The 55,172-nt window shown below is 65.8% G+C and carries 56 protein-coding genes and 1 tRNA gene (2 of these 57 only partly in view); 23 read left to right on the forward strand and 34 right to left on the reverse strand.

The annotated features are described in order from the left end of the window. Positions 1–9: the 3' portion of a twin-arginine translocase subunit TatC gene (gene tatC, locus ACFQXB_RS03935; protein WP_377399467.1), read on the forward strand. It extends 861 nt beyond the left edge of the window; the window shows 9 of its 870 coding nt (coding positions 862–870); its start codon lies off the left edge, out of view; it ends in the stop codon at positions 7–9. Continuing rightward, on the forward strand, positions 6–845 hold the full coding sequence (locus ACFQXB_RS03940; RefSeq protein ID WP_377399470.1) for an ATP-binding protein: 840 nt from the start codon (positions 6–8) through the stop codon (positions 843–845). Before tatC ends, ACFQXB_RS03940 begins: the two co-directional genes overlap by 4 nt. Before the next feature lie 3 nt (positions 846–848). Here ACFQXB_RS03940 and ACFQXB_RS03945 read toward each other — a convergent pair whose 3' ends face one another. The 4 genes from ACFQXB_RS03945 to ACFQXB_RS03960 all read right to left on the reverse strand — a co-directional run bounded on the left by ACFQXB_RS03945 (position 849) and on the right by ACFQXB_RS03960 (position 4,262). Beyond that, positions 849–2,039, reverse strand: a complete 1,191-nt coding sequence (locus tag ACFQXB_RS03945) for a peptidoglycan DD-metalloendopeptidase family protein (RefSeq protein WP_377399472.1) — start codon at positions 2,037–2,039, stop codon at positions 849–851. A gap of 57 nt (positions 2,040–2,096) precedes the next feature. After that, on the reverse strand, positions 2,097–2,738 hold the full coding sequence (locus tag ACFQXB_RS03950) for a protein-L-isoaspartate(D-aspartate) O-methyltransferase (RefSeq protein WP_377399475.1): 642 nt from the start codon (positions 2,736–2,738) through the stop codon (positions 2,097–2,099). Further along, entirely contained in the window at positions 2,735–3,532 is a 798-nt protein-coding gene (gene surE / locus ACFQXB_RS03955; RefSeq protein ID WP_377399478.1) for a 5'/3'-nucleotidase SurE, read from the reverse strand. Before surE ends, ACFQXB_RS03950 begins: the two co-directional genes overlap by 4 nt. A 70-nt stretch (positions 3,533–3,602) precedes the next feature. Further along, positions 3,603–4,262, reverse strand: a complete 660-nt coding sequence (locus tag ACFQXB_RS03960) for an SDR family NAD(P)-dependent oxidoreductase (RefSeq protein WP_377399481.1) — start codon at positions 4,260–4,262, stop codon at positions 3,603–3,605. Between the two features lie 120 nt (positions 4,263–4,382). On the opposite strand from ACFQXB_RS03960, the gene ACFQXB_RS03965 reads away from it, so the two are divergent. Continuing rightward, on the forward strand, positions 4,383–4,958 hold the full coding sequence (locus tag ACFQXB_RS03965; protein WP_377399484.1) for a biotin transporter BioY: 576 nt from the start codon (positions 4,383–4,385) through the stop codon (positions 4,956–4,958). A 550-nt stretch (positions 4,959–5,508) separates the two neighbouring features. Here ACFQXB_RS03965 and purF read toward each other — a convergent pair. From purF to ACFQXB_RS04010, 9 genes are all read right to left on the reverse strand, one after another. Next, a complete protein-coding gene (gene purF, locus ACFQXB_RS03970) occupies positions 5,509–6,987 on the reverse strand; it encodes an amidophosphoribosyltransferase (protein ID WP_377399487.1) in 1,479 nt (492 codons plus the stop codon). A gap of 125 nt (positions 6,988–7,112) precedes the next feature. After that, positions 7,113–7,667, reverse strand: coding sequence for a CvpA family protein (locus ACFQXB_RS03975; protein WP_377399490.1), 555 nt, complete (start codon positions 7,665–7,667; stop codon positions 7,113–7,115). A gap of 21 nt (positions 7,668–7,688) precedes the next feature. Further along, a complete protein-coding gene (radA, locus tag ACFQXB_RS03980) occupies positions 7,689–9,047 on the reverse strand; it encodes a DNA repair protein RadA (protein WP_377399493.1) in 1,359 nt (452 codons plus the stop codon). Next, a complete protein-coding gene (locus tag ACFQXB_RS03985) occupies positions 9,047–9,418 on the reverse strand; it encodes a paraquat-inducible protein A (RefSeq protein WP_377399496.1) in 372 nt (123 codons plus the stop codon). Before ACFQXB_RS03985 ends, radA begins: the two co-directional genes overlap by 1 nt. An 86-nt stretch (positions 9,419–9,504) precedes the next feature. Continuing rightward, on the reverse strand, positions 9,505–10,554 hold the full coding sequence (alr, locus tag ACFQXB_RS03990; RefSeq protein WP_377399499.1) for an alanine racemase: 1,050 nt from the start codon (positions 10,552–10,554) through the stop codon (positions 9,505–9,507). 46 nt (positions 10,555–10,600) lie between these two features. After that, positions 10,601–12,097 carry a replicative DNA helicase gene (locus ACFQXB_RS03995; protein WP_377399502.1) on the reverse strand — a complete coding sequence of 499 codons (1,497 nt, stop codon included), beginning with the start codon at positions 12,095–12,097 and terminating at the stop codon, positions 10,601–10,603. A 152-nt stretch (positions 12,098–12,249) separates the two neighbouring features. After that, the gene (locus ACFQXB_RS04000; protein ID WP_377399505.1) at positions 12,250–12,924 is read right to left on the reverse strand and encodes an orotate phosphoribosyltransferase; all 675 of its coding nucleotides are present in this window, start codon (positions 12,922–12,924) and stop codon (positions 12,250–12,252) included. A 10-nt stretch (positions 12,925–12,934) separates the two neighbouring features. Continuing rightward, a complete protein-coding gene (pyrC, locus tag ACFQXB_RS04005) occupies positions 12,935–13,972 on the reverse strand; it encodes a dihydroorotase (RefSeq protein WP_377399508.1) in 1,038 nt (345 codons plus the stop codon). Between the two features lie 92 nt (positions 13,973–14,064). Continuing rightward, positions 14,065–14,703 (reverse strand): hypothetical protein, encoded by a 639-nt coding sequence (locus ACFQXB_RS04010; RefSeq protein WP_377399511.1) that lies wholly within the window; start codon positions 14,701–14,703, stop codon positions 14,065–14,067. A gap of 313 nt (positions 14,704–15,016) precedes the next feature. On the opposite strand from ACFQXB_RS04010, the gene ACFQXB_RS04015 reads away from it, so the two are divergent. From ACFQXB_RS04015 to ureC, 5 genes are all read left to right on the forward strand, one after another. Then, a complete protein-coding gene (locus tag ACFQXB_RS04015) occupies positions 15,017–15,844 on the forward strand; it encodes an urease accessory protein UreD (RefSeq protein ID WP_377399514.1) in 828 nt (275 codons plus the stop codon). A gap of 9 nt (positions 15,845–15,853) precedes the next feature. After that, the gene (locus ACFQXB_RS04020; protein ID WP_377399517.1) at positions 15,854–16,156 is read left to right on the forward strand and encodes an urease subunit gamma; all 303 of its coding nucleotides are present in this window, start codon (positions 15,854–15,856) and stop codon (positions 16,154–16,156) included. A gap of 130 nt (positions 16,157–16,286) precedes the next feature. Further along, the gene (locus ACFQXB_RS04025) at positions 16,287–16,592 is read left to right on the forward strand and encodes an urease subunit beta (protein ID WP_377399520.1); all 306 of its coding nucleotides are present in this window, start codon (positions 16,287–16,289) and stop codon (positions 16,590–16,592) included. Next, positions 16,589–16,906 carry an antifreeze protein gene (locus ACFQXB_RS04030; RefSeq protein ID WP_377399523.1) on the forward strand — a complete coding sequence of 106 codons (318 nt, stop codon included), beginning with the start codon at positions 16,589–16,591 and terminating at the stop codon, positions 16,904–16,906. Before ACFQXB_RS04025 ends, ACFQXB_RS04030 begins: the two co-directional genes overlap by 4 nt. A gap of 27 nt (positions 16,907–16,933) precedes the next feature. Then, entirely contained in the window at positions 16,934–18,643 is a 1,710-nt protein-coding gene (ureC, locus tag ACFQXB_RS04035) for an urease subunit alpha (RefSeq protein ID WP_377399526.1), read from the forward strand. A gap of 222 nt (positions 18,644–18,865) precedes the next feature. On the opposite strand, the gene ACFQXB_RS04040 is transcribed toward ureC, so the two are convergent. Further along, positions 18,866–19,147, reverse strand: a complete 282-nt coding sequence (locus ACFQXB_RS04040; protein ID WP_377399529.1) for a hypothetical protein — start codon at positions 19,145–19,147, stop codon at positions 18,866–18,868. Between the two features lie 155 nt (positions 19,148–19,302). Between ACFQXB_RS04040 and ACFQXB_RS04045 the strand changes: the two genes are divergently transcribed. From ACFQXB_RS04045 to ureG, 4 genes are all read left to right on the forward strand, one after another. After that, positions 19,303–19,518 (forward strand): hypothetical protein, encoded by a 216-nt coding sequence (locus ACFQXB_RS04045; RefSeq protein ID WP_377399532.1) that lies wholly within the window; start codon positions 19,303–19,305, stop codon positions 19,516–19,518. Between the two features lie 96 nt (positions 19,519–19,614). Further along, complete coding sequence (ureE, locus tag ACFQXB_RS04050) at positions 19,615–20,187, forward strand: urease accessory protein UreE (protein ID WP_377399535.1); 573 nt, start codon at positions 19,615–19,617, stop codon at positions 20,185–20,187. Then, entirely contained in the window at positions 20,184–20,831 is a 648-nt protein-coding gene (locus ACFQXB_RS04055) for an urease accessory protein UreF (protein ID WP_377399538.1), read from the forward strand. Before ureE ends, ACFQXB_RS04055 begins: the two co-directional genes overlap by 4 nt. Then, a complete protein-coding gene (gene ureG / locus ACFQXB_RS04060) occupies positions 20,828–21,451 on the forward strand; it encodes an urease accessory protein UreG (RefSeq protein ID WP_377399541.1) in 624 nt (207 codons plus the stop codon). The genes ACFQXB_RS04055 and ureG overlap by 4 nt, the downstream gene beginning before the upstream one ends. A gap of 154 nt (positions 21,452–21,605) precedes the next feature. On the opposite strand, the gene ACFQXB_RS04065 is transcribed toward ureG, so the two are convergent. From ACFQXB_RS04065 to ACFQXB_RS04080, 4 genes are all read right to left on the reverse strand, one after another. After that, a complete protein-coding gene (locus tag ACFQXB_RS04065) occupies positions 21,606–22,658 on the reverse strand; it encodes an ABC transporter ATP-binding protein (RefSeq protein WP_377399544.1) in 1,053 nt (350 codons plus the stop codon). A gap of 3 nt (positions 22,659–22,661) precedes the next feature. Then, the gene (locus ACFQXB_RS04070; RefSeq protein ID WP_377399547.1) at positions 22,662–23,450 is read right to left on the reverse strand and encodes an ABC transporter permease; all 789 of its coding nucleotides are present in this window, start codon (positions 23,448–23,450) and stop codon (positions 22,662–22,664) included. Then, positions 23,447–24,319 (reverse strand): ABC transporter permease, encoded by an 873-nt coding sequence (locus tag ACFQXB_RS04075; protein ID WP_377399550.1) that lies wholly within the window; start codon positions 24,317–24,319, stop codon positions 23,447–23,449. The genes ACFQXB_RS04070 and ACFQXB_RS04075 overlap by 4 nt, the downstream gene beginning before the upstream one ends. Positions 24,320–24,383: 64 nt before the next feature. Continuing rightward, positions 24,384–25,490, reverse strand: coding sequence for an ABC transporter substrate-binding protein (locus tag ACFQXB_RS04080; protein ID WP_377399553.1), 1,107 nt, complete (start codon positions 25,488–25,490; stop codon positions 24,384–24,386). Positions 25,491–25,818: 328 nt separating this feature from the next. Between ACFQXB_RS04080 and ACFQXB_RS04085 the strand changes: the two genes are divergently transcribed. Next, the gene (locus ACFQXB_RS04085; RefSeq protein ID WP_377399555.1) at positions 25,819–26,019 is read left to right on the forward strand and encodes a hypothetical protein; all 201 of its coding nucleotides are present in this window, start codon (positions 25,819–25,821) and stop codon (positions 26,017–26,019) included. A gap of 34 nt (positions 26,020–26,053) precedes the next feature. Here the strand turns inward: ACFQXB_RS04085 and acnA are convergent, their stop codons facing one another. Further along, the gene (gene acnA, locus ACFQXB_RS04090; RefSeq protein WP_377399558.1) at positions 26,054–28,768 is read right to left on the reverse strand and encodes an aconitate hydratase AcnA; all 2,715 of its coding nucleotides are present in this window, start codon (positions 28,766–28,768) and stop codon (positions 26,054–26,056) included. A gap of 214 nt (positions 28,769–28,982) precedes the next feature. Between acnA and ACFQXB_RS04095 the strand changes: the two genes are divergently transcribed. Continuing rightward, a complete protein-coding gene (locus tag ACFQXB_RS04095; protein ID WP_377399561.1) occupies positions 28,983–29,693 on the forward strand; it encodes a DUF1223 domain-containing protein in 711 nt (236 codons plus the stop codon). 4 nt (positions 29,694–29,697) lie between these two features. Here the strand turns inward: ACFQXB_RS04095 and ACFQXB_RS04100 are convergent, their stop codons facing one another. Together ACFQXB_RS04100 and ACFQXB_RS04105 are read right to left on the reverse strand one after the other, a co-directional pair. Continuing rightward, positions 29,698–30,573 carry a lysophospholipid acyltransferase family protein gene (locus ACFQXB_RS04100; RefSeq protein ID WP_377399564.1) on the reverse strand — a complete coding sequence of 292 codons (876 nt, stop codon included), beginning with the start codon at positions 30,571–30,573 and terminating at the stop codon, positions 29,698–29,700. A gap of 9 nt (positions 30,574–30,582) precedes the next feature. Then, a complete protein-coding gene (locus ACFQXB_RS04105) occupies positions 30,583–31,473 on the reverse strand; it encodes a DMT family transporter (RefSeq protein ID WP_377399567.1) in 891 nt (296 codons plus the stop codon). A 660-nt stretch (positions 31,474–32,133) separates the two neighbouring features. Here ACFQXB_RS04105 and ACFQXB_RS04110 point away from each other — a divergent pair. Then, entirely contained in the window at positions 32,134–34,926 is a 2,793-nt protein-coding gene (locus ACFQXB_RS04110) for a cation:proton antiporter domain-containing protein (protein ID WP_377399570.1), read from the forward strand. Positions 34,927–35,230: 304 nt separating this feature from the next. After that, entirely contained in the window at positions 35,231–36,877 is a 1,647-nt protein-coding gene (locus tag ACFQXB_RS04115) for an alpha-amylase family glycosyl hydrolase (protein ID WP_377399573.1), read from the forward strand. 480 nt (positions 36,878–37,357) lie between these two features. Here the strand turns inward: ACFQXB_RS04115 and ACFQXB_RS04120 are convergent. After that, a tRNA-Gln gene (locus ACFQXB_RS04120) sits at positions 37,358–37,432 on the reverse strand. Positions 37,433–37,532: 100 nt separating this feature from the next. Here ACFQXB_RS04120 and ACFQXB_RS04125 point away from each other — a divergent pair. Then, the gene (locus tag ACFQXB_RS04125; protein ID WP_377399576.1) at positions 37,533–38,708 is read left to right on the forward strand and encodes a BaiN/RdsA family NAD(P)/FAD-dependent oxidoreductase; all 1,176 of its coding nucleotides are present in this window, start codon (positions 37,533–37,535) and stop codon (positions 38,706–38,708) included. Positions 38,709–38,724: 16 nt separating this feature from the next. On the opposite strand, the gene ACFQXB_RS04130 is transcribed toward ACFQXB_RS04125, so the two are convergent. From ACFQXB_RS04130 to ACFQXB_RS04155, 6 genes are all read right to left on the reverse strand, one after another. Beyond that, on the reverse strand, positions 38,725–40,218 hold the full coding sequence (locus ACFQXB_RS04130; protein WP_377399578.1) for a phosphomannomutase/phosphoglucomutase: 1,494 nt from the start codon (positions 40,216–40,218) through the stop codon (positions 38,725–38,727). A 72-nt stretch (positions 40,219–40,290) separates the two neighbouring features. Then, positions 40,291–41,124, reverse strand: coding sequence for a 3-deoxy-8-phosphooctulonate synthase (gene kdsA, locus ACFQXB_RS04135; protein ID WP_377399581.1), 834 nt, complete (start codon positions 41,122–41,124; stop codon positions 40,291–40,293). Positions 41,125–41,132: 8 nt separating this feature from the next. Beyond that, positions 41,133–42,773 (reverse strand): capsule biosynthesis protein, encoded by a 1,641-nt coding sequence (locus ACFQXB_RS04140; protein ID WP_377399584.1) that lies wholly within the window; start codon positions 42,771–42,773, stop codon positions 41,133–41,135. After that, a complete protein-coding gene (locus tag ACFQXB_RS04145; protein ID WP_377399587.1) occupies positions 42,751–43,410 on the reverse strand; it encodes an ABC transporter ATP-binding protein in 660 nt (219 codons plus the stop codon). The genes ACFQXB_RS04140 and ACFQXB_RS04145 overlap by 23 nt, the downstream gene beginning before the upstream one ends. Before the next feature lie 129 nt (positions 43,411–43,539). After that, positions 43,540–44,592, reverse strand: a complete 1,053-nt coding sequence (locus tag ACFQXB_RS04150; RefSeq protein WP_377399590.1) for a permease — start codon at positions 44,590–44,592, stop codon at positions 43,540–43,542. Next, entirely contained in the window at positions 44,585–44,938 is a 354-nt protein-coding gene (locus ACFQXB_RS04155; protein WP_377399593.1) for an ArsR/SmtB family transcription factor, read from the reverse strand. Before ACFQXB_RS04155 ends, ACFQXB_RS04150 begins: the two co-directional genes overlap by 8 nt. A gap of 78 nt (positions 44,939–45,016) precedes the next feature. Here ACFQXB_RS04155 and ACFQXB_RS04160 point away from each other — a divergent pair, with 78 nt between their 5' ends. The 6 genes from ACFQXB_RS04160 (at position 45,017) to ACFQXB_RS04185 (ending at position 50,044) form a co-directional block, all read left to right on the forward strand. Beyond that, a complete protein-coding gene (locus ACFQXB_RS04160) occupies positions 45,017–45,610 on the forward strand; it encodes a uracil-DNA glycosylase family protein (protein ID WP_377399596.1) in 594 nt (197 codons plus the stop codon). Next, positions 45,597–46,379, forward strand: coding sequence for an SseB family protein (locus tag ACFQXB_RS04165; RefSeq protein ID WP_377399599.1), 783 nt, complete (start codon positions 45,597–45,599; stop codon positions 46,377–46,379). Before ACFQXB_RS04160 ends, ACFQXB_RS04165 begins: the two co-directional genes overlap by 14 nt. 159 nt (positions 46,380–46,538) lie before the next feature. Then, entirely contained in the window at positions 46,539–47,003 is a 465-nt protein-coding gene (rplM, locus tag ACFQXB_RS04170; protein ID WP_377399602.1) for a 50S ribosomal protein L13, read from the forward strand. Positions 47,004–47,005: 2 nt separating this feature from the next. Beyond that, positions 47,006–47,491 (forward strand): 30S ribosomal protein S9, encoded by a 486-nt coding sequence (rpsI, locus tag ACFQXB_RS04175; RefSeq protein WP_377399605.1) that lies wholly within the window; start codon positions 47,006–47,008, stop codon positions 47,489–47,491. A gap of 789 nt (positions 47,492–48,280) precedes the next feature. Next, entirely contained in the window at positions 48,281–48,541 is a 261-nt protein-coding gene (locus ACFQXB_RS04180) for a hypothetical protein (RefSeq protein WP_377399608.1), read from the forward strand. Positions 48,542–49,555: 1,014 nt separating this feature from the next. Next, positions 49,556–50,044, forward strand: a complete 489-nt coding sequence (locus ACFQXB_RS04185; protein ID WP_377399610.1) for a hypothetical protein — start codon at positions 49,556–49,558, stop codon at positions 50,042–50,044. 9 nt (positions 50,045–50,053) lie between these two features. Here the strand turns inward: ACFQXB_RS04185 and ACFQXB_RS04190 are convergent, their stop codons facing one another. The 6 genes from ACFQXB_RS04190 to ACFQXB_RS04215 form a co-directional block, all read right to left on the reverse strand. Continuing rightward, complete coding sequence (locus tag ACFQXB_RS04190) at positions 50,054–50,671, reverse strand: TetR/AcrR family transcriptional regulator (protein WP_377399613.1); 618 nt, start codon at positions 50,669–50,671, stop codon at positions 50,054–50,056. Beyond that, positions 50,664–51,545 (reverse strand): polyphosphate kinase 2, encoded by an 882-nt coding sequence (gene ppk2 / locus ACFQXB_RS04195; RefSeq protein ID WP_377399616.1) that lies wholly within the window; start codon positions 51,543–51,545, stop codon positions 50,664–50,666. The genes ACFQXB_RS04190 and ppk2 overlap by 8 nt, the downstream gene beginning before the upstream one ends. A gap of 12 nt (positions 51,546–51,557) precedes the next feature. Then, on the reverse strand, positions 51,558–52,559 hold the full coding sequence (locus tag ACFQXB_RS04200) for an alpha/beta fold hydrolase (protein ID WP_377399618.1): 1,002 nt from the start codon (positions 52,557–52,559) through the stop codon (positions 51,558–51,560). After that, complete coding sequence (gene metA / locus ACFQXB_RS04205; RefSeq protein ID WP_377399621.1) at positions 52,549–53,466, reverse strand: homoserine O-acetyltransferase MetA; 918 nt, start codon at positions 53,464–53,466, stop codon at positions 52,549–52,551. Before metA ends, ACFQXB_RS04200 begins: the two co-directional genes overlap by 11 nt. 50 nt (positions 53,467–53,516) lie before the next feature. After that, positions 53,517–54,380 carry an ATPase gene (locus ACFQXB_RS04210; protein ID WP_377400708.1) on the reverse strand — a complete coding sequence of 288 codons (864 nt, stop codon included), beginning with the start codon at positions 54,378–54,380 and terminating at the stop codon, positions 53,517–53,519. 90 nt (positions 54,381–54,470) lie between these two features. Further along, positions 54,471–55,172, reverse strand: the 3' portion of a protein-coding gene (locus ACFQXB_RS04215; protein ID WP_377399624.1) for an OmpP1/FadL family transporter. It continues 396 nt past the right edge of the window; the window shows 702 of its 1,098 coding nt (coding positions 397–1,098); its start codon lies beyond the right edge, outside the window; the stop codon is at positions 54,471–54,473.

Here is a 55,172-nt window from a genome sequence, read left to right on the forward strand (position 1 = left end):
GACGCATGAATGACGAGGCCCTGCGCCGCATCGCCGAGGCGCTGGAGCGCCTGAGCCCCGCGCCGCTGGGGGCCCCCGATTTCGACGCGGCCGAGGCCTTCGTCTGGCATGTCGCGCCAGACCGGCTGGTGCCGGTGCCAAAGGTCAGCCGCGTGGATCTGGGGCTTCTGGTCGGCATCGACCGGTCGCGCGATACCCTGCTGGAGAACACGCTGCAGTTCGCACGTGGACTGCCGGCAAACAATGCGCTGTTGTGGGGTGCCCGCGGCATGGGCAAGTCGAGCCTTGTGAAGGCCGTCCATGCCGAGGCGCTGCGGCAGGGCCACCACTTGCGCATGGTCGAGATCCAGCGCGAGGATCTGCCCAGTGTCAGTCGGCTTCTGGCGCTGCTGCGCGCCAGTTCGGAGCGGTTCGTGCTGTTCTGCGACGACCTGTCCTTCAGCCATGACGATCAGCATTACAAGTCGCTCAAGGCCGTTCTCGACGGCGGGATCGAGGGGCGCCCCGACAACGTGGTATTTTATGCCACATCGAACCGGCGTCATCTGATGCCGCGCGACATGATCGAGAACGAGCGTTCCTCGGCCATCGCCCCCTCCGAGGCGGTCGAGGAGAAGGTCTCGCTTTCCGACCGCTTCGGCCTGTGGCTGGGCTTCCATCCCTGCAGTCAGGATGAATTTCTGGCGATGATCGACGGCTATTGCGCCGCCTATGGCTTGAAGATCGCGGCAGATCGGCTTCGGGCCGAGGCGATCGAATGGCAGGCGACGCGGGGCAGCCGCTCGGGCCGGGTCGCCTGGCAGTTCTTCACCGACCTGGCGGGCCGCGAGGGGCTGCGCCTTTAACGCCTATTGCAGATAGGGCATCGGATCGACGCTGTCGAAACCGTCCCGAACCTCGAAATGCAGGAACGACGGCGTGCCGGCGCGGACCGAGGCGATGGCCTGACCGCGCCGCACGGTCTCGTTCCGCTCGACCGCGATATTGTCCACATTCGCGTAGACGGTCATCAGATTGCCTGAGTGCCGGATCACGAGGATCGGCACCTGATCGGTGTCGCGGGTAATCGCGGCGACGGTGCCATCATCGGCGGCATGAACGGTGGTGCCCGCCGGCGCCCCGAAATCGACCCCGTCATTGCGACGCTTTTCATAGCCACGGATGATCTGGCCCTGCACCGGCATGGCAAAGCGCGCGCTGCCTGATGCGGCAGTCCGTTGCGCGCCCATGTTGGGCGAGGCGGGACCGGGCGGCGGGGTGGTCGCCTCCGGCTCGGGCAGTGGCGTGGCGGCGCTGGGGGGGACGGGCGTTGCCGATCCCGAACCCGGCGCGGGCACTGGTGCCGGGGCAGCCGCAGCCGCCTGCCGGGTGGCCTGATCGGCGACCGGGATCAGCAGGAACTGACCTTCGCGCACCATCATGTCGGGGCCAAGGCCGTTCCATTCGGCCAGCGCGCGCGGCGTCACGTTATAGCTGCGCGCGATCGTGTAGGCGGTTTCGCCACGACGCACCTGATGGCGCACGGGCTCGGGGCCGCTGGGCTGAACCGGGGGCGGGGCCGCTGCGGATGGCGTGCTGCTGCCTGCCGCCCGGTCAATCGCGCTTCCGGCAAGGGTGGTGATGTCGATCTGTTCGGGCGCCGCCGAGCCGGGCAGGGGCGCCGTGGTCGCAGCTGGGCCGGCAACCTGGCGCGGAAGGACAAGCACCTCGTCCTGGCGCAGGACCATGTCGGTGGGCAGACCATTGTGGCGCGCAAGGTCTTCGGCGGGAAGGCCGATGCGGGCGGCCACGCTTGCCACGGTGTCTCCGGGCCGTGCCACGGCGACCTGATAGGTTGGATAGCTGATGACCCCGCGCGCATCGGGCTGTGGCCGGGCAAGCGTGGCCTGCAGTGCCGCCTGCGAGGTGTTGAGCCCGCCCCCCGCCCGCAGATCCCAGTCGCGCGGGCCTGTCCATTGCCCGTTGTTGTTGCAGGCCGTCAGCACCATCAGGGCCGAGCCCGCAAGCAGAAGCGAAAAACGCGGGGATTGAAACACCATGGCTCTCATCCTCAATCATACCGGCCCCTGACGGGCGCTTGGCCGCAAGGCGGCGGGTCAGTCCTGTCCGAGGCCCTCGAGCAGGGGCACGAAACGGACCGGGCGAAGTTCTTCATAGTCAAGGCCGGTTTCGGTGCGGGTGACCTTGATCAGGCTTTGCACCGTATCCGACTGGCCGACGGGAAGCACCATGATACCGCCGATCCGCAGCTGCGCCAAGAGCGGGCCGGGTGGATCCTCGGCGGCGGCGGTCACGATGATGCGGTCGAACGGAGCCTGATCTGGCAGGCCAAAGCTGCCATCGGCTGTCACCGCGGTGATATTGGTCAGGCCGAGCCTGACGAATACGTCGTTGGCTTCGCGCACGAGGCGGCGATGGCGTTCCACCGAATAGACCCGGCGTGCCAGCTGCGACAGGATCGCTGCCTGATAGCCCGAGCCTGTCCCGACCTCGAGGACCTTGTCGCGCGGGCTGACGTTCAGCGCCTGTGTCATCAGCCCCACGACCGAGGGCTGGCTGATCGTCTGGCCGCAGGCGATGGGCAGGGGCATGTCCTCGTAGGCGCGTTCGGCGAACAGGCCGCGCACGAAGGCGCCACGGTCGATCCGCTCCATCGCCATCAGCACCCGTGCATCCGTCACCCCTTGCGAACGGAGCGCGTAGAGAAAACGCATGGTCCGTTCGGCCGGATCGGTCATGCGGGGGCGCTTTCCAGCCGGCTGCGCAGATCGTCCAGGACGTCATGTGCGGTGAGGTCCGCGCGCAGGGGCGTGACCGAGATGAAACCCTCGAGATTGGCCGCCGCATCGGTGCCCGGGGCGGTGGGCATGTGCTGCGGCCCGCCGGTGATCCACAGGAACTTGCGCCCCGAGGGCGAAATATGCGGTTCGACCCCGAAGAATGTGTCCTTGCGGTAGCCCTGCGGTGCAACCCGCAAGCCTTTCACATCGGCTGCGGCGACGGGCGGGAAGTTGACGTTGTAGAACAGCCGGTAATCGCCCTTGTCCCACAGGCCATGGTGCAGCAGGTCGCGCACGACCTTGATCCCATGCACGCGGGCACATTCGAACGGATCGGCCAGATCGGCCGTTGCGGGCCCCATGTATTGCGACAGGGCGATGGCCGGAAGGCCCTGCAGGGCCGCCTCCATCGCGCCGCCCACGGTGCCGGAATACATGACGTTCTCGGCCGCGTTGTTGCCCCGGTTCACGCCCGACAAAACCAGATCGGGGCGCGCGCCCTCAAGCACATCATAAAGCCCGGCAAGAACGCAGTCGGCAGGGCTTCCCTCGGCGGCAAAGCGGCGCGGCGCAAGGCGCGCGATCATCATCGGATGGGTATAGCTGATGCAATGCGCGACACCCGACTGTTCAAAGGCGGGGGCAACGGTCCAGACCTCGCCGTCCGGCCCGGCGATCTCCTGCGCGATCGCAGTCAGAACCTCGAGGCCCGGCGCATTGATGCCATCGTCATTGGTGATCAGAATACGCATGTTTGCCCCATGTTTGCCCCGTCCCTGATTAGTGGACCAGGGCAGGGGCGTAAAGGGCCGGCGTGGCGGGTCAGAGCGTGCCGATGATCCGTTCCGCCTCGTCGCGCGGATTGGCGAGGGGGGCGCGATCCTCGCCGGGGAAAAAGCGCGCCCGGGTGGCGGTGGGCATCGGCGCGGGCGTTGCGATGACAACGCGCGGGCCGGTCCTTGCGGTTTCGGCCTGCCAGCTTCGCACCAGCGCCATCTGCGCTGCCTTGGTCGCACCATAGGCGCCAAAGAACTTCTCTCCGCCGCGCGGATCGTCCAGAAACAGCGCCGTCCCCTGCTGCGAGGCGCGCAGCAACGGCTCGACCATCGGGATCAGGCTGCCGGTGGCGCGCACATTCGTGGCGATCGACTTGTCCCAGTCCTTGGCATCCAGATGTGCGGCTGGCGCCAGTGGCGCGGCGTGGACGGCGGCATGTGCCCAAAGATCGACCTTGCCCCAGCGATCATGGATCGACCGGCACAGATGCCGCATGGCATCATCATTGGTCACATCCATCGGCGCCAGCGTGGCCGCGCCGCCAACCGCCTTGATGCGGTCATCAAGCTCTTCCAGCGCGCCCACGGTGCGCGCAACGGCGACGATATGGTAACCGCGCGCGGCAAGCGCTTCGGCCAGAGCGGACCCAAGCCCGCGCGATGCGCCGGTGACCAGCGCGAGAAGGGGGATGTCAGGCGATGTCATGCGCCTCCTATGTCATTGCCGCGCGCGCGGGGCAAGAGGGCGGCACGGCCTGCGACATTGACAGCATCCCATGCGCAAGGAATAAGCGAAGTTCTGGATTCAAATCGGAGGAGCTTTCCCGTGAATCGCGACACCACCCTTTCCGCCGCGCTTGGCGCGCAGTCTTCGCTTCTGACCAAGGCGCTTCTGGTGCTGGGCGGATCGCTTGTGGTCGGACTTTCGGCGCAAGTCAGCGTGCCGATGCTGCCGGTGCCGATGACACTTCAGACGCTTGCCATTTCGATCATCGGCCTGACCTATGGGTCGCGGCTCGCCGCCGCGACGATGGTGGCCTATCTGGCCCAGGGCGCGATGGGCATGCCGGTCTTTGCGGGCGGCGGAGCCGGCGCGCATCACCTGCTGGGTCCGACCGGGGGCTTTCTCATGGGCTTCATCGCCATGGCCTGGGCGACCGGCCTGATGGTTGAACGTGGCTTTGACCGCGGCCTTGGCCGGCTGTTTGTCGCGGCCCTGCTGCCGGCGCTGGCGCTGTTCCTGCCCGGTATGCTGTGGCTTTGGGCGGTAACGCCACTGGCGCTGGATGCGGCCTTCAACGCGGCCGTGCTGCCGTTCCTGAGCGGCGCGCTTGTCAAGGCGGGCCTTGCCGCGCTGACGGTGGCCGGAGGCTGGAAAGCGCTGCGCCGCCTGCGCGGCTAAGCGCCCAGAGATCGCAGTCGCAGGCTGCGGACCTACCCGCATGACGTCCGGCCGCCTCGCAAGGGCGGCCGTTTTCATTGGCAAACGGCAGCCGCTCTGCACTCCGGCAGGAAGCGCGCCTTGGGCGTGGTGCGCGCCGGGTTGTCGCAGATCACCGACGCGCGGTCTGGGGAAAGCCGGGCGACCCGCGTGGTTGCGGACCCGGACGGGCGTATGATCGATCCGGATCGATGCCAGGTTGCGCATGCGCAGGATGGTATTGCCGATCCAGCCGGCCCCCCTCCTTTTCAGGGCGATGATCGCGGCGCCCCGGTGCCGGCCGCGCAGCGGCAGGCGTCGCGGGCAAGACAGGCGCATTCCCCATGGCCGAGGCGCCGTTGCCCGGGACTTGCGGCCTGTGACCGTGGCATCCGCCGTGCCGGCGGCGGCACCCTGTTCTTCCGACGTCGTGGCGCTGCCGATCCCGTCGCGGATCGGCGCGCCTCATGCGCCCGCATGCGTCGCGGCATCGCCCGCAGCGTCAGGGCTTGCTGGTGCTGCGGCTGGTGGGCTATTCGGCGGCTGCCTTCACCTGAAACCCCTTGGCGATCATGTCGGCAGGGGCAACGGGATACTCGCCGGAAAAACAGGCATCGCAATATTGCGGGCTTGCGTTGTTGCGGCCCTCGGCCTCGCCTGCCGCACGATAAAGCCCGTCCAGCGAGATGAACTTGAGGCTGTCGACGCCGATGAAGGCGCGCATCTCTTCCTCGGTCATGGTCGAGGCAAGCAGTTTTTCGCGCTCGGGCGTATCGACGCCATAGAAGCAGGGCCAGGCCGTGGGCGGCGAGGCGATGCGGAAATGCACCTCGGCCGCGCCGGCGTCAAGGATCATCTCGCGGATCTTGATGGAGGTGGTGCCGCGCACCACGCTGTCATCCACCAGGATGATCCGCTTGCCCTTGATCAGGCCCCGATTCACGTTCAGCTTGAGCCGCACGCCCATGTTGCGGATCTGCTCGGTCGGCTCGATGAAGGTCCGGCCCATGTACTGGTTGCGGATGATCCCCATCGCATAGGGGATGCCGGACTGCTGGCTGAAGCCGATGGCCGCCGGCGTGCCGCTGTCGGGCACCGGGCAGACGAGATCAGCCTCCACCGGCGCCTCCTTGGCCAGTTCCACCCCGATCTGGCGGCGGGTCTCATAGACCGAACGGCCGCCAAGGATCGAGTCGGGGCGCGAGAAATAGACATGCTCGAAGATGCAGAAACGTGATTTGCGCTGCTCGAAGGGCCGGAAGCTTTCGACGCCCTTCGCGTCGATCACCACCATCTCGCCAGGCTCGATCTCGCGGATGAATTCGGCGCCGATGATGTCAAGGCCACAGGTTTCGGAACTCAGCGCCCAGCCATCGCCCACCCGGCCCAGGACGAGCGGGCGCACGCCCAGCGGATCGCGCACGCCGATCAGCTTGGTGCGGGTCATGGCGACGACGGAAAACGCCCCTTCGACGCGACGCAGCGCGTCCTTCATCCGCTCGGGGATGTTCTTCTGGATCGAGCGCGCCATCAGGTGAATGATGCATTCGCTGTCCGAGGACGACTGGAAGATCGAGCCGCGCTCGATCAGCTCGCGCCGCAGGGCGGCAGCGTTGGTCAGGTTGCCGTTATGGGCAATGGCGCAGCCGCCCATGGCGAATTCGCCGAAGAAGGGCTGCACATCGCGGATCGCGGTATTGCCCTTCGACCCGGCGGTGGAATAGCGGACATGGCCGATGGCAATGGGGCCGGGCAGCGTTTCCATCAGGCTGGCCTTGGTGAAGTTGTCGCGGACATAGCCGAAGCGCCGGGCCGAGTTGAAACCGGTTTCGGGATCATGGGCGACGATGCCGCCGGCTTCCTGCCCCCGGTGCTGAAGCGCGTGCATCCCGAGCGCCACGAAGTTCGCGGCATCCGTCACGCCGATCACGCCGAAGACTCCGCATTCCTCTTTCAGCTTGTCGTCATCGAACGGATGGCTGCGAAACGGTTGGGGTGGCTGTTGACGCATCGCGTCCGTCCTCCGAATCCGGTAAGGGGGCTGGCTGGCCCCTCACATAGTGCCTTCGTGGCCCGCTGTCACGGGGTGCCGGGGCAAAGCTGCCCTGCACATGGCCGTTACCGGCCGCGCGCGCCTCAGCGGACGCAGTTGCCCATCAGTTGCTCATAGCGCGTAACGATCCAGCCGGGCGCATCCTCGGGGATGCTGTCGTTCAGATTGTTCTGGAAGTTCCCGAAGACCTGGGCGCTGCGGCTGTTCTCGACCGCCGCGATATTGGCCTGGGACATGGCGCGGTCATAGACCAGCAGCGCCACCGCCACCAGGAGCACACCGCGCGCAACCCCGAACAGAAGGCCAAGCCCCTGATCGATTCCCCCCAGGGCCGACCGCTGGATGGCCGAGGAGAACAGCGGCGTGAACAATGACGCGACCACAAGCGCAAGCGCAAAGACGGCAGCAAAGGCCGCGATCATGCTCAGTTCACAGCTTTCGCCCAGAAAACCGCCCAGGCCCGGGATCTCGCGGATCAGGGGTTCGGCCGCGGGGGCGAACATGAAGGCAAGCACTGCCGCCGCCACCCAGCCCGCGATCGCCATGACCTCGCGCACCAGCCCACGGGAATAGGCGAGGACCGCCGAAACCACGATGACGACTGCCACGATGCCGTCGATGATGGTGAAACCTTCCATGCGATCTTCTCCTCGCCGGGCTCAGCCTGCCCCGAACATGTCGCCCACAAATGTTGTCAGATCCGCCATTTCGCGCATCATCAACCCCTCGCCGCCGCCCGTCTTGCTGCGCCGAGGCACAATGGCTTGCGTGAAACCAAGTTTTTGCGCTTCTTTCAACCTGTTTTCCGTCTGGCCGACCGGACGCAGCGCACCAGACAGCGAAATCTCACCAAAAACGACCGTATCGGCGGGAAGTGCCACATCCTCGCGCGCCGAAAGCAACGCGGCGGCCACGGCAAGGTCGGCGGCGGGTTCGTTGATGCGCAAGCCGCCCGCCACGTTGAGATAGACGTCGAGCCCCGCGAAGGGGATGCCGCAGCGCGATTCCAGAACCGCAAGGATCATCGCGAGCCGCCCGCCATCCCAGCCGACGACAGTGCGGCGCGGCGTGCCAAGCGGCGAGGGGGCGACAAGGGCCTGAAACTCCACGAGGACGGGGCGCGTTCCCTCGATGCCGGCAAAGACGACCGAGCCGGCATTGGGCTGGTCGCGTTCCGACAGGAACAGCGCCGAAGGGTTGCTTACCTGTGCCAGCCCGCCGCCCGTCATCTCGAAGACGCCGATCTCGTCCGCGGGGCCAAAGCGGTTCTTGACCGCGCGCAGGATCCGGAACTGGTGGCCACGCTCACCCTCGAAGTAAAGCACGGTATCGACCATGTGTTCGACCACCCGCGGCCCGGCGATCTGGCCTTCCTTGGTGACGTGGCCGACAAGGATCACCGAGACACCGCGCCGCTTGGCGAAGGTCACAAGCTCGTGCGCGGCCTGACGCACCTGCGCGACCGAGCCGGGCGCGCTTTCGACATGATCGGCCCACATGGTCTGGATGGAATCGATGATGGCCAGCTGCGGGCGTTCGGCATCCAGGGTCGTGAGGATGTCGCGCAGGTTGGTTTCGGCGGCAAGCTGCACCGGCGCATCGGTCAGCCCCAGACGTTGCGCCCGCATCCGTACCTGGGCGCTGGCTTCCTCGCCCGAGATATAGAGGCATTTGAGCCCGGCGCGGGCAAAACTTGCCGCAGCCTGCAGAAGAAGTGTCGATTTGCCGATCCCCGGGTCGCCGCCGACCAGGATCGCCGAGGCCGGAACCAGCCCGCCCCCCAGCACGCGGTCAAGCTCTTCCATGGTCGACGTCGTGCGGGGTGGGGGCATTTCCTCGGTCGAAAGATCGGTCAGCGGCACCTGTCGTCCACGCGTCGGGCCAAGGCTTCTTGCCCCCGCCGACAGCGGCGCCTCCTCGATGATCGTGTTCCAGGCACCGCAGGCATCGCAGCGCCCCGCCCATTTCTTGTGCACGGCACCGCAGGCGGTGCAGGTGAAGCTGGAGTTCTTTGCCATCAGGCCCCCCGTTTGTCGGTCAGCACCGATAGCAGAAGCGACAGCAGGATGCAGCCCGTGAAAAGGTAAAGCCCGGGCTGCACCTCGATCCGGCCCACCCCAAGCCCTCGCAGCGCCATGATCCAGACGGCGATCAGGAACACATCCGCCATCGCCAGACGTCCCAGCCAGAAAAGCGCGGGCGCAAGCCTGGGCGAGGCAAGGCGGAACTGCACGAGTGCCAGTCCCAGCGTTTTCAGATAGGGCGCAACCACGGCCAGGAAGGTTACCAGAAGCGCGAGGACCACATCCTCGCGCCAGAGCGCCTGAAGCCCGGTGATGACCGAAACGGTGCTTTCCGACGACCAGCGGAACAGGCGCAGCGTCAGCATCGGCTGGAACCAGACCAGCGGCCAGATGGCCAGCAGCGACAGATTCAGGCCGGCCAGCAGCCAGCCGGCGCGGGGCCTGCGCAGGGTCAGCCCGCGGCCCCTTCATAGCGGCGGGTGTAACGTGCCCCAAGCGCCGTCAGCACCTCATAGCCGATCGTGTCCGCGCCGGCGCCAAGGTCGTCAACGAACTGCTGCGGGCCAAGGATGTCGAGGCTGGTCGGCACTTCGGGCAGATCGGTGACATCGACGGTGATGAGATCCATCGACACCCGCCCGGCGATGGGGCAGGGCACATCGCCGGCCCAGAGATGAATCCGGTTGCTCAACGCGCGATGCAGCCCGTCGGCATAGCCGCCCACGACCGTCGCAATGACCGAGGGGCGCTTGGCGACCCAGGTGCAGCCATAGCCCGCGCTTTCGCCGGGTTCCAGCGCCCGGGCCTGCACCACCGGCAGCGCCAGCCGCACGACAGGCTGCGCCTGTTCGAAGGGAAGCCCGCCATAAAGCCCGACGCCCGGGCGCGTGAGATCGAAGTGATAGTCCGGTCCCAGCAGGATCCCGCCCGTTGCGGACAGCGAACGCGGCACCCCGGTCCCGTCGGTCAGGGCACGGAACTCGGCCAGCTGATGGGCATTCATCGGATGGTCCGGCTCATCGGCGCAGGCAAGATGGCTCATCAGCAGCACCGGCCGGCGCGACAGCGCGATCTCGGCCACGGCGGCCCATTCGGCGCGCTCCATCCCCAGCCGGTTCATGCCGGTGTCAAGCTGGATGCCGAAGGGCTGATCGGGCAGCGCCTCCAGATGCCGGGTCAGCTGATCGACCGAGTTCAGCATCGGCGTCAGATCATGGTCGGAAATCAGCGGCGCATCGCCCTGCATATGCCCTGAAAAGACGCAGATCTGCGGCCCGGGGCCAAGCGCCTTGCGCACCGCCGCGCCTTCCTCGGCCATTGCGACGAAGAAGCGGCGCGCGCCGGCCTCGGCCAGGGCACGGGCCACGCGGCCCGCCCCCAGGCCATAGGCATTGGCCTTGACGACGGCGCCGGTCTGGGTGGCCGGTTCGGACGCGGCGTCAAGCGCGCGCCAGTTAGCCGCAATCGCGGCGAGATCGATATGAAGGATTCCGCTTGCCATGGCCGCAGGTGTTGACCGGCGGGCGCCGCCGGTCAAGCGGAAACGCTCAGTAGTCGCCGGGGCCGGCGCCTTGCTGCCACGGCTTGACCAGGTTTCCGAAGCGCGTGAACCGCCCCTCAAAGCTCAGCTCTACCGTGCCGATGGGGCCGTGGCGCTGCTTGCCGATGATGACCTCGGCCTTGCCATGCACGCGCTCCATCACCTCTTGCCATTTCGCCATGGCCTCGAGGTTGTCCTCGCCCGGTTTCTCGCGTTCCTTGTAATATTCGTCGCGGTAGACGAACATCACCACATCGGCGTCCTGCTCGATCGAGCCGGATTCGCGCAGGTCGGAAAGCTGAGGCCGCTTGTCCTCGCGGTTTTCCACCTGCCGCGACAGCTGCGACAGCGCGATCACGGGAATATCAAGCTCTTTGGCGATGGCCTTCAGGCCCTGCGTGATCTCGGACACCTCGTTCACGCGGCTGTCCTTGGCCGTCGCGGGGCGGACAAGCTGAAGGTAGTCGATCATCAGCACATCCAGCCCATGCGTCCGCTTCAGCCGCCGCGCGCGGGCGGCAAGCTGGCTGATCGGCAGGGCGGGCGTGTCGTCGATGTAAAGCGGACAGGCCTCCAGCGCCTTCGCGGCTTCGACGAAGCGGCGGAACTCGGCCTCGGTCATGTCGCCGCGGCGGATCTGTTCGCTGGGCACCTCGGCGGCCTCGGACAGGATCCGGGCGGCAAGCTGTTCGGCCGACATCTCGAGGCTGTAGAAGCCCACGATGCCGCCATCGACGGTGCCTTCGGTTCCGTCAGGCAGGCGGCCCTTCTTGTAGGCCTTGGCGATGTTGAAGGCGATGTTCGTGGCAAGCGAGGTCTTGCCCATCGAGGGCCGCCCGGCAAGGATCAGAAGGTCGGACCGGTGCAGCCCGCCCAGCTTCTTGTCCAGATCGATCAGCCCGGTCGAAACGCCGGCCAGCCCGCCATCGCGCTGATAGGCGGCATTGGCCACGTTCACGGCATCGGTCACCGCCTTGAGGAAGGACTGGAACCCCTTCTCGACGTGTCCCTGCTCACCCAGCTTGTAGAGGCGCTGTTCGGCCTCGACGATCTGTTCGCGCGGTTCGGACGAAACCTCCACCCGGGCGGCCTTGGCGGAAATGTCGCGGCCAAGGCTGATCAGTTCGCGCCGCACCGCCAGGTCATAGATCATCTGCGCGTAATCACGCGCCGCATAGGCCGAAATCGCCGCCCCCGCGAGCCGGGCCAGATAGGCCGGGCCGCCCAGTTCCTTCAGCCCCGCGTCATCTTCAAGAAACGCTTTCAGTGTAACGGGCGAGGCCAGCGCATTCTTCTGGATCCGGGCCGCCGCGATTTCAAAGATGCGCTGGTGGACCGGTTCGAAGAAATGGTCCGAGCGGATGATCGCGGCAATCCGGTCATAGACGTCGTTGTTGGTGAGAATCGCGCCCAGAAGCTGCTGCTCGGCCTCGATGTTGTGGGGCAGGCTTTCGCCCGCCTCGGCATCTGCCGGTCTGGCCCGCAAAGCTGCAAGGTCGTTCATGTCCTGTCCCTTCGTGATCCGCCGGGTATCGCCGATCGGCGTGGGCCGATCAACCGGCTTCTCCCGTTTGCGCATTCTGCCGGCAAGGGTAGGGCCGGTCAATCACCGGCTTCGGGGGACGGCGGGGGATGGCCCGCCGTCCGGGTGCAGCCTCAGGCGCGGGCGTCGCGCCAGGCCTGGGGGGCAGTCAGGAAGGCTTCCACCTCGGTCATGGTGCGATCGTCGAAGGCGCCCGAGCTTTTGGCCTCGACCAGCACGTCCCACCAGGTGCAGAGGTGGTGCAGCTGCACGCCGTGATCGCCCAGCGTCTTGATGGTTTGCGGAAAGATCCCGTAGTAGAAGATCACCGCCGTGTGGCCACAGGTCGCACCCGTTTCGCGGATCGCATCGACGAACGACAGCTTCGATCCGCCATCGGTGGTCAGATCCTCGACCAGAAGCACGCGCTGGCCTTCGGTCATCGCGCCCTCGATCCGGGCGTTGCGGCCATAGCCCTTGGGCTTCTTGCGCACATAGGTCATCGGCAGGCCCATGCGTTCGGCGATCAGCGCCGCGAAGGGAATGCCGGCGGTCTCCCCGCCCGCCACGTTGTCGAAGGCTTCAAAACCCGCATCCCGCATCACGGTGCAGGCCAGGAAATCCATCAGCGTCGCGCGGATACGAGGGTAGGAGATCAGCTTGCGGCAATCGATATAGACCGGCGAGGCCAGGCCCGAGGCGAAGATGAACGGCTCTTCGGCATTGAAGTGAACCGCCTTGATTTCCAGCAGCATCCGCGCGGTCATCCGCGCCATCTCGGCCTTGTCGGGGAAGGAGGTTGGGATCATCGGAGGCCTCTCAGTTGTTCACGTGCCAGTGCAGGGGGAAGCCGGGGTCAAAGACCGTCACCGGCCCCGCGCCCGTCTGGATCTTGTCGGGATAGATCACCGGCGCACCGCGCGTCAGGGTAATCTGCGCCTCGTTCGGGGGCAGGCGGTAGAAGCGTGGGCCGTTGAGCGAGGTGAAGCCTTCCAGCCGATCCAGCGCGCCCTCCTGTTCGAACACCTCGGCCAGGATCGACAGGGTGTTCGTCGCGGTAAAGCAGCCCGCGCAGCCGCAGGCATGTTCCTTCAGCGCGTCGATATGCGGGGCGGAATCGGTGCCAAGGAAGAACCGCGCCTCGCCGCTGGTCGCGGCTTCCCGCAGGGCAAGGCGATGGCTTTCGCGTTTCGCCACCGGCAGGCAATAGTAATGCGGTTTGATCCCGCCCACCAGGATGTGGTTGCGGTTGATGACCAGATGATGCGTGGTGATCGTCGCGCCAAGGTCGTCGCCGGCTGACCGCGCATAGGCCACGGCGTCGGATGTGGTGATATGTTCCATCACCACCCGCAGCCCCGGCGTTGCCCGGCGGATCGGGTCAAGCACACGGTCGATGAACACGGCCTCGCGGTCAAAGATGTCCACGTCGCTGTCCGTCACCTCGCCATGCAGGCAGAGCGGCAGGCCGATCTCGGCCATCCTCTCGAGCACCGGGCGCACCTTGTCGAAATCACGCACGCCGGAATGGGAATTGGTGGTCGCGCCTGCGGGGTAGAGCTTGACGGCCTTCACAAGGCCCGAGGCGGCCGCGGCAGCCACATCGGCAGGGTCAGTTGCCTCCGTCAGATAGAGGGTCATCAACGGCTCGAAGGCCGCGCCCTCGGGCAGGGCGGCGAGGATACGGTCGCGGTAGGCGGCGGCCTGATCGCCCGTCACCACTGGCGGCACGAGGTTCGGCATGATGATCGCGCGGGCGAAATGGCGGCTTGTTTCCGGCAGGATGCCTTTCAGCATTTCGCCGTCCCGAAGATGCAAATGCCAGTCGTCTGGGCGCCGTATCGTCAGTTTGGTCATGATCCCCTCGCGTTTGGCGCTCCGTTACACGGTTTGCGCTGCAAAGGCGAGGGGGCGCGGGGTGTTCTGCGCGACCCTTGTGCCGGTCGCCCCTATTCGTTGGTCAGCGAGGCATCGATCTGGATCACCTGCGCGCCATCCGACTGGGACGGGATGATGATGACCTGCGCGCTGCCGATGCCCGGACCGGAAAACAGGATCTGCTGATCCTCGATCATCTGCGGGGACAGGTCCACCTGCCAGCCGCCTTCGCGCAACTGGTCGCGCCAGGTGGCGATCAGGGCCTCGGCATCCTCATGGGTCGAGAACTGCAGCAGACGGGTGCTCGAGCCGATGGCACTGTTGATGATGATTTCCATGTCCTCGGGCAGGAGAATCGCTTCGGGCAGCCAGTCGTGCGGGCCCTCGCTGCCTGCATCACCTGTGGCGGCGCTGGGTTCCAGGAGGCTGTTGGCCGCGGGCGCGGGTTGGGCGCTGTCATCACTGAGATCCGCGCCTTCGGGGGTGCTGGTGCCTTCGGCTTCCGCCGGTTCGGGTTGCTGCTGGCCGGGATCGGACAGGCCCGGCAGGGGCTGCCGGGCGTCATCACCCTGTGTCTGGCCTGGCGCCGTGGCGGGCGGGGCGGTCTCTTGCTGGGCGGATGCATGCGATGCGACCCCAAGCGCAAGCGGAGCCGCGATGGCAAGAGCGCGCCAAACCGGCGCAACGCGGGGGCAGGGGGCTGTGGTCATCGGTTACCTCGTACTTTTCACGAATCCTTTGGCGGGCGGGCGACGATCGCGCCCCGCCCCGCCGAAGGCTTTGCCCACAGTTAGCGCTGTTGGCGCCGCCTTCCAACTGCAAGCGCGGCTTTATGCAAAGCCGCCAATTGTTTTCCTGTGACCGAATGATAAGCATTCCGCCCATTTCATGAGCACGGCACAGTCCGGGAACATCCGCGGGTCAGCAGCAGCGGGCATCTCGCGCTCACGGTCATTGCCGACACACCGTCATGGGCTAGAAACAAGGCAGTGAATGCACCGGGGACCAGAGGAGCAACAGTCAATGCTTGACGGCGCCCCGCCAGCGATCGCCATCCAGCGCAGCACGGGGTCGGCGCAGGCCATGTTCAGGCGGGATGCCGGGCGCCTGAGGATTGCCCGGTTCGCGCAATCTGGCTCGGCCAAGGTCATGATGCCGCGCAGCCACGGGCCGGTACCCGAAATTGTCTTTCTCAATACCTCGGGCGGGCTGACGGGAGGCGACCGCCTGGACTGGAGCCTTGATCTGGGGGCAGGCGTCGATCTGGTTGCCACCACCCAGACGGCGGAACGTGCCTATGCCAGCTCTGGCGGCAGGGCCGAGGTGCGCGTGACATTGGGCCTTGGCGATGACGCGCGGCTGGACTGGCTGCCGCAGGAAACCATCCTGTTCGATGCCAGCGCACTGGGGCGCCGCACGCTGGCCGATCTTGGCGCCGGTGCCCGGTTTCTGTTCTGCGAAATGGTGGTGCTGGGCCGGGCTGCGATGGGCGAGCATCTGCGGCAGGTCGCGCTGTCGGATTGGCGCGAGATCCGGCGCGAGGGGCGGCCCGTTCTGGTCGAGCCGCTGCGCCTGACCGATGCAAGCCTGTCGGGCAGCGCCGCGATGCTGGGCGCCCATCGCGCGGTGGCGACTATCGCCCTTGTGGCGCCGGGTGCGGAGCTTATGCTTGAGCAGGTGCGCGCGGCCTTGCCCGCGGACGGCCCGGTCGAGGCGGCGGCGTCGGCGTGGAACGGAAAATGCGTCGTGCGGTTGCTGGCAGCGGATGCGTTACCCCTGAAACGGGCAGTGGCCGCGGTGCTGCATCTTCTGCGCGGCGGACGGCCGTTGCCAAGGGTCTGGCAGATATAGGAGCGAGCGATGAACCTGACGCCACGCGAAAAGGACAAGCTGCTGATCAGCCTTGCCGCCATGGTGGCGCGCAACCGGCTGTCGCGCGGGGTCCTGCTCAACCATCCCGAAGCGATCGCCCTGATCACCGACTTCGTGGTCGAAGGCGCGCGCGACGGTCGCAGCGTTGCCGATCTGATGGAGGCGGGCGCCCATGTGGTGCGCGCCGAGGATTGCATGCCCGGCATCGCCGAGATGATCCACGATGTGCAGGTCGAAGCCACTTTCCCGGACGGCACCAAGCTGGTGACCGTACACCACCCAATTCGTTGAAACGCAAGGATACCCCCATGCCCGCCCTTATTCGCCGGATTTTCTCCATCCTGACCAGGGGCCTTCAGCCCGCGCCGGTTCCGGTTCCGGTCCGCGTCACCCCACAAAGGCGCCTGCACGGGCACCGCCGATGATCCCGGGCGAGCTGTTCCCGGCTGCGGGCGAGATCGTGCTGAATCAGGCAGCCCCCTCGATTACCCTCACCGTGGCCAATACCGGCGACAGGCCCGTGCAGGTGGGCAGCCACTATCACTTCGCCGAGGCCAATCCGGGCCTCAGCTTTGACCGCGCGGCGGCACGCGGATTCCGACTTGATATCGCGGCCGGCACCGCTGTCCGGTTCGAGCCCGGACAAACCCGCGAGGTGCAGCTGGTGCCCCTTGCCGGTGCGCGGCGGGTCTTTGGCTTCAATCGCAAGGTGATGGGGGCCCTATGAAAGTTGCGACACCGGTCGATTACTGGCGCGCGGGCATCGCGATCTGGAGCATGATGGCCGAAGCTCAGGCAGTCATCACGTTGCGGTGCCTCGGGATGGTCGGGCTCTGGACGGCGCCGCCCGGCGAGGCCGCGCGCATGGTTCTGGAAAAGCAGCGCGCCTTCGCCCAATCGGGGCGTGCCGCGATGGCCAAGGCCGCCGCGGGCGGTGGCCCCGAGGCCGTGGCCCATGCCGCCGTGCGCCCGCTTGGCCGCGTGACGGCCGCGAATGTCGCCCGGCTCCGCAAGGCCGGGCCCCGCAAACCCAGGACGTAACGACCGCCCAAGCCACAGGACAACCGGATGCCTGCCACGATTTCCCGCGCCGCCTATGCCGACATGTATGGCCCCACCACGGGCGATCGGCTTCGCCTTGCCGATACCGACCTCATCATCGAGGTGGAACGCGATCTCACCATCTATGGCGAAGAGGTCAAGTTCGGCGGTGGCAAGGTGATCCGCGACGGGATGGGGCAAAGCCAGATGACCCGGGCCGAGGGCGCGATGGATACCGTCATCACCAACGCCCTGATCCTGGATCACACCGGGATCTACAAGGCCGATGTGGGGCTGCGGGACGGGCGGATCGCGAAGATCGGCAAGGCAGGCAATCCCGATACCCAACCCGCTGTCACCATCGTCATCGGCCCCGGGACCGAGATCATCGCGGGCGAAGGCCGGATCCTGACCGCGGGCGGTTTTGACGCCCATATCCACTTCATCTGTCCGCAGCAGATCGATGATGCGCTGCATTCCGGCGTCACCACCATGCTGGGTGGCGGCACCGGGCCGGCCCATGGCACGCTTGCGACCACCTGCACCCCGGGTCCCTGGCATATCGGGCGGATGATGCAGGCGCTGGACGCGGTTCCTGTGAATGTCGCCCTGGCCGGGAAGGGTAATGCGAGCCTTCCCGCAGCCCTTGTCGAACAGGTGCGGGCCGGGGTGGGGGCGCTGAAACTGCACGAGGACTGGGGCACCACCCCTGGCGCGATCGACTGCTGCCTGACGGTGGCCGATGAACTGGACGTGCAGGTGATGATCCACACCGATACGCTGAACGAAAGCGGCTTCGTGGAGAACACGCTGGCGGCGATAGGGGGGCGGACCATTCACGCCTTTCATACCGAGGGCGCCGGCGGGGGCCATGCGCCCGATATCATGAAGGTGGTCAGCCATCCGAACGTGATCCCCAGTTCGACCAATCCCACGATGCCCTACACGGTGAACACGATCGAAGAGCATCTGGACATGCTGATGGTCTGCCATCACCTCGACAAGTCGATTCCCGAGGATGTGGCCTTTGCCGAAAGCCGGATCCGCCGTGAAACGATCGCCGCCGAGGATATCCTGCACGACATGGGGGCGTTCTCGATCATCTCGTCCGACAGCCAGGCGATGGGGCGGGTGGGCGAGGTCATCATCCGCACCTGGCAGACTGCGCACAAGATGAAGCAGCAGCGCGGCAGATTGTCCGAGGAGACGGGCAGCAACGACAACTTCCGCGTCCGCCGCTATGTCGCGAAATACACGATCAACCCCGCCATTGCGCATGGCCTGTCACGCGACATCGGCTCGGTCGAGGAAGGAAAACGCGCCGATCTCGTGCTCTGGTCGCCCGCCTTCTTCGGCGTGAAACCGGATATGGTGCTGGTCGGGGGAACGATCGCCATGGCCCAGATGGGCGACCCGAACGCCTCGATCCCGACGCCGCAGCCGGTCTATTCGCGCCCGATGTTCGGCGCCTTTGGTCGTTCGGTCGAACGCTCGGCGGTGATCTTTACCTCGGGCGCCGCAGTCGATGCCGGCATCGGGGCGCATCTGGGCCTTGCCAAGGATCTGGTGCCGCTCTCGGGCACCCGGGGCATTGGCAAGCGCGACATGCGGCTGAACGATGCCATGCCGCAGGTCGAGGTAAACCCCGAAACCTATGAGGTCCGCGCCGATGGCGAACTGCTTGTCTGCGCGCCAGCGGATACGTTGCCGCTCGCGCAGCGGTATTTCCTGTTCTGAGTCGCGGATCGGGATGCGCCCCCGCGCGGGAAGCGGCGCTGGATCACCTTTTGGGCGATGGTGCGGACAGCCCGCGCGAACGGGCCCTCTGCCGGAGGGCTGGCCCTCCGGCAGCTTCATTCCTGCCTCGTTCAACCGGCGCCTTGTCGCGCTTCTTGGCTGCGGGTGCTGTGACGCGTTCTGCGTCGGGTCTGCCTTCTGCTGCACCCTTCGCTTGTGCCCTCAGGCAATGGCACGTTGCGGAGGCGCCTGCCGCGGGCTCAGGACCACTTCGCGACGATGCACGACCCGGTAATGGGCGGGGTTCGTCAGCACCTCTTCCGGAAGGCGCGACCGGTCGAAGACGTTGCAGCGATACTCCTGCACCTCGACGATATGGTTCACCCCTTCAACCCGCTGCGGACCGCGCAGGAACGTGCCGCGCAATTCGGTTTCGCGCATCCGCAAGCGGGTCATTTCTTCCTCGATGAAAGCCAGTTCCTCGACTGCCTGCCAAAGTTCCATCTGCGTCCCCTGTCCGTCGTTCGGCAGGAACACTATTTCAGAGCCAGGTTAATGTTCCCCTAATGTTCGCATTGTCGGGAAGAATTTCTCGACAGGTGCCGAAAGCGCCTTATTCTGATGGCGGGGAGGTCAGGATCACACGGCAGGAGTGACGGATGCGGCCAGCGAATTCACCCCTCAGCCCCGATGCCGGGGCCAGAATCGACCAGTATCTTGCGGGCCTGGGCCTGGGATTCAATCCGGCGCTCTTGCGGCGTGAAAGGTCCGACCAGATTGCGCGCCTGGAAGCGCTCAGTGATCGGGCCTTGCTGGCGCGTGGATTGCACAGGCGGGACATCCCCCGCCACGTCTTTCGCGATCTGTTTCCCTGACGCCGCACCGGAACGCAGCTGCAGGCCCGCAAGCGGTCTTGTCTATGCCGGAGCATTGCCTAAGATCGCTGCAAAGCATCTGCCCCGGAGGATATGATGACCGCGCCCTTTCCCCCCGCCCAGGCCGTGTGCCGCGCCGGAAGCTGGTCCGATGCCTGCGACCGGGTCGTGCTCGACTATGACGGCCGGTTCCTGCGCCGCAAGCGGCTGACAACGGCCGGGGGCGCCAGCCTTGTCGTCGATCTGCCCGAGGTGACCAGCCTGGATCATGGCGATGCCTTGCAGCTTCTGGACGGCCGCCTGATCGAAATCGTTGCCGCCGATGAGCCGCTTCTGCAGGTGACAGGGCCGCATCTGCCGCGTCTTGCCTGGCATGTGGGCAACCGGCACACGCCCTGCCAGATCGAAGCTGACCGTCTGCTGATCCGCCAGGACCATGTGCTTGCCGGAATGCTGCGCGGGCTGGGGGCGGAACTGGTCGAGATCACCGCGCCCTTCCGTCCAGAGGGCGGCGCCTATGGACATGGGCGCACGATGGGCCACGATCACGGCCCCGGCGAACACGACCATGGCCATGGCCATGGACATGGGCGCCACAGCCATGTGCACCACCATGCCGCGCATCTGCATACCGCCGATGATCCCGACACTGCGGAGGAAGCAGATTGAGGCAGGCGGAAGCTGGCGCGGCCCTGACGCTGGTTCAGTGGCTGTCTCCGGCTTTTCCGGTTGGGGGCTATGCCTATTCTCATGGGCTTGAATGGGCCATCAGCGCGGGCGAGATAGGCAACGCGGCAGACCTTCGGGCCTGGCTGGAGGATGCGCTGCGGTTCGGGGCAGGGCGATCAGACGCGGTGCTGCTGGCGCATGCGCTGGGTGAGGGCGCCGATTATCCGGCCCTCGCTGCCCTGGCCGAGGCGCTGGCGCCGTCGCGCGAACGACTGACCGAGACGCTGGATCAGGGGCGCGCGTTCCTGCAGGTCATCAACGCCTTGCAGGGACGGGAGTGGCCGGAGATGCCCTATCCGGTGGCGCTTGGTGCGGCGGCGCGCGATCTCGGGCTGCCGCCCGCGCAGATCGTTGCGCAGTATCTGCACGCTTTTGCCTCCAACCTCGTGCAGGGGGCGGTGCGGTTTGTGCCGCTGGGCCAGACCGAAGGGCAGGGCGTTCTGGCCGCGCTCCATCCGCTGATGCTTGAGGTTGCGGCCGAAGCTTGCGAGACTGCTCTTGACGAACTGGGGGGCGCGGCCCTGCGTCTCGATCTGGCCGCCATGCGACACGAAACCATGGAAGTAAGGATTTTCAGGACATGACAAGCCCGCATGGACCCCTTCGCATCGGCATCGGCGGCCCTGTCGGCGCCGGGAAAACCACCCTGACCGCGGCGCTCTGCCGCGCGCTGCGCGATCGTTTCTCGGTCGCGGTGATCACCAACGACATCTATACGCGCGAGGATGCCGAATTCCTGATGCGGGCGCAGGCGCTGCCGCTTGAACGGATCCGCGGTGTGGAAACCGGCGGTTGCCCGCACACTGCCATCCGCGAGGATGCAAGCATCAACCTTGCCGCCATTGCCGACCTGCGCCGCGATTTCCCCGATCTGGATGTGATCCTGATCGAATCCGGCGGAGACAATCTGGCCGCGACATTCAGCCCCGAACTCGCCGACCTGACCATCTATGTCATCGACACGGCAGCGGGGCAGGACATTCCTCGCAAGAAGGGGCCGGGGCTGACGCGCTCCGACCTGCTGGTGATCAACAAGGTCGATCTGGCGCCACATGTCGGCGTGGACCCGGATCTGTTGCGCAGCGATGCGGCGGCGGCAAGGGGTGCGCGTCCCTTCGTCATGGCAAGCCTGCGTAACGGCGAGGGCCTGGCCGAGATCGTGGCGTTCATCGAACATGCGGGCGCGCTGGGCGAAACCGTCTGATCCGGCGCGACCGGGGTTTCGCGGCGAAAGACTGTGCGTGCCAGCCTGCGGGCCGCCGCAGGATGAACCCGGACGCCGTGCCGGGCGCGCGAGATCTTCGCCACGGTCCGAGCGGATCCTGATGCGTCAGTCCGGCCAGCGCACGGGGCGCGGGCTAGTCTGCCAGCACCATCAGATCGCGCGCGTTCAGGAAGACCGTTGCCGGCGCGCCCACCGCAGGGGGCGGGCTGTCCGGCGAATTGAATGTGTCGAGCGACAGCCGCGCGTCGCCAACCTGCACCCTGATCCGGATGACCGAGCCAAGAAAATGCACCTCGACGATCTCTCCGGCCAAGGCCAGATCGCGCCCGCCGTGGGGCGCAAGCGACAAGGCTTCGGGCCGCAGTGCAAGTGTCACCCGGCGGTTGTCGGGCAGGGGGCGGCCCAGATCCACCAGGTCGGGGCCCAACCGCAGCCGGCCTGCGGCTGCATCGGCAACCTCGGCCTCGATCAGGTTGAGCGTGCCGACAAAGCTCGCGACAAAGCGCGTCGTGGGCCGGTTGTAAATCTCGAACGGTGGTGCGACCTGATCTGCGACGCCATTGTTCATCACCACGATGCGGTCGGACATCGACAGCGCCTCTTCCTGATCGTGGGTCACATAGATCGTGGTGATGCCCAGCTTGCGCTGGATCGAGCGGATCTCTTCGCGCAGGCTGACCCGGATCTTGGCATCAAGCGCCGAGAGCGGTTCGTCCAGCAGCAGCACCTGCGGGCGCACCGCAAGCGCGCGCGCCAGTGCCACGCGCTGCTGTTGACCCCCCGAAAGCTGGAAGGGATAGCGGGCGCCGAAATCGGCAAGGCCCACGATCGCCAGCATCTCGGCCACGCGCGACGCCCGCCCGGCGCGCGGCACGCCGGCGACGCGCAGGCCAAAGCCCACGTTGTCGGCGACGGTCAGGTTGGGAAACAGCGCATAGCTTTGAAACACCATGCCGATGTTGCGCTGGTTCGGGCGCAGGCGCACCACATCGCGACCATCAATCCGGATCGTGCCGGCGCTTGGCACCTCGAACCCGGCCACCATGCGCAGCGTCGTTGTCTTGCCGCAGCCCGACGGCCCGAGGAACGAGATGAATTCGCCCTTTTCGACGCTGAGGTTGAAATCCTTCACGACCTGCGTGGCGCCGAAGCTCTTGGACAGGTTGGAGATATCGAGAAAGCCCATGGATCAGCGCCTGACCTGTGTATGTTTCGAAAAGCGGGTCACAAGCTGGATCAGTCCCATGCAGATCCAGGTGATCGAGAAGGCAATCACCGCAAGTGCCGCCGGTTCATAGGCGCGGTTGGCGCCGATAAGCTGCAGGTAGGGGCCGAAGGCGGGCCGGTTCAGAAGTGCTGCCAGCACGAATTCCCCGATCACGATGGCAAAGGTCAGAAAGGCGCCCGACAGCACTGCCACAAGCACATTCGGCAGGATCACCCGCGCCATGATCGTCACCCAGCCCGCACCCAGGCTTTGCGCGGCCTCCGTCAGGCTGCGGATGTCGATCGCGCGCAGGCCGGTATCGACCGCACGATACATATAGGGCAGCGACAGTGTCGCGTAGCCCATCATCAGAAGGAAGTTGGTGCCCGTCGCCGTCCCCGTCAGCGGCAGGAAGGACGACGTGTTGTACATCCGGATGTAGCCGAAGACGATCACGATGGGCGGAATGACCAGCGGTAACAGCGTGATGAACTCGACGACGGGGCGCAGCCGCGGAAGCTTTAGCCGCACCCAATAGGCCGTGGGCACCACGATCAGCACGCCGACGATGATCGTGCAGAGGGCCATCACCACCGAATAGGTGAAGGTCTGCTGAAAACGCGGATCGCCGAGAACCACGCGATAGGCGTCAAGGCTGTATTCCCCGCGCCGCATCCGCAGCGAAAACTCGATCGTGCCGATCAGCGGCAGGAAGAAGTAGATCAGCCCGAAGGCCAGCGCCACCCAGGCGGCGATCCGTTGCGCCGTCATCTTGTCCACCGTTCGCTGCGCGCCCGAAGCACGACATAGATCAGATTGGCGATGCCGGTCACCACGATCATCCCGAAGGCAAGCGCATAGCCCAGATGCGGATCCTGCAGCACATCGCCCCGGATCTGGGCAAAGAGCAGGATCGGCACGATCGACAGCGAGGATCCGGTCAGCGCAAAGGCCGTCGCAACGGCACCGAAGGCATTGGCGAACAGCAGCGCGAATGTGCCCAGCAATGTCGGCCAGAGGATCGGAAAGGCGACGATGCGCCAGTATTGCGCCCCCGAGGCGCCGAGGATCGAGGCTGCTTCGCGCCATTCCCGTTTCAGCCCGTCAAGGGCGGGCGTGACGATCAGGATCATCAGCGGGATCTGGAAGAACAGGTAGGTGACGGTCAGCCCGAAGAACGACAGTAGGTTGAAGCCCATCGCATAGATGTTGATCCCGAACCAGTCGCGCAGAAGGATCGTCACCAGCCCCAGCCGTCCCAGGGTCGCGAGGAAGGCGAAGGCCAGCGGAACTCCCGCAAAGTTCGAAGCGACACCGGAGAAGGTCAGCAGCGGCCCCCGGATCCAGCGCGGAAGGCCCCCCAGCGTCACCGCCGCCGCAATGGCAAAGCCGATCACGCAGCCAAGGAAGGCCGAGGCAAAGCTGATCCGGATCGAAATCCAGTAGGAGGCGATGATCGAAGGCGTCCAGAGGTTGGCAAGGTTCTGAAGCGTGAATTCGCCCTGCGGGTTGCGGAAGGCGCCCGCCACGATATGCATCGTCGGCCACAGCAGAAACAGGATTGCGAAGGCGGCAAAGGGCAGAACGCCCAGCCAGTGCAGCGGAAGCTGTCGGCGCGTTCTGGCGGCGGAAACGTCCATCCGTACCTCGTGCTTGAAACGAAAACCCGCCCCGCAGATGCGGGGCGGGCCTGAAGGCAGGGGCTTATTGCACGTTTGCGCCGACGACCTGGTCCCAGCCGCCGGTAATCACGGCCTTCGTGGCTTCCTGCTCGTCCAGCGTCGGGAAGACGGCGGCTTCATAGGCCTCGGCCGGCGGCAGCGCTTCCATCAGGTCGTTGGGAATCACGCCGCGCTGGGCAAGATCGTTGAAGCGGATCGGGTGGCAATAGCCGGCAAGCCAGCCAAGCTGACCTTCGTCCGAATAAAGATACTCCATCCAGAGCTTCGCGGCGTTCGGATGCGGCGCATAGGCGCTGATCGCCTGCACATAGACGCCGGCCACCACGCCCGATGCCGGCACCACCACTTCGACCGGCGGGTTGCCGGCCAGCGTGTCGCGGCTGGACAGCGCGTTATAGTCCCACTGGATCACGATCGGGGTCGCGCCCTGCGCCAGCGTGCCGGCCTTGCCGATCACCGGCACGAAGTTGCCGGCCTGATTCAGTTCGGCAAAGAACTCGAGCCCGGCCTGGCCGGCGGCCTCGCCGGCTTCGGCGCCGCGTGCGAGGCCTGCCGCCTGCACCGCAAGGATCGCCTGGTTCGAGGCGCGCGGATCACCCGCCAGCGCGACGGAATTGGCATATTCGGGCTTGAGCAGGTCTTCCCAGTCCTGCGGGATCTCGTCCACGAGATCGGTGTTCACCGCAAAGGCCAGCACGCCGTAATAGTCGCCATACCAGTAGCCCTCGGCATCCTTGGCGGCATCGGGGATCGTATCCCAGGTCGAGACCTTGTAGGGCTGGATCAGGCCTTCTTCCTTGGCGGCCGGGCCGAAGGCAAAGCCGACGTCGATCACATCTGGCGCCTGCGGGCCGGTGTTGTTGCGGTTTGCACGGATCGCCTCAAGCTCATCGGCCGAGCCTGCGTCGGGGTTCAGTTCATTGATGGTCAGGAACGGATATTTTTCCTTGAAGCCCTGGATCACGGCGCCATAGCCGCACCAGTCATGCGGCAGGGCGATGGTGGTCAGCATGCCCTCGGCGCGCGCGCCCTCGATCAACTCGTCCATGCTCTGGGCCGAAACGATCGACGTCGTCGCCAACAGCGCCGAGACCGAGGCGCCGACAAGGCGGTTGATGGTGCTAGTCATGAAATATCTCCCCTGGGGTTTCGGCAGCCGCAGGTTTCGCTGGCCGCACGCGCCGCTGTTAGTGGTCTTTTGTAACCTGCATGTGACAGTAACCCCCAAGCCAAATCAAGGACTTTGCTTCTTCATCCTGTGGTTGCAAGTCCGCGAGGCGCCGCGATCTCCGTTGCCGAACAGAGCGACCTTTCTGCCCGCAAGGGCGCCTCGAAATCGGGCAGAGGAGAAAAACGGCGGTCTAAAGACATCAAATGCATCCGCAAGCAGCCTTGCTTGAGAGCCGATCTGCCACATTTGGCGCGGGAGGTATCCGATCACCAGCCAGAGGTGCGCCATGATCGAACTTGTCTTTGTCGTCTGCCTGAGCGCGTCGCCGCAGAACTGCGAAGAGCGCAGCCTGCTTTACAGCGACATGTCCCCCGCCGCCTGTTCGATGCGGGCACAGCCCGTTCTTGCGGACTGGATCAATTCTCATCCGCGCTGGACAATCGCCGGATGGAAGTGCCAGGCGCTGCGCAAGGACCGCAGCGCCTGAAGCGGGCCCGCCCGGCAGGGCAGGCCCGGTCCGATCAGGCCGTCTGCGCGAGGTTGCGCAGCACGTAGTGCAGAACACCGCCGTTCTGGACGTATTCGATCTCGACCTCGGTATCGATCCGGCACTTGAGCTGGATCTCCTTCACCGTGCCATCCGCATAGGTGATCGTGCAGGGAACCATCGAGAGCGGCTTAAGATCGCCGGCAAGCCCGGTGATCGACACCACCTCGTCGCCGGTCAGGCCCAGGCTCTTGCGGGTGTCGCCGTTGGTGAACTCGAACGGGATGACGCCCATGCCGACGAGGTTCGAGCGGTGGATACGCTCGAAGCTCTCGGCCACGACCGCCTTGACGCCCAGAAGCGCGGTGCCCTTCGCAGCCCAGTCGCGGCTGGACCCGGCGCCGTATTCCATGCCGCCGAAGATCACCAGCGGCGTGCCCTGATCCTGATAGGCCATGGCCGCGTCGAAGATCGAGGTCTGCTGCCCGTCGGGGCCCTTGGAATAGCCGCCCTCGACCCCCGGAAGCATCTCGTTCTTGATCCGGATGTTGGCAAAGGTGCCGCGCATCATGATCTCGTGGTTGCCACGACGCGACCCGTAGGAGTTGAACTCGCGCACCGGGACCTGACGTTCCACCAGATAACGTCCGGCCGGCGTGGTTTCCTTGAACGAACCGGCGGGGCTGATGTGGTCCGTGGTGATCATGTCGCCCAGAAGCGCCAGAACCCGCGCGCCCGAGATATCCGAGATCACGCCCGGATCCTTGCTCATCCCCCGGAAATAGGGCGGGTTCTGCACATAGGTGGAGGTCGGCGGCCAGTCGTAGGTTTCGCTGTCCGTGATCTGGACACCCTGCCACTTTTCGTCGCCCTTGAAGACATCGGCGTATTTCTTCTGGAAGGCTTCGCGCGTCACGGTCTTTTCGACCAGATCCGCGACTTCCTTCGACGTGGGCCAGATGTCTTTCAGGTAGACGTCATTGCCGTTCCGGTCCTTGCCCAGCGGCTCGGACGTCAGGTCGATGTTCATGTCGCCTGCGATGGCATAGGCCACGACCAGCGGCGGCGAGGCAAGGTAGTTCGCGCGCACATCGGGGCTGATCCGGCCCTCGAAGTTGCGGTTCCCCGACAGGACGGCAGTTGCGATCAGATCGTTGTCGTTGATCGCCTTCGAGATCTCGGGCTGCAGCGGGCCCGAGTTGCCGATGCAGGTGGTGCAGCCGTAACCCACAAGGTTGAAGCCCACGGCGTCAAGATCTTCCTGCAGGCCCGCGGCCTCAAGGTATTCAGACACGACCTGCGACCCGGGGGCGAGCGAGGTCTTGACCCAGGGCTTGCGCGTCAGGCCAAGCGCCCGCGCCTTGCGCGCCACCAGGCCCGCGCCGATCATCACATAGGGGTTCGAGGTGTTGGTGCAGGAGGTGATGGCCGCGATCACGACCGAGCCGTCGCGGATCGTGTAATCCTCGCCCTCGACCTTGGCGGTCTTGCGAACATCGACCAGCGTATCACCATCTTCGGCGCCGCCGCGATATTCGCTGACGACCTTGAGGAACGACTGGGCCGACTCGGTCAGCGGCGTATGATCCTGCGGACGTTTCGGGCCCGACACCGCCGGAACCACGGTGCCCATGTCGAGGTGCAGCGTGTCGGTGTAGACGGGCTCGTAATCCGGGCCGCGCCACATGCCGTTGGCCTTGGCATAGGCCTCGACCAGCGCGATGCGCGCCTCGTCCCGGCCGGTCTGACGCAGGTAGCGCAGCGCCTCGTCGTCGATCGGGAAGAAGCCGCAGGTCGCGCCGTATTCGGGGGCCATGTTCGCGATGGTCGCACGGTCGGCCAGCGGCAGGTGGTCAAGGCCTTCGCCGTAGAATTCGACGAACTTGCCGACCACGCCCTTCTTGCGCAGCATCTGCACGACCTTGAGCACGAGGTCGGTGGCGGTCGTGCCCTCGACCATGCGCCCGGTCAGCTTGAAGCCCACGACTTCCGGGATCAGCATCGAGATCGGCTGGCCCAGCATCGCGGCCTCGGCCTCGATCCCGCCGACGCCCCAGCCCAGCACCGCAAGGCCGTTCACCATGGTGGTGTGGCTGTCGGTGCCGACCAGCGTATCCGGGTAGGCCACTTCCTGGCCGTTCTGGTCCTTGTCGGTCCAGACGGTCTGCGAGAGGTATTCGAGGTTCACCTGGTGGCAGATGCCGGTTCCGGGCGGCACGACGCGGAAGTTGTTGAACGCCTTCTGGCCCCATTTCAGGAAGGTATAGCGTTCCAGGTTCCGTTCGTATTCCCGGTCCACGTTCAGCTGGAAGGCGCGCGGGTTGCCGAATTCGTCGATCATGACCGAGTGGTCGATGACCAGATCGACCGGGTTCAGCGGGTTGATCTTTTGCGGGTCACCGCCCAGCGCCTTGATCCCGTCGCGCATCGCCGCAAGGTCCACGACCGCGGGCACGCCGGTGAAGTCCTGCATCAGCACGCGGGCCGGGCGATAGGCGATCTCGCGCGGGTTCTTGCCGCCCAGCTTTGCCCAGTCGGCGAAGGCCTTGATGTCATCGACGCTGACCGTCTTGCCGTCCTCGAACCGGAGCATGTTCTCCAGCACGACCTTCAGCGCGGCCGGCAGTTTCGAGAAATCGCCCAGCCCAGCCTCTTGCGCGGCGGGGATCGAATAATAGGCGACGGTCTGGCCCGCGGCTTCGAGTGTGCGGCGGGTCTTGGAGGTATCTTGTCCGACGATGATGGTCATGGATGGCTCCCTTGGCATGGACAGGGGTCTTGCTGGCCTGCTCTTGCCTGATCGCGCGTTCCGGATCAAGGGGGGAGGGCCGAATTTGTATACCATTGTGCACTGAATTTTGCGCTTGGCCCTGTGGCGCAACGGGAACACTAACAAAACCTTGATTGGCAAAGGCCCCGGGGCGGGGCTAGCAAGGGGAAAAAACCGCAAGGGGGGCGCTTTCATGCGCGTGATCATTGGCGCAGCACTGGGGCTTTTGCTGGGCACGGCAGGGCTTGTCGCCGAGGAAAACCCGGTGGTGATCGAGCTTTACACCTCACAGGGTTGTTCGGCCTGCCCACCGGCCGATGCCCTGCTGGAGCGGCTTGCAGACCATCGTGACGTGATCGCGCTCGCGCTCCATGTCGATTACTGGGATTACATCGGCTGGGCAGATGCCTTCGCGCAGCCGGGCTTCACCGAGCGGCAGAAAGGATATGCCCGCGCCGTCGGCGACCGCGCGATCTATACGCCGCAGATGATCGTCGGCGGCACCGACCGGATCGAAGGCTTCCGGCCCATCCAGCTGGCCGATCTGATCACGGCCCATCGCGACCGCGCGCAGCCGGTGCAACTGGCCCTGACGCGGGAAGCGGAGGATCAGGTGCGCATCCGGCTCGCGCCCGCGCCGTCCGCCGAGCCCGACGCCGGGAAGGTCGCGCTGGTCCAGCTTGTTCGCTACAAGCCGAAGGAAACCGTCACCATTGCGCGCGGCGAAAACGCGGGGCGCACCGTGACCTACCACAACATCGTCACGCTCTGGGAAACCATCGCCCGCTGGGATGGCGCGGCGCCGCTCGAGATGCTGGCGCGCGTGGAGGGAGATCAGCCGGTGGTGATCATCGTCCAGCGTGAAGGGTTCGGCCCGGTGATCGGCGCCGCGCGTCTGCCCTGAGGCGTCAGGCTTTCCAGCGCCGGTGGATCCAGAACCACTGTTCGGGCCGGTTGCGGACCCGGGCGGCAAGGCTGTCGTTGAGTGCCTGGGTCATCGTCACCGGATCACCATGTGGCACGGGGGCTTCCATCTCGACGACAAAGCTCAGCCCGTCCGGCTGGCGTGTGGCATAGAACGGGATCAGAAGCGCGTCGTACTTCAGTGCAAGCTCGGCCGCCGACAGGGCGGTACGCGCCGGATGGCCGAGGAAATCCAGCTGCGGGGCGCCGCTGATATGCTGGTCGATCAGCAGGACCGCCGTGCCACCATCGCGCAGGTGACGCGCGAAACCGGCCGTGCCGCGCCGCCCCTGAGGGAAGGACTGCCCGCCGACCGATTCCATCATCCGCACGTAGTGTTCGTTGAAGAACACGTTGCGCATCGGACGGTAGAGGCCCGCGATCTCGAACCCGCGCGCGGTCAGCGCCGCGCGGGCAAAGCCGAAGTTGCCGAAATGACCGGTGACAAGGATCGCCGGCCGGCCGGCTGCCTGCGCCGCCTGAAGCGCGGCATAGCCCGGCCCCAGCGGGATGTGATCGGCCGCAGCCTGAACCAGGGATTGCGAGGCGTAGTTCTCGATCAGCATTCGTCCGGTATTGTTCGCCACCGCGCGGGCGATGCGCCGGCGTTCCCGCGGCGGCATGTCGGGAAAGACCAGCGCCAGGTTATCTTCGGCGCGGCGGATATAGCCCGCCAGCGGTGCGACAAGCCAGGCGGCCATCCAGCCCATGAGCCGCACCCGAACCCCATGAGGCAGGCGCAGTGCCAGCCAGATCAGCCCCCGGAACAACCGGTCGGAAAGCCAGTCGCCCCAGCCGCGGCCTTCGGTTTCCTTCTGCATCCGTCCCGCTCATTCCGCCACCGGCGCAGCCTTGGCCGCGCGCGTTTCCCGATGCCAGACATAAAGCCCGGCTGCCACGATCACAAGCGCGCCGACCCCCGTCCAGAGATCGGGAAACTCGCCGAAGATCACTACGCCCCAGAAGGTTGCGAACAGCAGGCCGACATAGCCGAACGGCGCCACAACGGCGGCTTCGGCCATGGAAAAGGCCCGGATCAGGAACAGCTGGCCGGTCGCGCCGATGACGCCGATGATCAGAAGGCCCGGCACGTCGCGCCAGGCAGGCGTGTTCCAACCCCATGGCAGTGCGGCCGTGGTGACCACGGTGCCGATGATCGCGGTGTAAAGAAGCGCGGTCCAGACGCTCTCCTCGCGCCCGACCATCCGAGTGGTAATTGCGTGGCCCGCGTAACAGGCCGCCGCCGCCAAGGGCAGAAGCGCCGCCGGGGAAAAGACGCCGCTTCCGGGCCGGATGATGATCAGTGCCCCGCACATCGCGGCAAGAACCCCGAAGAGCCGCCGCGCACCGATCCGTTCGCCCAGAAAGAGGGCAGCGGCAAAGGTGATGAGCACCGGATTGATGTCCATGATCGCCGTCGCCTCGGCCAGACCGATATGCGGCAGTGCTGAAAAGAACAGCGCCGTCGCCGCAACCTGGAAGACAGAACGCAGGACATGGACCCCGGGATAGCTGGTCCGCATCAGGGGACGCAGCCGTCGCGCAAGGATGGCCACGACGATCACTGTCTGCCCCGCATAGCGCGCCCAGACCACCTGCACCGCGCCGTAGCTCGCGATGAGAGATTTCGCCAGCGCGTCCATCACCGTGAAGATGAAGACCGCGCAAAGCATCAACAGAATGCCCCGCGACGCCGAGCTGAGAGAGCCGAACCATGCCATGGCGCGACCCTACGCCCCGCACGCGGCACAGGCAATGGCGCTTCTGCCGGGCCGGCGGGGTCCGAGGCGGCACAGATTCGCCCGCCGTCCATGCGCCTTTGCCGCGGCCGGGCACGCCCATGATGAGGTCCGCGGAAGCGCCGGGACATCCCGCGTCTTCTTGTGCCCGGGACCTGAAGACGCCTGGGTCCATCGCAGGCCCCCCGAGGCAGCGGTTGCGGAGTGCAGCCCCAAGGTGCGGTAAACGCCCTTGCTGGTGATGTGATGCCCGAACCGACGGCAGGTTTCGGCCCGGGTTCGGGGATCGCGGCTGCCGTGCCCGCCGCGCGGTCGCCCCGGCGCCGCCGAAGCGAGGATGGCGCCGCGCGGCGTCGCCTTGCCGGCTTTGCGCCGATGCCACGTGACAGGCCCGAACCTGAAGCCGGCCGGCACCGCAACCTGCGCAGGCACCCGTGCGGATCGGCCCGGTCCGCGGCGATGCCGCCTCGGCTGCACCGGACCTTCCCCAAGGTCCAAGGGCAACGACAGGGCGGGCCCGGGCGGCTGATGTGATCGATCCTCGGGCTGCGGCCTCGGGCTGCGGCCCGGCAAGGATAACAGTTGCGGCAGAAGCGAAGAGAGGGACTTTTTTCTGTCCTGCGCGCAACTTATGCTGATGGAATGGACGTCATTCTCACTGTTACACTTGTGGCCACGCTGTTCCTGGTGATGGGCCTGTCCGAGCCGCTGGCCGGCCGCCTGCGCATTCCCTACAGCGTGGTGCTGGCGGTGGTCGGGATCGTGATCGGCATCGCTGCGGTCTTTTTCCTGCAGACGCCCCTGACCGATGCGCTGAACCCTGTGGCGCAGGTGATCGTGAACCTGCCGATCACCTCGCAGGTGTTTCTTTACGTGTTCCTGCCGACGCTGCTGTTTCAGGTCTCGCTTGGGTTGAACCTGCGGCGGATGATGGATGACTGGGTGCCCATCCTCACCATGGCGGTGGTGGCCGTGGTCGTGGCGACGCTGGCGGTGGGCTATGCGCTCGCGCCGATTTCGGGATTGCCGCTGGCGGCCTGCCTGCTGATCGGCGCGATCGTCTCCACCACCGACCCTTCTGCGGTGGTCGGGATTTTCCGCAACATCGCCGCCCCGCAGCGCCTGACGCGCATCGTCGAAGGGGAAAGCCTTCTGAATGACGCGGCGGCGATCGCGCTGTTCGGGCTTTTCATCTCGTTCGTCATGCGGGGCGTGCCCGATCCCGATATCGGGGCGGCGCTGCTGCAGTTCCCCTGGCTGATCGCCGGCGGCCTTGGCGCGGGCTGGTTGATGGGGCGCGTTGCCGTGTCGGTGATGTCGCTGGTTGGACGTTATCTGCTGGCGCAGGTCTCGATCAGCGTCGCGCTGCCCTACCTGACCTATGTGCTTGGCGAGCGGGTTCTGGGCGTGTCGGGCGTGGTGGCCGTGGTCGCGGCGGGGATGACGCTGAACCTTGTGGGGCCGGCGCGGCTTCTGCCTGCTGCCTGGAACTATCTGCGCGAAGTCTGGGACCTGCTTGCCCATTGGGCCGGCGCCCTGATCTTCGTGCTGGCGGCGCTGCTGATCCCGCGGCTGATGGGCGATGTGCGACTGGCCGATCTGGGGCTGCTGCTGGTGGTGATCCTGGCGGCGGTGGGTGCGCGTGTCTTCATGCTGTTCGGGGTGTTGCCGCTTCTGAGCTTTGCCCGGCTGTCGCCGCAAGTGCAGCGGCCCTATCGGCTGGCGATCCTCTGGGGCGGGCTCCGCGGTGCGGTGACGCTGGCCCTGGCGCTTGCGGTAACCGAAAACCTGCGTGTTCCGGCCGAGGTGCAGCGCCTGGTCGGTATCCTTGCCACCGGGCTGACCCTGTTCACGCTGATCGCGCAGGGCACGACATTGCGCTGGGTGATCTCGCGCCTCGGGCTGGATCGGCTTTCACCCCTTGATGCGGCGCTGTCGCATCAGGTGATCGCCGTGGCCTTGCAGAATGTGCGCGAGGACGTGGCCGAAAGCGCGCGCGATCACGCACTGTCGCGCGAAACCGTCCGGTCCGAGGCCAAGCGGTTCGGCGAAAGGCTGGACGAGGCAGTGCGCCTGGCCGAGGCCGGCACCGAAATCCTGGACCGCGACCGCATCACGCTGGGGCTGATCGCGCTTGCCGGCCGCGAACGCGACCTGGTGCTTGAAGCCTTCCTGCAACAGCTTGTGTCGCAGCGGCTGGTAGAGCGGATGCTGTCGGATGTGGACCGGCTGATCGAGGCGACCCGGCTTGAAGGCCGCAGCGGTTATCGCCGGGCCGGGCGGCGGGCGCTTGGCTACGGGCCGGGCTACCGCGCCGCGGTCGCCCTGCACAACCGGTTGCGCATCGCGGCACCGCTGGCGCGCTTGACGGCGGAACGGTTCGAGATCCTGCTGAACCAGCGCATGATCCTGCGCGATCTGCACGCCTATATCGACACCAAGATCCGGCGCATCCACGGCCGACGGGTGTCGGACCTGTTGCATGAGCTTCTTGCCCGCCGCGAAGAGGGCACTGAAAGCGCGCTTGCAGGGCTGCGCCTGCAATATCCCGGCTATGCCGAAGAGCTGGAGCGGCAGTATCTGCGGCGCATGGCCCTGCGGCTGGAAGAGCGCGAATATGACGTGCTGCGCGCGGACGGGCTGATCGGCCCGGAGCTGCACACGACACTCCGGCAGCAACTGGCCCGCGCGCGCGGCGAGGTCGAACCCCGCCCAAGGCTCGACCTTGCCGTGCGCAAGACCGAGCTGGTGCGTCAGTTCCCGCTTTTTGCCGATATGGACGAGGCGGCGCGCAAGCGTCTGGCGCGGGCGCTGACCACCGTCTATGCCGAGCCCGGGGAGGTGATCGTGCGCCGTGGCGACACTCCGCGCAGCGTGTTCTTCATCGCCTCGGGCGCGGTCGAGGTGGACACCGCTGGCCAGAAGATCCGTCTGGGCCGGGGCGAGATGTTCGGCCAGCTCGCCATGTTGGGCCGGCAGCGCCGCAAGGGGCAGGTGACGGTCATCAGCCACTCGACGCTTCTGTCACTGGACGAGACGCGATTCCGGCGTCTGCTCGAGCGGCAACCGTCCTTGCGCCAGGCGGTGCGCGACAGCGCGGCGCGGCGGGGTGTGAGGCTTGTCGAAGGGTCGCTGACCGGAGATCTGCAGCCCGCCCCGGTGGCCGAGGCTGCTGCGTCAGCACCCGCAGATCCGTCGCTGCCCCGAGCAGAGGTTCGGCCGGCAGCAGATGAGCGTGGCCCCGTGCCGCAGCGCGGGATCATCGAACCCCGGCCGGGAGGTGCGGCTGAAACAGACGCGGCTGCGGGTGCGCAAGCCCCGGCCCGGCCCGGAGTGGAAGCCGCGGCGTCGGAAGGCGCCGAACAGGCTGCGCCACGTCAGGGAAAGGATGCCTCTGCGCCAGTCTTTCCGGCATCTGCGGATCGCGACGGCTAGGCCCAGGCCGCTTGCGCGGCGCATCGCCTGCACGACATACATCCTTTTGGCTGAGGGCGCGCTCTTGCGGCGATGTGATCGCGGAATCTGTTGAACTTTGGGGTGCAGTGCGGTTTCACGGTAGAGACCTTGGCAGGTGGCAACGTGCCGGATGGACAGGGTGCCTGTCCCGACCCCGTGGCAGGCCGGGAAGGCCCGGTCCTGCCGGCGCGGTCGCCCGGCAGATGCAAGGTGCGCCCGGTTTCGCGCGGGCTGCCGGAAACTGCGGCCCCGATGGCCGGAAAAGAGGAAGGACCTTATCAGCATGAACACGATGACGATCCCGGTCCAGCCCGGGACACGGACCAGCCGCGAATGGTGGCGGGGGGCGGTAATCTACCAGATCTACCCGCGCAGCTATCAGGACAGCAACGGTGACGGGGTGGGTGATCTGCTCGGGATCGTGTCGCGCCTGCCCTATATTGCCAGCCTCGGTGTGGATGCCATCTGGATTTCGCCGTTCTTCACGTCGCCGATGAAGGATTTCGGCTATGATGTCTCGGATTACTGCGACGTGGATCCGATGTTCGGCAGCATGGCCGATTTCGACGCCGTTGTGACAACGGCCCATGCGCTGGGCATCAAGGTGATGATTGACCTGGTGCTCTCGCATACCTCGGCCCAGCATCCCTGGTTCATCGAAAGCCGTCAGAGCCGCGACAATCCCAAGGCCAACTGGTATGTCTGGGCCGAACCAAGCCCCGATGGCACGCCGCCCAACAACTGGCTGTCGATGTTCGGCGGTTCGGCATGGCAGTGGGACAGCCGCCGCTGCCAGTACTACATGCACAACTTCCTGACCTCGCAACCCGATCTGAACTTCCACGAGCCCGAGGTGCAGGAGGCGCTGCTGGATGTGGCGCGTTTCTGGCTGGAGCGGGGGGTCAACGGATTCCGGCTGGACACGATCAATTTCTATTTCCACGACCGGCAGTTGCGCAGCAATCCGCCGCTGCCGCCGGAACGGCGCAACGACCGGATCGCGCCGATGGTGAACCCCTACAACCATCAGGAACATCTGTACGACAAGAACCAGCCGGAAAACCTCGACTTCCTGCGCCGCCTGCGCGCGGTGATGGCGCCTTACGATGCCGCCGCCGTGGGCGAGGTGGGGGATGCGCAGCGCGGGCTGGAGATCATGGGCGAATACACGGCCGGCGACGATCTCATGCAGATGTGCTATGCGTTCGAGCTTCTTTCCAAGGACAATCCCACCGCGCAGTCGCTGGCCGAACTGATGGCCGAGGTCACGCGCGTCGCTGGTCATGGCTGGGCCTGCTGGGCGATGTCGAACCACGATGTGGTGCGCCACATCAGCCGCTGGAACCTCAGCGCCGCCGCTGCGCGCTGTCTGGCCACGCTGCTGATGTGCCTGCGCGGGTCGGTCTGCATCTATCAGGGCGAGGAGTTGGGCCTGCCCGAGGCCGAGGTGAGTTTCGAGGATCTGCAGGATCCCTACGGCATCGAGTTCTGGCCCGAGTTCAAGGGCCGGGACGGCTGTCGCACGCCGATGGTATGGGAGGCGGATGCGCTTAACGCAGGCTTCACGACGGGGCGGCCCTGGCTGCCGATCAGTTCCGAACATCAGCGCCTGGCGGTCTCGGCCCAGGAAACCGATCCCGGGGCACATCTGCATCACTACCGCCGGATCATCGCCTTCCGCCATGTGCATGACGCGTTGATGTGCGGCAAGCTGCGGGACGTGCGCGCCGAGGGCGACCTGCTGACCTTCCACCGGGTTTCTCCGCAGGAGGAGGTGTTCTGTGCCTTCAATCTGGGCGAAACCTCGGTGCAGCTGACCCTTCCCGAGGGCGACTGGCAACCGATCGGCGCCGAGGTCAACAGCGCCGCGCCGCGCGACGGGGTGGTGCAGCTGGGCCATTGGCAACCCTGTCTCGTGGTTCGCCGCTGATCGACGGCGAGGGGCAGGAGCGCGGGCGGCAAAGGCGGGCCGCGAAGCGCTTCGGATGGCGCGGCGGCACAACCCCGGCATGATCGGACGGATCCGGGCCGCCCCAGCGGCGGTTCGGACAAGACCCGTTGCCCGATTTGCCCGCGCACCTCGCAATCACCGGCGGGAGGGCCGGCGCAGCTCGGCTGCTGCAGCATGGACACGATCCGGGGGCGGTTCGGCAGAACAGGAGCGGCGTCCGGTCGGCGGCCGGTGACCCGCGGGGTTTGCGGCCTTCACAGCGCCATGCCCGGCTTCATCTGAGACCATGCGGCTGATCGAACGGCACCCGGGTGGAGGCCGATCAGTTACCCATCCCTGTCGTTGCAATGCCTGGTCACAGCCATTCGCAAGGAACAGCGAACTGACCTGTGCCTTCTGTCGAGTCATTGCACGACAGGGCGATGGACGCGGCATCGTGAGCGTAATCTCTGGAAAATTTGGCTGGGGCGGTAGGATTCGAACCTACGGTACACGGTACCAAAAACCGATGCCTTACCACTTGGCCACGCCCCAACTGTGAGGCGGTATTTATCCAAGCATTCCGGGGGCTGCAAGACCAAAAACGCATCGGATGCCACATTGTCGGCCACGGATTTCGCGGGTAAGCGGGGGCATGGAAAAACACGATGTCATCGTTCTGGGTGCCGGCGCGGCGGGCCTTTACTGCGCGATCGAGGCCGCGCGGCGGGGGCGTCGCGTCGTGGTTCTGGATCATGCAAAGGCGCCCGGCGAAAAGATCCGCATCTCGGGCGGGGGGCGCTGCAACTTCACCAATCTCCAGATCGCGCCGGAGCGATTCCTGTCGCAGAACCCGCGCTTTGCGCTTTCGGCGCTGCGGCGCTACACGCAGCACGATTTCATCGCCCGGGTGAACGCGGCCGGAATCGCGTGGCATGAAAAGACGCTGGGGCAGCTGTTCTGCGACGGCTCGGCCGGGCAGATCGTGGACATGCTGCTGCGCGATCTTGCAGCGGCCGGAGGGGTGCTGCGGCTGGGCGTGACCCCGCGCGAGATCGGCCATGACGGCAGCTTTGTGGTCAGAACCGACGACGGCGCGTTCCGCGCCCCGCGTCTGGTCGTGGCGACGGGCGGCAAGTCGATCCCCAAGATGGGGGCGACGGGCCTTGGCTATCGCATTGCGGAACAGTTCGGGCTGCGGCTGGTGGAAACGCGCCCGGGGCTTGTGCCGCTGACCTTCGGGCCCGAGGTTCTGGACCCTCTGCGCCCCCTCGCCGGCATCGCGGTCCCCGCGCGGGTGTCCTGCGGCAAGGCGGCGTTCGAGGAGGGGCTTTTGTTCACCCATCGCGGCCTCTCCGGGCCCTCGATCCTGCAGATTTCGTCCTATTGGCGCGAGGGGGACAGCCTGCGTGTCAACCTTGCTGCGGATCGCGACGTGGCCGCGGACCTTGCCGCGATCAAGGCGTCGCAGGGGCGGATCGCGGTCAAGACGGCGCTGGCGCGGATCCTGCCCGAACGGCTGGCACAGGTAGTGGCCGAGCGGCTGGCGCTGAAGGGCAATCTGGCCGACCAGTCCAAGGCGGCGATGGCCGCACTGACCGCCGCCGTGACGGAGTGGGAGGTCAAGCCCAACGGGTCCGAGGGCTACCGCACCGCCGAGGTGACGCTGGGCGGCGTTGACACGCGCGATCTGGACGCCCGCACGATGGAGGCGCGGGGGGTGCCGGGCCTTTATTTCATCGGTGAGGTGGTGGACGTGACCGGCTGGCTGGGCGGCTACAACTTCCAGTGGGCCTGGTCATCAGGATGGGCGGCGGGGCAGGCGGTCTGACCCGCCCCGCAGCAGGTCAAAGCGTCTGGTCGTAATCGCCGACCGAAGGCTCGGTCCGGATCACCGCGTCGATATCCTCGAAAATCGCGCGCAGTTCATCGTGGCTTTCGGGGCTTTCGCAGACCACCACCAGGTTCGGCGTGTTGGAGGAAGCCCGCACCAGCCCCCAACCCCCGTTGTCGAGGATCACCCGCGCGCCGTTCACGGTCACCACCGTCTCGATCCTGCGGCCGCCGAGGGTGCCGCCCTCATCCGCACGCGCGACGAGCTTTTCGACCAGCCGCTCCAGCACCTGATATTTCTCGCCATCCGCGCAATAGGGCGACATCGTGGGCGAGGAATAGGTGACCGGCAGGTCCTTGCGCAGATCGGAAACCTTCTTGTCGGGGTTGCGGTCCATCAGCTTGCAGATCTCGACCGCGACGCGCATTCCGCAGTCGAAGCCGCGCCCGATTTCCCCCGCAAGGAAGTAATGGCCCGACTTCTCGAAGCCCGCCAGCGCGCCGATCTCGCGCACCCGGCGCTTCATGTGGCTGTGGCCGGTCTTCCAGTAATCGGCCTTGGCGCCATGTTCCTTCAGCACCGGGTCCGAGGCAAAAAGCCCGGTCGATTTCACATCGGCCACGAAGGTCGATCCCGGATAGATCTTGATCAGGTCGCGCGCCATGATGACGCCGACCTTGTCGGCAAAGATCTCCTCGCCCTCGTCGTCAACCACGCCACAGCGATCGCCATCGCCGTCAAAGCCAAGCGCAAGGTCCGCGCCCGAGGCCTTCACGGCGTCAGCCATGTCGTGCAGCATTTCCAGCGCTTCGGGGTTCGGGTTGTAGTTCGGGAAGGTGTAGTCGAGCTCATTATGCAGCGGCACGACCTCGGCGCCGATGCGGCGCAGCAGCTCCGGCGCAAAGGCCGAGGCGGTGCCGTTCCCGGTGGCGCAGACGATCTTGAGCGGGCGCGACAGCCGGAAGTCGCCGGCCAGATCGTCCAGATAGGCTTCCTTGACGCCCTCGACAAATTCATAGCGCCCGCCCTCGCGCACCTCGCCAAGGCCGCCAAGGACGATGTCGCGCAGTTCGGCCATTTCCTCGGGGCCGTGGGTCAGCGGGCGGTCAAAGCCCATCTTGACCCCCGTCCAGCCGTTCGGATTGTGGCTGGCCGTTACCATCGCCACCGCCGGCACATCCAGATGGAACTGCGCGAAATAGGCCATCGGCGACAGCGCCGGGCCGATATCCTTGACGTGGATGCCTGCCTGCATCAGCCCCAGCACCAGCGCGTTCTTGATGGCGAGCGAGTAGTCGCGATAGTCGTTCCCGACCGCGATCACCGGCTCCAGCCCGCGCTTGTGCATCTGCGTGCCAAGGCCGAGACCAAGCGCCGTCATCCCGGGCAGGTTGATTTCCTGCGGATATTTCCAGCGCGCGTCATATTCGCGAAAGCCCGTGGGCGCGATCATCGCGTCGCGCAGGAAGCTCCAGGTATTCGGCGTGACGGTGGGCAGGGGTGTCATATGGTAAACTCTCGCAATTGTTCAGTCACAGTTGATTGCATCGCCGTGTGGCACGCGACCATGACGCTATAGTCACAGGGACAGCGGATGTGCCTTGGCCAACGCATCGAATGCCATCAGGGTTTCGAGAAGGCGCGGCATGTCGTCAAGGGCGATCATGTTCGGCCCGTCCGATGGCGCGCTGTCGGGGGCTTCGTGGGTCTCGATGAACACACCGGCAATGCCGAGGCTGACGGCTGCGCGGGCCAGCACCGGCGCGAATTCCCGCTGGCCGCCCGATGCGCCGCCAAGCCCTCCCGGTTGTTGCACCGCATGCGTCGCATCCATGATGACCGGATAGCCGGTGGTCGCCATCTGTGGCAGGCCCCGCATATCGGTCACCAGCGTGTTGTAGCCGAAAGAGGTGCCGCGTTCCGTCAGCAGGATCCGGTCGTTGCCGGTCGAGGCGACCTTGGCTGCCACATTCGGCATGTCCCAAGGGGCAAGGAACTGGCCCTTCTTCACGTTGACCGCTGCCCCGGTTGCGCCCGCGGCCAGCAGAAGGTCGGTCTGACGGCAGAGAAATGCAGGGATCTGAAGCACGTCCACGGCCTCGGCCACGGGGGCGCAGTGGCCCGGTTCGTGCACATCGGTCAGAACAGGGCAACCGATGCTGCGGCGCACGCCTTGCAGGACCGCAAGCCCCTTGTCCATCCCCAGCCCCCGCCGCCCCGACAGCGAGGTGCGGTTGGCCTTGTCATAACTTGCCTTGAACACATATCCCGCGCCGAGTGCCGCGCAGATTTCAGCCATGCGTCCGGCGATCATCTGGGCGTGATCGGCGCTTTCAAGCTGGCAGGGGCCGGCGATCACCAGCAGCGGCAAGTCATTCGCAACCGTGACCGGGCCGATCTGGATCTGTTTCATCTTCCTGGTCATGCCGAGACCTGTTCCCGCAGGATCGAGGCGGTCATCGACAGCATGAGGTAGATCCCTCCGAAGATCAGAAACACCAGAGCGGTATTCTCGAAGGCGCGGGGATAACTCGGTTCGTCGGGTGCGACCGGGCTTACCCCCAGCGAAAGGTAGCGGACCTGCTTGTTGGCCTCGATCCGCGCGGCTTCAAGCTGTTGCAGCGCCTGGGCCAGCATGGCCTGCCGGGTGTGCACATCGGCCTGCGCGACCAGAAGCTCGCTTTGAATACGCGCGATCGACAGACCGGTCGCGCTGTCCTGGGTCAGGCGGGCACGGGTCGTCGCGATCTCGCTCTCGAGCGTTGCGATACGCCGTTCAAGGGGATCAACACGCGCGCGGTTCGGGTTCGGGTTCGACAGCAGCTCCTGAAGCGTCAGCCGTTCCTGGGTCAGCTGGTTTTCAAGTTGCGAGATCTGGTTCGTCAGCAGGTTTACCTCGACCTCGCTCGAAATCACCTCATAGCTCTGCTGAAGTTCCACGACACGCCGCTGGGCGGCCAGCATCTTGGCTTCGGCATCCTCGAAGCTCGTCGTCGCGCCGCTCATCTGGTCGGCGCGCAGGCGTTGGGTCAGTTGATCGACCTGTTCCTCGGCATAGGAAATCAGCGCCAGCGCAAAGGCGCGCGCCACATCGGGATCGGCGGCGATCACCTCCATCTTGAGGATGCCCTCGGTCGGATCATAGCCGATCTGGACCATGCGCTTGTAGACGCGATAGGCGGCTTCATTGGTGGCGTCGGCAGGCAGGCGGTGAATCGGATCGATGCTTTCCTGGCTGAAATGCGCCTTGAAGCCCAGTTCTGCGTCCAGCCGCAGCATCGCCTCGCGCGATTGCAGATAGCTTTGGACGGTGATCGAATCCTGCGACGTGGCAAGGCCGGTGCCGGAAAACAGCCCGCCCAGCTGCGACTGCTGCCCTTCGGCCTGCTGGATCACCATCTCTGACAGCGTGGAATAAAGCGGCGTTGCCACCCGGTAGTAATAATAACCGGCGATAACCGTCGGCAGGAAGACGAAGAACAGAAGCTGCGCCACCAGCAGCATCATCCGGCGCTGGCGTCGGCGCGCGATGTCGCGCTGGATCGACAGGATCTGCCGGGTGCGGTCTTCCTCGGCGCGGCGTTCCGGCGAGGGTGGCGGGGCGGGCTGCAGTTTGCGCGGAAGCTGATCGCCCTCGACGCGGGCAATGTCGGTGCCCGGCGCGCCGTCATCCTGGCCGATCACCAGTTCCAGCATGTTCTCGCGGCTGAACGGGTCGATGCCGCGGGCGCGCAACTGGTGAACGGCGTCGAGATCCGAACTGCAGTCGATCCCGTGCCTGATGGCCAGCCGTCGCGCCATGCGCAATTGCCGGCTGGTCAGGTTTTCGTCGCCGGCATCCGGACCGGCGGTTCCGGCGGAGCCTCCGGCAAGCATATCGTCGCGATCGGGGGCCTCGAACATATGCGCGTCGTCGCGCTCGGATGCCTGCGCGGCCTTGCCCTTGCGGGGCTGCGTGGCGCGCGCTGCGGATTTCGCCGCCGCGGCGCCTTCGCCCGGGCCAGCCGCATCGCTGCCGGACAGGCGGACACGGTATTTCTTAGCTCTGGGCCTGGTAGTCATAAAGCTGTCTCGCCTCTTCCAGAGAGTTGAACATGTAAAGCTGGCCGTCGCGCAGCACCGCGGCGCTCCGGCAGAATTTCTCGAGCGTCTCGGGCTGGTGCGAGACGATGACCACGGTGGCGCTGCTCAGACGTTCGCGCAGCAGGGCGCCCGCACGTCGGTTGAATTCCACATCCGTGGTGCCTGGCATGCCTTCGTCGATCAGATAGATGTCGAAATCAAGCGCGAGCATCAGCGAAAAGCTGAATCGTGCCCGCATCCCCTGGCTGTAGGTGCCGACCGGCATGTCGAAATATTCCTCGATGCCGCAGATCCAGCGCGAAAATGCCTCGACGTAATCGGGGTCGAGCCCGTAGAGACGGGCGATGTAGCGGGCGTTTTCCTTGCCGCTGTGCTTGCTGACCACTCCGCCCATGAAGCCGAGCGGGAAGGAGATGCGGCAGCCGCGGCGGATCGTGCCCTCGTCGGGCTTTTCCAGTCCCGCCATCATGTTGATCAGCGTGGTCTTGCCGGTGCCGTTGGGGGCAAGGATGCCCAGCGAGTTTCCCAGTTCCACCCGGAACGATGCACGGTCAAGGATGACCTTGCGCTGCTTGCCGGTCCAGAAGGATTTGCTGACATTCGTGAACTCAAGCATTCGCGCCAATTCCCGCGCCACGGCGCGTGCCTTGTCGTGCCGTCACGGCAGGGCGCCGGGCACGACACGCATTATGCGGGAAAAGCCTGCCTTTTGACAACCGCGATATTGCAGCGCAGCAAAGAGCCGCTAAACCATCTGCCAAAGGCTGCCGGCAATCACGGCGCCCCCCAGCGCAAGCCCGATATAGGCCGCGAAGACGCGCGGCTTGACCAGCGCCCAGACAGCCACCGCCGCAGGAATGCAGCTGACGCCCCCGGCGATGACAAAGGCCATCGCGGCGCCCTGGCTCATGCCTTGCTGCAAAAGGGTCTGCACCAGCGGCACGGCGGCATAGCCGTTCAGATAGGCGGGCGCCCCGACCAGCGCCGCGAGAACGATCGGCAGAAGGCCGTCGCCGCCCAGCAGCGCGCCGATCATCGTGGCCGGCACATAGGCCAGCATCAGCGACTGCAGCAGATAGGCCAGCGCCAGCCATTTGGTCAGGAACAGAAGCTGGGTCAGTGCGGTGGTGCCAAAAACCTGCCGCCGCGCGCCGTCGGTCCAGAAGGCCCAGCGGGGCGATGTTTCCAGCGCCGCCTGAGCTGACGCGCCACTGCCACAGCTGCTTGAGGCGCAGCACGACGTCCGGGGACGCCCGGCCCGCAGCGGATCGGCAAAGATCGGCGACCGCGCGAGACTGCGCACCACCAGCCCGCCGCCGATACCCAATCCGACCGCCGCGATCGTCTTGGCCACTGCGAAGGGCAGGCCCAGCGTGCCGGCGGTGATCGCGAACATCGCCGGATCCATCAGCGGCGACGCGAGCCACAACGCCATGACCGCCGACAGCGGCGCCCCAAGCGCGAGAAGCGCTGCGATCAGCGGAATGACCTCGCAGGAGCAGAAAGGTGCAAGTCCGCCCACCGCTGCCGCCAGCACGATCATGCGCAGCTCATGCCCCTGAAAGGCGCGGGCAACCAGACCCTCGGCCTCGGCGGCGCGCAGCCAGGCCACGGCGGCGACAGCAAAAAGGATGTAGGGCAGGGTGCCGAGCAGCGACTCGGTCGCGCCGCTCAGTGCCGGGCGAACCTGCGTCGGGTCAAGCACCGCCAGTGCGACGGGGATCAGCAGCAGTGCCAGCACTGCGCCATCGGGGCGGAACCGGGTGCGTGCAGGGTGGACGTGGGTGGTGTCAGCCATGGTCGTGGCTCCCGGTTGGATCTGGACAGTCGGCGCAGCATTCCAGCAGCAGGAAATCGGAAAGCTTGCGGATCTCGGCATGCGCGGCTGCGGCGCAGATGATCTGGCGCCCCTTGCGCGCCTGGATCACCAGCCCGGCCTGCGCCAGCGTCTTCATGTGAAAGGTCAGCGTCGAGCCGGTGATGCCGCAGCGTTCGCCCAGTTCGCCGATGCTCAGCCCGACCGGCCCGGCCCGCACCAAGGCGCGCAGCACCGAAAGCCGCTGTTCGGATCCAAGCGCGGCAAAGGTAAGGGCTGCCTGTTCAAGCGAGAGGCCGGGCGCGCGGGGAGGAGGATTCGTTTTCATGATTCTAGTAATATCGAAGTAACGGAATAATGCAAGGCTCCTGTTGCGGCCCGGGAACAAATCCCTAGATGCAGCGGCATGGATCTTCTGTCTCAGATCGGCGGATGCAGGCTCTGCGCCGGGCGCTTTGCCGCCACAGCCACCCGCCACAGCCCGCGGCCCGTTCCCTGGTTCCGGCCCACGGCGCGGATCCTGATCGCGGGTCAGGCCCCCGGTCTGCGTGTGCACGCGGCCGGGCGCCCCTTCGCGGATGCTTCGGGCATCCGGCTGCGCGGCTGGCTCGGCATGTCCGAGGACGAATTCTATGACCGGGATCGTGTGGCCGTGGTGCCGATGGCCTTCTGTTTTCCGGGCTATGATGCCAAGGGATCGGATCTTCCGCCTCCGTCCTTGTGCGCGGCGACCTGGCATCAGCGGGTCATGGCCGGCATGCCAAACCTGCAGACGCTGCTGCTCGTGGGCGCCTATGCGCAGCGCTGGCACCTGGGCACCCGGGCCAGCGTGACCGAGACGGTCGGGCGCTGGCGTGATCATGCACCCCGGCGCTGGCCCTTGCCGCACCCGTCCTGGCGCACTACGGGTTGGGCCCGGAAGAATCCGTGGTTCGAGGCCGAGTTGCTGCCCGAACTGCGCGTCCATCTGCGAAAGGTGCTGGATGATGACCCCGCTTGACACAGCCCATGCCGCCATGACGGCCGCCCCCGAGGACGATGCCGCGCGATTGCGGTTCTACGAGCGGCTAGCCGATGGAGAGATGTTCCTGCTGCTCGAGTCCGAGCCGGAGGGCGAAACCCTTGTGCCGCAGGTCTTTCCCCTGGAGGAAGGCAGTTATGTGCTGATCTTCGACCAGGATGAACGCCTGGCCGAGTTCGTCGGGGCCACTGCCCCCTATGCCGCCTTGCCGGGGCGGGTGATCGCCTCGCTTCTGGCCGGGCAGGGGGTTGGGCTGGGCGTCAATCTTGGTGTGGCCCCGTCGTCGATGCTGATCCCGTCCGATGCGGTGGACTGGCTTGCCCGCACCCTGGGTCACGCCCCGACCGAGCTTGAGGCCCGCCCCGAGGAGTTTCTTGCCCCCAAAGGCCTTCCCGAGGCACTGCTGACGGCGCTGGATGGCAAGCTGGCGCGGGCCGGGGGCCTGGCCTCGACCGCCTATCTTGCCGGGGTGCGCTATGAGGGCGGGCGGCGCGGCCACATGCTGGCCTTCATCGACACGGCCGAAGGGGCCGAGGGCCCGCTTGCCCGCGCGGCCGCCGAGGCGCTGACCTTCTCGGGGATCGATGCAGGCGAAATGGACGTGGCCTTTTTCCGCGCGCAGGATCCGCTGGCGGCGGTGCTGGCGCGGGTCGGCCTGCGTTTTGATCTGCCCCAGCCCGAACAGCCCTCACAGGTGGCGCCCCAGCCCCCGGGAATGGACCCGTCGAAGCCGCCGAAACTGCGCTGACTTTGGGGTATTCGGATACCTATTTTTCAACACAATGTTTTTGCTCGATTTTTCAATGAACATGCCGCTTGACGTGAGCAGCGAAGTCGTTAGAACACGGCCATCCCGGGCCCGCCATCAGGCTGGCCCCTGACCGTTTCTCTCGAAGTAGGGCCAGCAATGAAAACCTATACCGCAAAACCGGCGGAGATTGAGAAGAAGTGGATCCTGATCGATGCCGAAGGCATCGTTCTGGGCCGCCTCGCCACGATCGTCGCCATGCGCCTGCGCGGCAAGCACAAGCCGACCTTCACCCCCCATATGGACATGGGTGACAACGTCATCATCATCAACGCCGACAAGGTGCAGATGACGGGCAACAAGCGTAACGACAAGACCTACTACTGGCACACCGGCCATCCCGGCGGGATCAAGAGCCGCACCGCGCGCCAGATCCTTGAAGGCGATCACCCCGAGCGCGTGATCGAGAAGGCCGTCAAGCGCATGCTGCCCGGCGGCAAGCTGTCGCGCCAGCAGATGACCAACCTGCGCATCTACGCCGGCGCCGAGCATCCGCATGAAGCGCAGCAGCCCGAAGTTCTCGACCTCAAGCCGCTGAACCCGAAAAACACGCGGAGCGCATGATCATGGCCGAAGATATCAAAACCCTCGACGATCTGAAGTCGGTCGTGTCCGGCACGCCCGCCGCCGAGGCCGAGGCGCCCCGCACCCCCGTGCGCGACGAGCACGGCCGGTCCTATGCCACCGGCAAGCGGAAAGATGCGGTTGCCCGCGTGTGGATCAAGCCGGGCACCGGCAAGGTCACCGTCAACGGCAAGCCGATCAACGAATACTTCGCGCGCCCGGTGCTGCAGATGATCCTGCGCCAGCCGTTCCAGATCACGAATGTCGAAGGGCAGTTCGATGTGATGGCAACCGTGAAGGGCGGTGGCCTTTCGGGTCAGGCCGGTGCGGTGAAGCACGGCATCTCTAAGGCGCTCCAGCTTTACGAACCCTCGCTGCGCGGCGCGCTCAAGGCGGCAGGCTTCCTGACCCGCGACAGCCGCGTGGTGGAACGGAAGAAATACGGCAAGGCAAAGGCTCGCCGGAGCTTCCAGTTCTCGAAGCGTTAACAAGAACGCTGACGGCAGAACGATCGATGACCTGGAAAGCGCAGTTCCTGCTGCGCTTTCTTGTTTTTTTGGCACAATCCCACATCTCGAAGTCTTGCCGTCCATGGCGGCGCGGTCGGCCACCCGCTTGCTTTGCGCCGCGGGCTTGATCGCGCAATCGCAACGATTCTGCGGCGAACGACTTTCCGACGAAGACGCGTGAATCACCTCCGGCCGTCCCCGTTGGAGGTCTTGTAGAAGATGCCACTTCCTTCCCGACGAGGAATTGCGCCTGGTTCACGGGGGCGCGACAACGGCAACAGGCCTCGGCGAGATGTGCTCTGGTCCTCGATGTCCACCGGGAAGCATCACGCCCTTCGCTGATCTGAGCTCGATTGCGCTGACGGCGCCTGCGCGGCGAGCCCTTAGTGGCCGCCGTGGGTCGCCATAGGGTGCTCGAACCGCTGGGGTCAAGGGTGGCGGAGCCCGGTCGCGTTCAAGTCGACGCCTCGCTTCCTGCCAGCGAACCGTCCACATCCGCCATGTAGTTCCGTCGTTCCAGTTTTCTGCGGTCACGGAGTCCGTGCCGCGGTCGATGGGAGCATCGCCTGGGCTCAGTAACGGCGGGTCGTGGACGGCCGAGTTCAAACAGATGTTGCTCGCGTGTCATTAGGGCTTCGTTAAGAACTGGCAGAATAGGATGCGAGAACCATCCAAGGCGCAATCACGCGGTTATGTTCAGCCAAGGATTGACGGACGCGGTGCGGGTGGCTCACTCTGCAACGGAGCAGTACAGACAAGAGTCCTCGAATGGCCCGTCTATCGATCTTTCACAACCCGCTTGGTGGCGGCAGCAGTCTTGGCCTGCGCAAGACGGACAGCGGCACGACCGAGATCATCTTTGACGACGGCGTTGCCCGGCGTCTGGTGTGGCGCGTCGCGTCCCCCGGCATTGCCGAGCATCGGCTCAGTGATGCGCTGCGCGCGGCCATACATCAGACCCGCGTGCTTCCGGCACTTTATGCCGAGTTGAAGAAGCGTAGCATCGCGATCGAGAGCGTGATCCGCTGAACCACACGGCCAGGGGGCATGCTGACCAACGCCGAGGGGGGTTCCTGCCGTCCTGCTCCCAACCTGGAACTCGACCCGGTGAGGGCTCTGGACCCTTCGATGCGACCCGGTCCGCCGGCACCCGTGCCCCGTCCTGCTGATCGCGCAGGAACAAAGCGCGAGGCGGCACGCCTGGATCGACCCGCAGTATGCGAAAGCCTTGCGCGCATTCGCCACCGCCCGCCGGAAAGCCGCCGAAGTGTGTGCTCCGGTGCGGCAACCGGGATCATCCGCCGTGTCTGCGGCTCTGCCCGGGCAGGTTCATCGTGCAACATCGACCCAGGTCGATCGCGGCCCGAAAGGTCGCCCGCGTGCCGGCGGTTGCGACTGACCTGTCCGCCCGGCGGCGCGCGCCATCATCGCGGCGACGGATTCCGACGCTTCGCGCCGAGAGCTGCAACAGAGCCCTCATGCGCGGCTTCCGCCGAGAGGCCGAGCGCCGGGCGGGCCGTGACAAGATGCGGCGACCTCCGCAGGTTCATGTGGTAACACCGGATTCTCGCCCTCGGCCGGCACGATCGGGCGGTTGCGCAGCTTTCATGGGCGCGGCAGAAAAGCGGTCCGGTCAGGATGGCGAGAGCCATCGGGCACCAGATCCTGACAAGCCTGACAAGGGCCGTGATGAAAGCGTCAGCCGCCCCGTCCACATCCGGCCCGCCCTCTCTGGCGCAACCAGTGAAAGGTCGAGGGGGCAAAACTGACGAAAGGGATGATCGCGGCGGCGTGGTCCGCGACGCATTGTTTCCGGGGAAGTTCCGGCAGGCCGGCACACGCCCAAACCGCCCCTTCCCGAACTCATCACCCGTTTCGGCAATTGCCGGCTGCCCAAGGTGCCCCTGTCGCCGGTCAGCGGGCGGATCGGTCCGCGCGCTGTCGATCCGGTGGCTTGCCGCGTGTGTTTCGCTGGCGCTTGCCAGGCCGGGCCGCGTTTGAACCTGCTTGCGGTTCCGCCGCAGGCCGGCCATCCTCGGGCGGATGAGCGATGATTACCCGGAACGGCTTCTGACCCACTACCTCGGCGATCGTTGGTGCGCGCCGCTGGGGCAAAGGCTGTGCCCCGTTGCTCTTCCCGGGGATGGGGGGCGGGTGGGCCATCTGGTTCTTGCCGGCCCCGAGGATCTCGGTCGGGCGCGGCATCGCCTGAAGGGGGGCATGGCCCCCCCGACGCGCGGCTCTGAAGCCGCGAACCGTCCGGTTCTTCCGCCGACGACCGGCGCGCCTTCCGCGCCGCTGATCGAGGTGGTGCAGGGAATTGTGACGATGCGAATCGTGATGCCGGGCGAACTGGCCGGCCATCTGCTGCCGTATCTCGCGCGGGGCTGGCCATGCCTTCTGCTTGCCACGCCCGCGGCGGCGCTGTCAGCCGTGCAGCTTGTCGAGGCGTTGCACCGTGCACATCAGACCCAGGGGCGGCTGGGTCTGCTTTACGTGGAGCCGGAGCCGGAGCCGGGCTCTTCGGGCTGAGGCCGCCGTTCAGCGATCCGGCGGCAAGAGGCCGAGCCCGCGCAGATAGATGCCAATGCCGCTTTCCAGCAGATCCTCGGGCGGGAAGGGCGCGCGCGCGCCGGGGGCACCGCGCGCGAAAAGCTCGACCACTCCGTGGCTCATTGCCCAGATATGCGCGGAAAACATCGCTGCAGGCGGGCGCTTGTCCGGGGGAATATGCTGGGACAGCGCGTTGGCCGCGCGTTCCAGCACCGCGTTTGCCCGGGCGGCGCCGGCCGCAAGTTCGGGCGTCTGGTTCTGGGAAATCCCGCTTTCGAACATGGCCATGTAATGCGCCGGATGGCGCCGCGCGAAAGCGAGATAGGCCCGCCCCACGGCCTCGAACGCCGCGAGCGCACTGGGCTTGCCGTCGTTGAAGGCATAGTCCATCAGATCGGCGAAGATCGCATAGCCCTGAACTGCGCATTCGGCAATCAGATCCTCGCGCCCGGCAAAGTGGCGATAGACGGCAGCCGGAGTCACGCCAGCGGCCTTGGCGGCCTCTGACAGGGTGAAGCCCTGGGGACCTTTCTCGCCGATCAGGTCAAGCGCGGCCTCGACCAACGCCTGGCGCAGATTGCCGTGATGATAGCCGCGCTTAGCCACGTCCGTTTCCAAGGCGGAGCTCGGGGCCGCCGCAGATCGCCGGGTCCGGGACCCCGACAAGGGCATCATCGCGGCCGTGATAGGCCACGGAGGACAACACCTTCCGGATCACCGCCAGCCGCGCGCGATGCTTGTCATCGGCAAGGATCACCGTCCAGGGGGCAAAGCCGAAATCGCTGCGGGCAAGCGTATCGGTGATTGCGGCGCTGTAGGCGTGCCACTTGTGCAGGCCCTCGACGTCGATCGCGCTCAGCTTCCATTGCTTGAGCGGATCGCGTTCGCGCGCCAGCATCCGGCGCAACTGTTCCGCCTGACCTATTTCAAGCCACAGCTTCACGAGGTGCATTCCTTCGTCGATCAGCATCTGTTCGACGGCGGGAAGCTGCACGAAGAACCGCGCGCGCTCTGCCTCGGTGCAAAAGCCGAACACAGGTTCAAGAACACCCCTATTATACCAGCTTCGGTCGAACAGCGCCATGCGCCCGGCCTGCGGCAGGCGTTCGATATACCGCTGGAAGAACCACTGGCGGGCCTCGTCCTCCGAGGGTTTGTCCAGCGCCTCGATCCGCGCCACCCGGGGGTTGAGGTTGAGGGTAAAGCGCGAGATGGCTCCCCCTTTCCCGGCGGTATCGCGGCCCTCGAACAGGATCACCAGCCGCGTGCCCGAGCGGCGGACCCAATGCTGAAGCTTCACAAGCTCCAGTTGCAGGGCCGAAAGCTCGCATTCATAGTCCGCCTTTGCCATCCAGCGATCATAGGGATAGCCCGGCGTGACGATTTCCTTCGTGCCGGCGCCGTCCAGGGCAGCGCGCACATGGTGCGGGGCGTCCTCGGCAAGGAAACGCGAGATGGCGCCATCAAAGGGCAGGGACATGCGGTCTCCTTGTCAGGGCCCTTCGCCGTGGGCCGCGGGAACGAGCTGTGCCTTTCGCAGACCGGCACGTTCTGCGGCGCGGTGGATTGCGGCCACAACTTCGTCCGGCGCGGCATGATGCGGCATGTGGCCGATCCCGTCGAGCACGGTCAGGCTGGCGCCCGGCACCTGTGACACCATCGCAAGCGAGTGAAGTTCAAGCCCGACGATGCGGTCGCGGTTTCCGTGCAGCACCTCGATCGGCTGGGTCAGTTCCGGATAATGCGGTGCCATGTACTGCAGATAGGGCTTCAGCTTGCCGATCTGGCGAGTATTGGCGACAAAGCTCTCCCGCCGCGCGCTCAGCCCGACGCCAATGTAATCGGCATAGCCCGGGGGCACGTCCTGGGGATTGAAGATCCCCTTGATCACCACCCGTTCCGCAAAACGGTGCGGGGCAAAGGCAGTGACAAGCGGCACCACGACGTTCTCGCCGAAGCGGCTCGAGATGAACGGATACCACCAGCCGAATTCGCCGGGCCAGGGATAGGTCGCGCCCGAAACGATCACCAGCGCCGACGGCCCGTCCGGATCGCGCAATGCCCAGGCCATCGCAACCGCGCCGCCATAGCTGTGACCCATGACGATGGGGTTGCGCACGCCCAGCTGGTCGGCGGCGGCACGCAGCAGATCGGCCTGTGCGATCGGATTTGCCGTGTCATCGCCGATGGTCTCGGTCCAGCCAAGGCCGGGCCGGTCGAAGGCGATGACGCGGTAATCCGATTTAAGCCGGTCCACCAACCCGAAGGTGAAATCGCGGGTATTGCCACTGGCGCCGTGCAGCAGCACCAGATCGGGTCCGCTGCCTTCCACATGGGCATGAACCTGAACGCCGTTCACATCCAGCAGGCGGCCGGTTGGCGGGTAGGTTGCCTCTGCCCTTGCCTCGCGCTGTGCGGCGCGCTGTCCGACAAGGCCTGCGCAGCCGGCAAGCAGCAGCGCCACCGCCGAAAGCGCAAGAAGGTTAGCAGCCAATCTGGGCAAGGTCATAAGGTGTGGTCTGATAAATCTCGTTGATCCAGTTGCCATATAGAAGATGGGCATGGCTGCGCCAGCGGTTGAGCGGCTTCTTCGCGGGATCGTCATCGGGGAAGTAGTTGATCGGCACGGCGATATCCTTGCCCGAGGCAACGTCCCGATCGTATTCCTCTTTCAGCGTGCCGCTGTCGTATTCGAAGTGGTTGAAGATATAAAGCGCACGCCGCCCCGGATCCTCGACCAGGCAGGGCCCGACCTGATCGCTGCCCAGAAGCGTGACCAGCCCCGGAACCGCGTTGACCTCGTCCTGCCGGATCTCGGTCCAGCGGCTGACAGGGATCAGCAGATCATCGGAAAAGCCGCGCAGGTAGGGCGAGGCAGGGGCCAGATTGCGGTGCCGGAAGCAGCCGAAGGCCTTCGCCTCCAGCAGGTGTTTGGGCACGCCATGAAAATGGTTGATCATCGCCATGCCGCCCCAGCACACGCCGAAGGTGGAATGGACATGGGTCTGGGTCCAGGCAAAGACCTCGCGCAGTTCGTCCCAATAGGTCACGGCCTCGTAGGGCAGGTGTTCAACCGGCGCGCCGGTGATGATGAGCCCGTCAAACCGTTCGTCCTTCACCTCCTGGAAGGGGCGATAGAACTCGGCCATGTGTTCGGCGGCGGTGTTCCTGGTTTCGTGTTCCGTCATGCGGATCAGCGACAGGTCGATCTGGAGCGGTGTGGCGCCGATCAGCCGCGCGAACTGGGTCTCGGTCTGGATCTTCTTGGGCATGAGGTTGAGAAGCCCGATGCGCAGCGGCCTGATGTCCTGCCGTGCCGCGCGCGTCTGCGACATCACCATCACGCCTTCGCGCGACAGCACGTCGTAGGCGGGAAGGGATTCGGGCAGGGTGATCGGCATGGCTTCTTCCTTTCAGCGAAAGGTGCAGATAGGCCTGTTTTGTGGCAGGCTCAAGCCCGCTGATCCAGTCGTTGCGCGATCAGGTCGTTGAAGGCGGCGGCGTCGGTGACGGCACCGATCTCGGCCGCGGTCACGCTGATTCCCCAGTTGCGCGCCATGGCCGCATAGCGCGGCTGCCGATGGGCAAGCGCCTGGGCATAGGCCCAGCGGACGAAGGCATCGGGATCGACGCGGTCTTCGCTCAGCCCGGTCGTGGCCAGATACTCGGCCCAGACGCGATGCAGGAAGGCGGGCTGGTAATACATCGGCTTCGGCGCCCGGTCGAAGCGGCGCACCAGTTCGTCCGTATGCGCGTCCGAGCCCTCGATCCACACCATCAGCACCCGCGACGACAGTGCCACCAGCACCGGATCCTGCGGATCGTCGGGATCGACCACCTCGCAGATCGAACCGCCGGTGTCGCAGACGAAATGCGGATAGCCATAGATTTCCTCGGCCCGGTCGATGAAATGGCCTGTGTCCAGCAGGGCTGCGATCTCTGCCGTGCGGTGCTGGCTTTGCCGCCTCATGTACTGGTCGAAAGGCAGGCCGCCACGTGCCGCGTCTCCCGGCTTGCCAAGATAGGTCGAAAGCGGCGCCAGATTGTCGAAGGTGATGTTCGAGGCGATATAGACCGAGTCGGTCAGTAGCAGTTCGCGCAGAAGCGGGACGCGCATCGCCTCGCGCTTGAAATTGTCGGCGATGTGTTCGCCCATGTAGCGGGTGCCGATGCGGTAATCGATCGAGTAGTGGAACCAGTCGCCCCCCTCGCGCAAGAGAGCCGCGACATGGGTCTTGCCAAGGCCCGACATTCCGAACAGCGCGATGCGCTTGTTGGTGGCCTTCAGCCAGTCTGCACCCGAACCGTAAAGCATCATCCCCCCGTCAGCAGCTGTCCCTGCCAAAGCAGAGCCGCAGCGCAGGGTCAAGGCAGATGCAGCCCCGCTGGGGCCGCATCGCCGGTCTCAGAACGTATAGCCGATCCGCAGACCGGCCGCGATCGCATGGTTGTCGTTGAACTGGCCACCGATCGGGGGAACGGTGGTGGCATCGCCCAGATCGATGTAGCGCAGGCCACCGGTCACCTTGATGTTGTCCTGCGTATAGGTCACCGCCACACCGATGCTGCGCTGCCCGTCCGTGGGGCCAAGGTTCGAGGTGGGGGTAAAGCCGTCGGTCTGGTAGCTGGCCATCAGCGCGCCCGACCAGTTTTCGTTGAAACGACGGCCGATGCCGATCGAATAGACCACTGCTTCGGTCCGGTAGGAGACCAGGGTGCCCCCGGTCACCGATTCGTAAAGCGGCGGCGTGATGTCGAAGTCGGTCCATTTGACCCAGCGGATCCCCCCCATGAGCAGCGTGTCGGCGGCGATGCCGGTCTGGGCTTCGATGTTCACCGACTCGGGGATGATCGTCGAGAAGGCCGTGTCCTGGGACATGGTGCCAAGGCCGGTGGTCAGGGCTTCCGACGCATCGAAGTTGTGCTTGAGGCGCGAGTTATAGGTCACGGCCACCCGCGCCGCGTATTGCGGAAGCTCGTAGGCCGCGCCCAGCAGCCAGCCGAAGGCCACGTCGTCATCCACCGACATGCGGTAGGTGAACGAGGGCGTGAACAGCTCCACCTCGCCATTGGTGCGCACGGCGCGCAGGCCGCCATAGGCGCTCAT

It is taken from the genome of Halodurantibacterium daqingense (assembly GCF_042666235.1).
In the GTDB taxonomy this organism is placed as follows: Bacteria; Pseudomonadota; Alphaproteobacteria; order Rhodobacterales; family Rhodobacteraceae; genus Halodurantibacterium; species Halodurantibacterium daqingensis.

Excerpts from the sequence above, each read along its gene's own strand:
- ACFQXB_RS03940 (WP_377399470.1), top strand. The coding sequence starts at position 6 with ATGAATGACGAGGCCCTGCGCCGCATCGCCGAGGCGCTGGAGCGCCTG.
- ACFQXB_RS03945 (WP_377399472.1), bottom strand. The coding sequence starts at position 2,039 with ATGGTGTTTCAATCCCCGCGTTTTTCGCTTCTGCTTGCGGGCTCGGCC.
- ACFQXB_RS03950 (WP_377399475.1), bottom strand. The coding sequence starts at position 2,738 with ATGACCGATCCGGCCGAACGGACCATGCGTTTTCTCTACGCGCTCCGT.
- surE (WP_377399478.1), bottom strand. The coding sequence starts at position 3,532 with ATGCGTATTCTGATCACCAATGACGATGGCATCAATGCGCCGGGCCTC.
- ACFQXB_RS03960 (WP_377399481.1), bottom strand. The coding sequence starts at position 4,262 with ATGACATCGCCTGACATCCCCCTTCTCGCGCTGGTCACCGGCGCATCG.
- purF (WP_377399487.1), bottom strand. The coding sequence starts at position 6,987 with ATGCGTCAACAGCCACCCCAACCGTTTCGCAGCCATCCGTTCGATGAC.
- ACFQXB_RS03975 (WP_377399490.1), bottom strand. The coding sequence starts at position 7,667 with ATGGAAGGTTTCACCATCATCGACGGCATCGTGGCAGTCGTCATCGTG.
- radA (WP_377399493.1), bottom strand. The coding sequence starts at position 9,047 with ATGGCAAAGAACTCCAGCTTCACCTGCACCGCCTGCGGTGCCGTGCAC.
- ACFQXB_RS03985 (WP_377399496.1), bottom strand. The coding sequence starts at position 9,418 with ATGCTGACGCTGCGCCTGTTCCGCTGGTCGTCGGAAAGCACCGTTTCG.
- alr (WP_377399499.1), bottom strand. The coding sequence starts at position 10,554 with ATGGCAAGCGGAATCCTTCATATCGATCTCGCCGCGATTGCGGCTAAC.
- ACFQXB_RS03995 (WP_377399502.1), bottom strand. The coding sequence starts at position 12,097 with ATGAACGACCTTGCAGCTTTGCGGGCCAGACCGGCAGATGCCGAGGCG.
- ACFQXB_RS04000 (WP_377399505.1), bottom strand. The coding sequence starts at position 12,924 with ATGATCCCAACCTCCTTCCCCGACAAGGCCGAGATGGCGCGGATGACC.
- pyrC (WP_377399508.1), bottom strand. The coding sequence starts at position 13,972 with ATGACCAAACTGACGATACGGCGCCCAGACGACTGGCATTTGCATCTT.
- ACFQXB_RS04010 (WP_377399511.1), bottom strand. The coding sequence starts at position 14,703 with ATGACCACAGCCCCCTGCCCCCGCGTTGCGCCGGTTTGGCGCGCTCTT.
- ACFQXB_RS04015 (WP_377399514.1), top strand. The coding sequence starts at position 15,017 with ATGCTTGACGGCGCCCCGCCAGCGATCGCCATCCAGCGCAGCACGGGG.
- ACFQXB_RS04020 (WP_377399517.1), top strand. The coding sequence starts at position 15,854 with ATGAACCTGACGCCACGCGAAAAGGACAAGCTGCTGATCAGCCTTGCC.
- ACFQXB_RS04025 (WP_377399520.1), top strand. The coding sequence starts at position 16,287 with ATGATCCCGGGCGAGCTGTTCCCGGCTGCGGGCGAGATCGTGCTGAAT.
- ACFQXB_RS04030 (WP_377399523.1), top strand. The coding sequence starts at position 16,589 with ATGAAAGTTGCGACACCGGTCGATTACTGGCGCGCGGGCATCGCGATC.
- ureC (WP_377399526.1), top strand. The coding sequence starts at position 16,934 with ATGCCTGCCACGATTTCCCGCGCCGCCTATGCCGACATGTATGGCCCC.
- ACFQXB_RS04040 (WP_377399529.1), bottom strand. The coding sequence starts at position 19,147 with ATGGAACTTTGGCAGGCAGTCGAGGAACTGGCTTTCATCGAGGAAGAA.
- ACFQXB_RS04045 (WP_377399532.1), top strand. The coding sequence starts at position 19,303 with ATGCGGCCAGCGAATTCACCCCTCAGCCCCGATGCCGGGGCCAGAATC.
- ureE (WP_377399535.1), top strand. The coding sequence starts at position 19,615 with ATGACCGCGCCCTTTCCCCCCGCCCAGGCCGTGTGCCGCGCCGGAAGC.
- ureG (WP_377399541.1), top strand. The coding sequence starts at position 20,828 with ATGACAAGCCCGCATGGACCCCTTCGCATCGGCATCGGCGGCCCTGTC.
- ACFQXB_RS04065 (WP_377399544.1), bottom strand. The coding sequence starts at position 22,658 with ATGGGCTTTCTCGATATCTCCAACCTGTCCAAGAGCTTCGGCGCCACG.
- ACFQXB_RS04070 (WP_377399547.1), bottom strand. The coding sequence starts at position 23,450 with ATGACGGCGCAACGGATCGCCGCCTGGGTGGCGCTGGCCTTCGGGCTG.
- ACFQXB_RS04075 (WP_377399550.1), bottom strand. The coding sequence starts at position 24,319 with ATGGACGTTTCCGCCGCCAGAACGCGCCGACAGCTTCCGCTGCACTGG.
- ACFQXB_RS04080 (WP_377399553.1), bottom strand. The coding sequence starts at position 25,490 with ATGACTAGCACCATCAACCGCCTTGTCGGCGCCTCGGTCTCGGCGCTG.
- ACFQXB_RS04085 (WP_377399555.1), top strand. The coding sequence starts at position 25,819 with ATGATCGAACTTGTCTTTGTCGTCTGCCTGAGCGCGTCGCCGCAGAAC.
- acnA (WP_377399558.1), bottom strand. The coding sequence starts at position 28,768 with ATGACCATCATCGTCGGACAAGATACCTCCAAGACCCGCCGCACACTC.
- ACFQXB_RS04095 (WP_377399561.1), top strand. The coding sequence starts at position 28,983 with ATGCGCGTGATCATTGGCGCAGCACTGGGGCTTTTGCTGGGCACGGCA.
- ACFQXB_RS04100 (WP_377399564.1), bottom strand. The coding sequence starts at position 30,573 with ATGCAGAAGGAAACCGAAGGCCGCGGCTGGGGCGACTGGCTTTCCGAC.
- ACFQXB_RS04105 (WP_377399567.1), bottom strand. The coding sequence starts at position 31,473 with ATGGCATGGTTCGGCTCTCTCAGCTCGGCGTCGCGGGGCATTCTGTTG.
- ACFQXB_RS04110 (WP_377399570.1), top strand. The coding sequence starts at position 32,134 with ATGGACGTCATTCTCACTGTTACACTTGTGGCCACGCTGTTCCTGGTG.
- ACFQXB_RS04115 (WP_377399573.1), top strand. The coding sequence starts at position 35,231 with ATGAACACGATGACGATCCCGGTCCAGCCCGGGACACGGACCAGCCGC.
- ACFQXB_RS04125 (WP_377399576.1), top strand. The coding sequence starts at position 37,533 with ATGGAAAAACACGATGTCATCGTTCTGGGTGCCGGCGCGGCGGGCCTT.
- ACFQXB_RS04130 (WP_377399578.1), bottom strand. The coding sequence starts at position 40,218 with ATGACACCCCTGCCCACCGTCACGCCGAATACCTGGAGCTTCCTGCGC.
- kdsA (WP_377399581.1), bottom strand. The coding sequence starts at position 41,124 with ATGAAACAGATCCAGATCGGCCCGGTCACGGTTGCGAATGACTTGCCG.
- ACFQXB_RS04140 (WP_377399584.1), bottom strand. The coding sequence starts at position 42,773 with ATGACTACCAGGCCCAGAGCTAAGAAATACCGTGTCCGCCTGTCCGGC.
- ACFQXB_RS04145 (WP_377399587.1), bottom strand. The coding sequence starts at position 43,410 with ATGCTTGAGTTCACGAATGTCAGCAAATCCTTCTGGACCGGCAAGCAG.
- ACFQXB_RS04150 (WP_377399590.1), bottom strand. The coding sequence starts at position 44,592 with ATGGCTGACACCACCCACGTCCACCCTGCACGCACCCGGTTCCGCCCC.
- ACFQXB_RS04155 (WP_377399593.1), bottom strand. The coding sequence starts at position 44,938 with ATGAAAACGAATCCTCCTCCCCGCGCGCCCGGCCTCTCGCTTGAACAG.
- ACFQXB_RS04160 (WP_377399596.1), top strand. The coding sequence starts at position 45,017 with ATGGATCTTCTGTCTCAGATCGGCGGATGCAGGCTCTGCGCCGGGCGC.
- ACFQXB_RS04165 (WP_377399599.1), top strand. The coding sequence starts at position 45,597 with ATGACCCCGCTTGACACAGCCCATGCCGCCATGACGGCCGCCCCCGAG.
- rplM (WP_377399602.1), top strand. The coding sequence starts at position 46,539 with ATGAAAACCTATACCGCAAAACCGGCGGAGATTGAGAAGAAGTGGATC.
- rpsI (WP_377399605.1), top strand. The coding sequence starts at position 47,006 with ATGGCCGAAGATATCAAAACCCTCGACGATCTGAAGTCGGTCGTGTCC.
- ACFQXB_RS04180 (WP_377399608.1), top strand. The coding sequence starts at position 48,281 with ATGGCCCGTCTATCGATCTTTCACAACCCGCTTGGTGGCGGCAGCAGT.
- ACFQXB_RS04185 (WP_377399610.1), top strand. The coding sequence starts at position 49,556 with ATGAGCGATGATTACCCGGAACGGCTTCTGACCCACTACCTCGGCGAT.
- ppk2 (WP_377399616.1), bottom strand. The coding sequence starts at position 51,545 with ATGTCCCTGCCCTTTGATGGCGCCATCTCGCGTTTCCTTGCCGAGGAC.
- metA (WP_377399621.1), bottom strand. The coding sequence starts at position 53,466 with ATGCCGATCACCCTGCCCGAATCCCTTCCCGCCTACGACGTGCTGTCG.
- ACFQXB_RS04210 (WP_377400708.1), bottom strand. The coding sequence starts at position 54,380 with ATGCTTTACGGTTCGGGTGCAGACTGGCTGAAGGCCACCAACAAGCGC.